The organism is Izhakiella australiensis (assembly GCF_002006995.1).
Taxonomy (GTDB): Bacteria; Pseudomonadota; Gammaproteobacteria; order Enterobacterales; family Enterobacteriaceae; genus Izhakiella; species Izhakiella australiensis.
In genome coordinates this window covers 54,759-111,612 of the sequence record NZ_MRUL01000003.1, presented here as the reverse complement: position 1 = coordinate 111,612, position 56,854 = coordinate 54,759, and the positions used below count along the sequence as shown (strand labels likewise).

General features: G+C 55.9%; 54 protein-coding genes and 1 pseudogene (2 of these 55 only partly in view). 32 read left to right on the top strand and 23 right to left on the bottom strand.

Features of this window, described 5'->3' with window-relative positions:
* Together BTJ39_RS06495 and BTJ39_RS06490 are read right to left on the bottom strand one after the other, a co-directional pair.
* Positions 1-761, bottom strand: the 5' portion of a protein-coding gene (locus BTJ39_RS06495; RefSeq protein ID WP_078001870.1) for an alpha/beta hydrolase. The gene continues 61 nt to the left of window position 1, outside the view; only the first 761 of its 822 coding nucleotides appear in the window; its start codon is at positions 759-761; the stop codon falls past the left edge of the window.
* A complete protein-coding gene (locus BTJ39_RS06490) occupies positions 758-1,906 on the bottom strand; it encodes an FAD-dependent monooxygenase (protein WP_078001869.1) in 1,149 nt (382 codons plus the stop codon). The genes BTJ39_RS06495 and BTJ39_RS06490 overlap by 4 nt, the downstream gene beginning before the upstream one ends.
* A gap of 331 nt (positions 1,907-2,237) precedes the next feature.
* Between BTJ39_RS06490 and BTJ39_RS06485 the strand changes: the two genes are divergently transcribed.
* The 6 genes from BTJ39_RS06485 to BTJ39_RS06460 all read left to right on the top strand — a co-directional run bounded on the left by BTJ39_RS06485 (position 2,238) and on the right by BTJ39_RS06460 (position 10,226).
* Entirely contained in the window at positions 2,238-3,290 is a 1,053-nt protein-coding gene (locus BTJ39_RS06485) for a 2,5-dihydroxypyridine 5,6-dioxygenase (protein ID WP_078001868.1), read from the top strand.
* 77 nt (positions 3,291-3,367) lie between these two features.
* Entirely contained in the window at positions 3,368-3,829 is a 462-nt protein-coding gene (locus BTJ39_RS06480) for a MarR family winged helix-turn-helix transcriptional regulator (protein WP_078001867.1), read from the top strand.
* A gap of 37 nt (positions 3,830-3,866) precedes the next feature.
* Entirely contained in the window at positions 3,867-4,400 is a 534-nt protein-coding gene (locus tag BTJ39_RS06475) for a (2Fe-2S)-binding protein (RefSeq protein WP_078001866.1), read from the top strand.
* Positions 4,397-7,975 carry a molybdopterin cofactor-binding domain-containing protein gene (locus tag BTJ39_RS06470; protein ID WP_078001865.1) on the top strand — a complete coding sequence of 1,193 codons (3,579 nt, stop codon included), beginning with the start codon at positions 4,397-4,399 and terminating at the stop codon, positions 7,973-7,975. Before BTJ39_RS06475 ends, BTJ39_RS06470 begins: the two co-directional genes overlap by 4 nt.
* A 70-nt stretch (positions 7,976-8,045) precedes the next feature.
* Positions 8,046-8,606: a nucleotidyltransferase family protein gene (locus tag BTJ39_RS06465; RefSeq protein WP_078002104.1), complete on the top strand. Its 561-nt coding sequence runs from the start codon at positions 8,046-8,048 to the stop codon at positions 8,604-8,606.
* 153 nt (positions 8,607-8,759) lie between these two features.
* Positions 8,760-10,226 carry a phospholipase D family protein gene (locus BTJ39_RS06460; RefSeq protein ID WP_078001864.1) on the top strand — a complete coding sequence of 489 codons (1,467 nt, stop codon included), beginning with the start codon at positions 8,760-8,762 and terminating at the stop codon, positions 10,224-10,226.
* On the opposite strand, the gene mdoC is transcribed toward BTJ39_RS06460, so the two are convergent.
* Positions 10,223-11,380 (bottom strand): glucans biosynthesis protein MdoC, encoded by a 1,158-nt coding sequence (gene mdoC / locus BTJ39_RS06455; protein WP_078001863.1) that lies wholly within the window; start codon positions 11,378-11,380, stop codon positions 10,223-10,225. The two genes, BTJ39_RS06460 and mdoC, sit on opposite strands and share 4 nt — an antisense overlap.
* Positions 11,381-11,643: 263 nt before the next feature.
* Here mdoC and BTJ39_RS06450 point away from each other — a divergent pair, with 263 nt between their 5' ends.
* From BTJ39_RS06450 to BTJ39_RS06440, 3 genes are all read left to right on the top strand, one after another.
* Positions 11,644-13,179, top strand: a complete 1,536-nt coding sequence (locus BTJ39_RS06450; RefSeq protein ID WP_176110253.1) for a glucan biosynthesis protein G — start codon at positions 11,644-11,646, stop codon at positions 13,177-13,179.
* Positions 13,172-15,730, top strand: a complete 2,559-nt coding sequence (gene mdoH / locus BTJ39_RS06445; RefSeq protein WP_078001861.1) for a glucans biosynthesis glucosyltransferase MdoH — start codon at positions 13,172-13,174, stop codon at positions 15,728-15,730. Before BTJ39_RS06450 ends, mdoH begins: the two co-directional genes overlap by 8 nt.
* A gap of 132 nt (positions 15,731-15,862) precedes the next feature.
* Complete coding sequence (locus tag BTJ39_RS06440; RefSeq protein ID WP_078001860.1) at positions 15,863-16,108, top strand: YceK/YidQ family lipoprotein; 246 nt, start codon at positions 15,863-15,865, stop codon at positions 16,106-16,108.
* A gap of 9 nt (positions 16,109-16,117) precedes the next feature.
* On the opposite strand, the gene BTJ39_RS06435 is transcribed toward BTJ39_RS06440, so the two are convergent.
* The 4 genes from BTJ39_RS06435 to BTJ39_RS06420 form a co-directional block, all read right to left on the bottom strand.
* Positions 16,118-16,516, bottom strand: a complete 399-nt coding sequence (locus BTJ39_RS06435) for a MysB family protein (protein WP_078001859.1) — start codon at positions 16,514-16,516, stop codon at positions 16,118-16,120.
* A gap of 137 nt (positions 16,517-16,653) precedes the next feature.
* A complete protein-coding gene (gene mdtG / locus BTJ39_RS06430) occupies positions 16,654-17,886 on the bottom strand; it encodes a multidrug efflux MFS transporter MdtG (protein WP_096777696.1) in 1,233 nt (410 codons plus the stop codon).
* 140 nt (positions 17,887-18,026) lie between these two features.
* Positions 18,027-18,998: an SGNH/GDSL hydrolase family protein gene (locus BTJ39_RS06425; protein ID WP_078001857.1), complete on the bottom strand. Its 972-nt coding sequence runs from the start codon at positions 18,996-18,998 to the stop codon at positions 18,027-18,029.
* A 306-nt stretch (positions 18,999-19,304) separates the two neighbouring features.
* Positions 19,305-20,225, bottom strand: a complete 921-nt coding sequence (locus BTJ39_RS06420; protein WP_078002103.1) for a Kdo(2)-lipid IV(A) acyltransferase — start codon at positions 20,223-20,225, stop codon at positions 19,305-19,307.
* A 202-nt stretch (positions 20,226-20,427) separates the two neighbouring features.
* On the opposite strand from BTJ39_RS06420, the gene trhO reads away from it, so the two are divergent.
* Together trhO and proP are read left to right on the top strand one after the other, a co-directional pair.
* Positions 20,428-21,483 carry an oxygen-dependent tRNA uridine(34) hydroxylase TrhO gene (gene trhO / locus BTJ39_RS06415; RefSeq protein ID WP_078001856.1) on the top strand — a complete coding sequence of 352 codons (1,056 nt, stop codon included), beginning with the start codon at positions 20,428-20,430 and terminating at the stop codon, positions 21,481-21,483.
* Between the two features lie 409 nt (positions 21,484-21,892).
* Entirely contained in the window at positions 21,893-23,392 is a 1,500-nt protein-coding gene (gene proP / locus BTJ39_RS06410) for a glycine betaine/L-proline transporter ProP (protein ID WP_078001855.1), read from the top strand.
* A gap of 78 nt (positions 23,393-23,470) precedes the next feature.
* Here the strand turns inward: proP and BTJ39_RS06405 are convergent, their stop codons facing one another.
* The 11 genes and pseudogenes from BTJ39_RS06405 to mdtH form a co-directional block, all read right to left on the bottom strand.
* Positions 23,471-24,181 carry an ArsR/SmtB family transcription factor gene (locus BTJ39_RS06405; RefSeq protein ID WP_078001854.1) on the bottom strand — a complete coding sequence of 237 codons (711 nt, stop codon included), beginning with the start codon at positions 24,179-24,181 and terminating at the stop codon, positions 23,471-23,473.
* Complete coding sequence (locus BTJ39_RS06400; RefSeq protein WP_078001853.1) at positions 24,178-24,570, bottom strand: amino acid-binding protein; 393 nt, start codon at positions 24,568-24,570, stop codon at positions 24,178-24,180. Before BTJ39_RS06400 ends, BTJ39_RS06405 begins: the two co-directional genes overlap by 4 nt.
* Positions 24,563-24,886: an antibiotic biosynthesis monooxygenase family protein gene (locus BTJ39_RS06395; protein ID WP_078002102.1), complete on the bottom strand. Its 324-nt coding sequence runs from the start codon at positions 24,884-24,886 to the stop codon at positions 24,563-24,565. The genes BTJ39_RS06400 and BTJ39_RS06395 overlap by 8 nt, the downstream gene beginning before the upstream one ends.
* Before the next feature lie 213 nt (positions 24,887-25,099).
* Entirely contained in the window at positions 25,100-26,218 is a 1,119-nt protein-coding gene (gene solA / locus BTJ39_RS06390) for an N-methyl-L-tryptophan oxidase (protein WP_078001852.1), read from the bottom strand.
* Between the two features lie 108 nt (positions 26,219-26,326).
* The gene (gene bssS / locus BTJ39_RS06385; RefSeq protein WP_078001851.1) at positions 26,327-26,581 is read right to left on the bottom strand and encodes a biofilm formation regulator BssS; all 255 of its coding nucleotides are present in this window, start codon (positions 26,579-26,581) and stop codon (positions 26,327-26,329) included.
* A gap of 190 nt (positions 26,582-26,771) precedes the next feature.
* Entirely contained in the window at positions 26,772-27,062 is a 291-nt protein-coding gene (locus BTJ39_RS06380) for a hypothetical protein (protein WP_078001850.1), read from the bottom strand.
* A 136-nt stretch (positions 27,063-27,198) separates the two neighbouring features.
* Entirely contained in the window at positions 27,199-27,444 is a 246-nt protein-coding gene (gene dinI / locus BTJ39_RS06375) for a DNA damage-inducible protein I (protein ID WP_078001849.1), read from the bottom strand.
* Between the two features lie 62 nt (positions 27,445-27,506).
* The gene (pyrC, locus tag BTJ39_RS06370; RefSeq protein ID WP_078001848.1) at positions 27,507-28,562 is read right to left on the bottom strand and encodes a dihydroorotase; all 1,056 of its coding nucleotides are present in this window, start codon (positions 28,560-28,562) and stop codon (positions 27,507-27,509) included.
* A 173-nt stretch (positions 28,563-28,735) separates the two neighbouring features.
* Positions 28,736-29,299: a lipoprotein gene (locus BTJ39_RS06365; protein ID WP_078001847.1), complete on the bottom strand. Its 564-nt coding sequence runs from the start codon at positions 29,297-29,299 to the stop codon at positions 28,736-28,738.
* A gap of 234 nt (positions 29,300-29,533) precedes the next feature.
* The gene (gene grxB / locus BTJ39_RS06360; protein WP_078001846.1) at positions 29,534-30,181 is read right to left on the bottom strand and encodes a glutaredoxin 2; all 648 of its coding nucleotides are present in this window, start codon (positions 30,179-30,181) and stop codon (positions 29,534-29,536) included.
* Positions 30,182-30,327: 146 nt separating this feature from the next.
* Positions 30,328-31,512: pseudogene (gene mdtH / locus BTJ39_RS06355) on the bottom strand (multidrug efflux MFS transporter MdtH); the annotation flags it as partial.
* A 326-nt stretch (positions 31,513-31,838) separates the two neighbouring features.
* On the opposite strand from mdtH, the gene rimJ reads away from it, so the two are divergent.
* The 3 genes from rimJ (at position 31,839) to murJ (ending at position 35,037) form a co-directional block, all read left to right on the top strand.
* The gene (gene rimJ / locus BTJ39_RS06350; protein ID WP_078001844.1) at positions 31,839-32,423 is read left to right on the top strand and encodes a ribosomal protein S5-alanine N-acetyltransferase; all 585 of its coding nucleotides are present in this window, start codon (positions 31,839-31,841) and stop codon (positions 32,421-32,423) included.
* Positions 32,424-32,452: 29 nt separating this feature from the next.
* Positions 32,453-33,376, top strand: a complete 924-nt coding sequence (locus tag BTJ39_RS06345; protein WP_078001843.1) for a Gfo/Idh/MocA family protein — start codon at positions 32,453-32,455, stop codon at positions 33,374-33,376.
* A gap of 122 nt (positions 33,377-33,498) precedes the next feature.
* A complete protein-coding gene (gene murJ, locus BTJ39_RS06340; RefSeq protein ID WP_078001842.1) occupies positions 33,499-35,037 on the top strand; it encodes a murein biosynthesis integral membrane protein MurJ in 1,539 nt (512 codons plus the stop codon).
* A 61-nt stretch (positions 35,038-35,098) separates the two neighbouring features.
* On the opposite strand, the gene flgN is transcribed toward murJ, so the two are convergent.
* From flgN to flgA, 3 genes are all read right to left on the bottom strand, one after another.
* The gene (gene flgN / locus BTJ39_RS06335) at positions 35,099-35,530 is read right to left on the bottom strand and encodes a flagellar export chaperone FlgN (RefSeq protein ID WP_078001841.1); all 432 of its coding nucleotides are present in this window, start codon (positions 35,528-35,530) and stop codon (positions 35,099-35,101) included.
* Positions 35,531-35,535: 5 nt separating this feature from the next.
* Positions 35,536-35,832 (bottom strand): flagellar biosynthesis anti-sigma factor FlgM, encoded by a 297-nt coding sequence (gene flgM / locus BTJ39_RS06330; RefSeq protein ID WP_078001840.1) that lies wholly within the window; start codon positions 35,830-35,832, stop codon positions 35,536-35,538.
* A 224-nt stretch (positions 35,833-36,056) separates the two neighbouring features.
* Positions 36,057-36,716, bottom strand: coding sequence for a flagellar basal body P-ring formation chaperone FlgA (gene flgA, locus BTJ39_RS06325; protein ID WP_078001839.1), 660 nt, complete (start codon positions 36,714-36,716; stop codon positions 36,057-36,059).
* A gap of 155 nt (positions 36,717-36,871) precedes the next feature.
* Here flgA and flgB point away from each other — a divergent pair, with 155 nt between their 5' ends.
* The 11 genes from flgB (at position 36,872) to flgL (ending at position 46,799) form a co-directional block, all read left to right on the top strand.
* Complete coding sequence (flgB, locus tag BTJ39_RS06320) at positions 36,872-37,285, top strand: flagellar basal body rod protein FlgB (RefSeq protein ID WP_078001838.1); 414 nt, start codon at positions 36,872-36,874, stop codon at positions 37,283-37,285.
* A 3-nt stretch (positions 37,286-37,288) separates the two neighbouring features.
* Complete coding sequence (gene flgC / locus BTJ39_RS06315; protein ID WP_078001837.1) at positions 37,289-37,693, top strand: flagellar basal body rod protein FlgC; 405 nt, start codon at positions 37,289-37,291, stop codon at positions 37,691-37,693.
* A gap of 10 nt (positions 37,694-37,703) precedes the next feature.
* Positions 37,704-38,378: a flagellar hook assembly protein FlgD gene (flgD, locus tag BTJ39_RS06310; protein WP_078001836.1), complete on the top strand. Its 675-nt coding sequence runs from the start codon at positions 37,704-37,706 to the stop codon at positions 38,376-38,378.
* 25 nt (positions 38,379-38,403) lie between these two features.
* Positions 38,404-39,618: a flagellar hook protein FlgE gene (gene flgE, locus BTJ39_RS06305; RefSeq protein WP_078001835.1), complete on the top strand. Its 1,215-nt coding sequence runs from the start codon at positions 38,404-38,406 to the stop codon at positions 39,616-39,618.
* Between the two features lie 20 nt (positions 39,619-39,638).
* Entirely contained in the window at positions 39,639-40,394 is a 756-nt protein-coding gene (locus BTJ39_RS06300) for a flagellar basal body rod protein FlgF (protein ID WP_078001834.1), read from the top strand.
* A gap of 15 nt (positions 40,395-40,409) precedes the next feature.
* A complete protein-coding gene (gene flgG, locus BTJ39_RS06295; protein ID WP_078001833.1) occupies positions 40,410-41,192 on the top strand; it encodes a flagellar basal-body rod protein FlgG in 783 nt (260 codons plus the stop codon).
* Positions 41,193-41,281: 89 nt separating this feature from the next.
* Positions 41,282-41,983, top strand: coding sequence for a flagellar basal body L-ring protein FlgH (locus tag BTJ39_RS06290; protein ID WP_078002101.1), 702 nt, complete (start codon positions 41,282-41,284; stop codon positions 41,981-41,983).
* Between the two features lie 10 nt (positions 41,984-41,993).
* Entirely contained in the window at positions 41,994-43,100 is a 1,107-nt protein-coding gene (locus tag BTJ39_RS06285) for a flagellar basal body P-ring protein FlgI (RefSeq protein WP_078001832.1), read from the top strand.
* On the top strand, positions 43,100-44,038 hold the full coding sequence (gene flgJ, locus BTJ39_RS06280; protein ID WP_078001831.1) for a flagellar assembly peptidoglycan hydrolase FlgJ: 939 nt from the start codon (positions 43,100-43,102) through the stop codon (positions 44,036-44,038). Before BTJ39_RS06285 ends, flgJ begins: the two co-directional genes overlap by 1 nt.
* 114 nt (positions 44,039-44,152) lie before the next feature.
* Positions 44,153-45,811 carry a flagellar hook-associated protein FlgK gene (gene flgK, locus BTJ39_RS06275; RefSeq protein WP_078001830.1) on the top strand — a complete coding sequence of 553 codons (1,659 nt, stop codon included), beginning with the start codon at positions 44,153-44,155 and terminating at the stop codon, positions 45,809-45,811.
* A 25-nt stretch (positions 45,812-45,836) separates the two neighbouring features.
* Positions 45,837-46,799: a flagellar hook-associated protein FlgL gene (gene flgL, locus BTJ39_RS06270; RefSeq protein WP_078001829.1), complete on the top strand. Its 963-nt coding sequence runs from the start codon at positions 45,837-45,839 to the stop codon at positions 46,797-46,799.
* Between the two features lie 234 nt (positions 46,800-47,033).
* Here the strand turns inward: flgL and rne are convergent, their stop codons facing one another.
* Positions 47,034-50,369, bottom strand: a complete 3,336-nt coding sequence (rne, locus tag BTJ39_RS06265) for a ribonuclease E (protein WP_078001828.1) — start codon at positions 50,367-50,369, stop codon at positions 47,034-47,036.
* A gap of 576 nt (positions 50,370-50,945) precedes the next feature.
* Between rne and rluC the strand changes: the two genes are divergently transcribed.
* Positions 50,946-51,899, top strand: coding sequence for a 23S rRNA pseudouridine(955/2504/2580) synthase RluC (gene rluC / locus BTJ39_RS06260; protein WP_078001827.1), 954 nt, complete (start codon positions 50,946-50,948; stop codon positions 51,897-51,899).
* Positions 51,900-51,922: 23 nt separating this feature from the next.
* Here rluC and BTJ39_RS06255 read toward each other — a convergent pair whose 3' ends face one another.
* On the bottom strand, positions 51,923-52,513 hold the full coding sequence (locus BTJ39_RS06255; protein ID WP_078001826.1) for a Maf family protein: 591 nt from the start codon (positions 52,511-52,513) through the stop codon (positions 51,923-51,925).
* A 142-nt stretch (positions 52,514-52,655) separates the two neighbouring features.
* Between BTJ39_RS06255 and yceD the strand changes: the two genes are divergently transcribed.
* The 6 genes in view from yceD to fabG are tightly spaced (at most 26 nt apart) and all read left to right on the top strand, a layout consistent with a single transcriptional unit that may run on beyond the window.
* Positions 52,656-53,177, top strand: coding sequence for a 23S rRNA accumulation protein YceD (gene yceD, locus BTJ39_RS06250; RefSeq protein ID WP_078001825.1), 522 nt, complete (start codon positions 52,656-52,658; stop codon positions 53,175-53,177).
* Positions 53,178-53,191: 14 nt separating this feature from the next.
* Entirely contained in the window at positions 53,192-53,362 is a 171-nt protein-coding gene (rpmF, locus tag BTJ39_RS06245; protein WP_038626789.1) for a 50S ribosomal protein L32, read from the top strand.
* 26 nt (positions 53,363-53,388) lie between these two features.
* Positions 53,389-54,423 (top strand): phosphate acyltransferase PlsX, encoded by a 1,035-nt coding sequence (gene plsX / locus BTJ39_RS06240; RefSeq protein WP_078001824.1) that lies wholly within the window; start codon positions 53,389-53,391, stop codon positions 54,421-54,423.
* A gap of 6 nt (positions 54,424-54,429) precedes the next feature.
* Positions 54,430-55,383, top strand: a complete 954-nt coding sequence (locus BTJ39_RS06235) for a beta-ketoacyl-ACP synthase III (RefSeq protein ID WP_078001823.1) — start codon at positions 54,430-54,432, stop codon at positions 55,381-55,383.
* 15 nt (positions 55,384-55,398) lie between these two features.
* Complete coding sequence (gene fabD, locus BTJ39_RS06230) at positions 55,399-56,328, top strand: ACP S-malonyltransferase (RefSeq protein ID WP_078001822.1); 930 nt, start codon at positions 55,399-55,401, stop codon at positions 56,326-56,328.
* Between the two features lie 14 nt (positions 56,329-56,342).
* Positions 56,343-56,854, top strand: partial view of a 3-oxoacyl-ACP reductase FabG gene (fabG, locus tag BTJ39_RS06225; protein ID WP_078001821.1) — the 5' portion only. 223 nt of this gene lie beyond the right edge of the window; only the first 512 of its 735 coding nucleotides appear in the window; its start codon is at positions 56,343-56,345; its stop codon lies beyond the right edge, outside the window.

The following is a 56,854-nucleotide window of genomic DNA, read 5'->3' as shown; positions in this document are numbered from 1 at the left end:
CCGTTAAAGTCATCCCAGGGGATCATGTGGCCGGCGTTTTCGACGTGGCTGATGGCAATATCGGGACGCAGTTCGCGGATCTCGGCCTCGTCTTCGGGCTGGACTACGCCGCCTTTGCCGGCCACCATCAGCAGCGTTTTGGCCGGTAACTGACGGAAATACTGATGAATATCCAGCTGATGGAAGTCATCAAAGGCGCGACGAATGGCGGGTTCATAACAGGTGTGCAGCCATTCAGCGCGCAGCTGGCGCTGTTCCTCGCTCCAGCTTGGGCAGTACTTTTTCATCGCCTCGCCGTCCATGCCTTGAAGCGCCTCGCGAATTGAATCCTGGTACCAGGGCCACTGGCCGGGATAAAGCCGACGACCAGGGCCGGAAACTGGCGGGTCGATTAGCGCCAGAGAGACTACGCCGTCGGGACGTTTAACCGCCGCACGCATGATAAAGCGTGCGCCCATTGAGTGGCCGATCAGATGATATTGCGTGAGGTCCATCGCCTGAGCGAAGGCATTAATGTCATCGGCGCAGCTCTCCATGCCATAGTCCAGGCCTTCGCCGCTGCTGGACAGACCGCGGCCGCGCACGTCGAGTATCCAGGTATCAAAATGTTGGCCGAAGACTTCGGCGACAAAGCCCCAGGTAATGGCCGGGCTGGTGATGCCGGGAACTAAAATCAGCGTTGGCCCCTTGCCGCCATAGCGCAGATAGTGCTGGCGAATGCCATTAGCCTGCACCTGGCCGCCACAAATAAAATGACTCATGAGTTCACCTCGCTTTTCAGGGGGTCGGCAAAGACGTCGTAGCCATACACCCAGGCCGGATCCTCCTGCGCACGTAAGAAGGTATTGGCGTTGGAAACCGACTGTACCCGCGAGGCGCGCTCTTTACGGTTAGCCTCATACAGGCGGAAAGCCGTGGCGTAGTCATCAAGGCCGGTTTCGCACAGGCAGCGGGTCAGCATGGCGCCGTCCTCAATTGCCATGGCGGCGCCCTGCGCCATGTGCGGCTTCATCGGATGGCAGGCGTCGCCCAGCAGCACGATGCGGCCTTCGCTCCACACCGGCAGCGGTTTACGGTTAAGCAGCGGCCATTTGGTCACCGACTCGCTGCTTTCAATCAGCGCCTGTACCACCGGATGATAATTGCCGAAAGTTTCCAGCATCTCGGCGCGGCTGCTGTCAACAAAGCTGCCCTTAAAGTCCCATGCCGGATGCGGCACGCCGGAAACGTAGTAGTATTCATCGCGCGAGCGCGTGGTGTAATAAACCATCAGATGGCGATCCTCTGACCACCACTTCACGCAGTCCTCAAACGAGAGGTTATATTTGCGTAGCTGCTCGCCGCGTATCAGCGCCCGGTGGGCGACCCAGCCGCTGTAGGTCGGGGCTTCGGCCCCCAACAGGTGTTCACGTAGTTTTGAATTGATGCCGTCGGCGCCAATCACAATATCGGCCCGCGTTTCGCTCCCGTCCTGAAAGCGCAGCACCACATCGCTTCCGCTGTCTTCGACGCTGCTCAGACATTTGCCGAAATGGATGCTGCCCGGCGTAAGGCTGGTCATTTGCATCGCCTGCAGGTCGCCGCGATGCACGGTAACGTAAGCGGCGCCGTATTCGCGCCGGGCAAAGTCGCCCAGCGGAATGCGCGACAGGTATTCACCCGTTTCACCGTCGCGGCTGAACCAGAAGTCAGGGTGGGAAGCGAGGTCTTCCAGCTGCTGTTCAATCCCCATGCGGCGGAAAATTTTTAGTACGTTCGGTCCCATATGAATGCCGGCACCCAGTCGGGAAAACGCCGGGCTTTGCTCATAAACGTCGACATGGAACCCGGCTTTTTGCAGCAGCGAACCGGCCGCCAGTCCGCCAAGACCGGCGCCAACGACGGCGATGCGTTTCATATTGCTCATATTTTCCTCTCAGCACTCAAACTGTTTCACGGTGTACATTCCACCCCGGCGTTGCAACAACCAGAAGTAAAGTGTGTACACTATAATTATTGGGGTTAAATTATTGTGAAATGCAACCGTGTTTTTGGTTAAAAAATGATTAAAACCGGATAATATGATGTTAATCACAGCTTGAAGTGAAGGTTAAATAGTCTTTTCTTATGATGCCATGAAAGGCTTGCACTCAGGTGGGTAACATGTCTATAACAATAATATCTAGCGTAGTCGCTATAAAAAGGCGAAATTATGAGCTGTTAGTTTCGCCCGGCACCTAACCTGAGAGGAGCACATCATGGCAGTTAATCAGAGTCAGCTGGGACAGATGTTTGAGCAGGTTTTACGTTTGTCGAAAGTAGATGCCAGCCAAAGCGTGGCTATTCTGAAAAGTCACTATTCTGATGCACGCACCGTACAGGCAGCGACCGATGCGGCGTTAAGATTGGGCGCGAAAGTTTACAGCGTTGAGCTACCGTCCTTTAACCATCCCACCGCCATGGGCAACGACATGACGGCCTACTGCGGCGATACGGCGTTGACCGGCAACATCGCGGCGCAAAAGGCGCTGGAGGCCGCCGATCTGATCGTTGACACCATGATGCTGCTGCATTCCCCCGAACAGGAGCAGATCCTTAAAACCGGCACCCGTATCCTGCTGGCCGTCGAGCCGCCGGAAGTGCTGGCGCGTATGCTGCCTACTGAGGAAGATAAAGCGCGGGTGATGGCCGCTGCGGCAGTGCTGGAAAAAGCGCGCATGATGACGGTTAAATCGTCGGCGGGCAGCGACTTCCGCGCGCCGCTCGGCCAGTATCCGACGGTAACCGAGTATGGCTATGTCGACGAGCCGGGGCGTTGGGATCACTGGCCAAGCGGCTTTTTATTTACCTGGCCCAACGAAGAGCAGGCTGAAGGGGTGCTGGTACTGGACGTCGGTGACATCCTGCTGCCGTTTAAAACCTACGCCCGCGAACGCATTACTCTGGAGATTGAAAAGGGCTTCGTCACCCGCATCCACGGGGGCTTTGAAGCGGAATACCTGCGCGACTATATGGCGTACTTCAACGATCCCGAAGTGTATGGCATTTCGCACATCGGCTGGGGCCTGCAACCGCGCGCCCAGTGGACGGCGATGGGATTACACGATAAAAACGACGGCATGTGTATGGACGCCCGCGCGTTCTACGGCAACTTCCTGTTTTCCACCGGGCCGAATACGGAAGTCGGCGGCACGCGTAAAACCCCTTGTCACATGGACATCGCGCTGCGTCGCTGCGACATTCGCGTTGACGATTTGCAGGTGGTGGCCGAAGGTGAAGTGGTGGCACCCGCCGCCTCGCGGGTGCGCTAGGTCATTGCAGGGAGCGGCTGTCAGGGCAGTGACAATGTATTACACTGCCCGGCATATCCGGGTAAAAGGAAATTTATATGTGCCAGAAAAACCAGGCTGCGCAGGAACAGCCTTATGACTACACCGAGCAGGTGGGGCATTTACTGCGTAAGGTCTATCAGCGTCACGTGGCGATTTTTCAACAAAACGTGGGCGACTCCCAGCTAACTGCCGTGCAGTTTATTACCCTCTGCGCGCTGCGTGACCACGGTCCCAGCGCGCAGAACGATTTAGTGCGCTTTACCGCCGTCGATCAGGCCACGATTCGCGGCGTCGTTGAGCGGTTAAAAGCGCGCGATTTGGTCAGCCTTGGGCCGGACCCGAAAGATAAGCGTAAAGTCATCGTAATGCTGACGACTGAAGGCCAGAGGCTGACCAGCCAGGTAACCACTAATGCGATGCGCATTAGCGAAATGACATACGGGCAGTTAAATCCCGCCGAACGGATTGCGCTGGTTTATCTGCTCAGAAAAATGCTGGACGATACGAGCCAGCCATAATCCGGCGAGTGACAATCGCCCGGTAAGGCGCCTGATAATGAAAATGAGGGAAAACCTTCCCACGACACCACAGCCTCCGATCGGCCTTCATCACTACACTTTGCTGGTGAACGGGGAGGAAAAAGCCGTTTCCAGCTATCGCGACACTTCCTTGCTGCTGGTGCTGCGTAACGAGCTGCAGCTTAACGGGCCTAAATATGGCTGCGGCCTCGGCGAGTGCGGCGCCTGTACGGTATTAATTGACGGTATTGCCGCCCGCGCCTGCGTGATCCCGGCTTTCGGCGTTCGCCGTCGTGCAATTACCACCCTGGAAGGGCTCGGTCAGCGCGATAGCCTGCATCCGGTCCAGCAGGCATTTATTGAGGCGCAGGCGGCGCAGTGTGGTTACTGCCTGAACGGTATGATTATGACGACCGCCGCATTATTACGTGATAATCCGCGACCGGATGAACAGCAAATCTGCGCCGCGCTGAGCGGCAACCTGTGCCGCTGCGGCACGCATAAAGAAATTATTTGCGCGGTAAAACGCGCCATTACGCTATGCCAGCAGCAGGCAGGGAGCCAGCCATGAGCCATACCTCCGCGCCGACCCAGCGCCAGCTGCAGCAAGCTGAAGAAGTCTTGCTGGTTGTTGACGAAATCCAGCCGCCGCCGGGACTGATGCCGAAAGGGCAGACGCCGACGCCAAAAGCAAAGCAGATGGCGCTGTTTCTGGCGGTGGATCGCCACGGTCAGGTCTGGGCGTTTAACGGCCACGTTGATTTAGGGACCGGCGTTAAAACCGCCCTGACGCAGATTGTCGCCGAGGAGCTTAATCTGCGCGTTGATCAGGTCAATATGGTGCTGGGCGATACCGCGCGCGCCCCTGACCAGGGCGCCACCATTGCCAGCGCCACGCTGCAAATTTCCTCCGTGCCTTTAAGGCGAGCCGCCGCCGAAGCGCGCCGCTGGCTCAGCCAGCAGGCGCTTTTACGCTTTGAATGCCAGCCTGAGCAGCTCAGGCTGGATGAAGGTTATTTTTACGCGCCTGACGGGCGCCAGCTGAGCTTTGCCGACCTGCTCGCTGGCCAGCGCGTCGAGCTGCGCATTTCAGCGGACGTACCGCTTAAACCCGTCGATCAGTATCGTATCGTGGGGACCAGCTCCTCGCGGGTGGATATTCCCGCCAAAGCGACCGGCGAACTGACCTGGGTGCATGATCTGCGCCTGCCGGAGATGCTGCACGGCAGGGTGATCCGCCCGCCTTATGCCGGTTATGACAACGGCAGCTTTGTCGGCACCTCGCTGCTGAGTCTTGATGAAAGCTCCGTCGCCCACATTGAGGGGATTATCAAAGTGGTGCGCATCGCCGACTTCGTTGGCGTGGTTGCCGAGCGTGAAGAGCAGGCCGTCGCGGCGATGGAGGCGTTGGATATTCGCTGGAAGGCCTGGCAGCACCTGCTGCCGCAGCTGAGCGATGTGGAACAGGCTATCCGCGATAATCCGCGTACCTCAAGGGTGGTACATGATAGCGGCGGCGTGGATCAGGCGCTGGAAAAGGTGGCGCAGCGCTTTACCCGCAGTTATCTGTGGCCTTATCAGCTGCATGCTTCGATCGGGCCTTCCTGCGCGGTCGCGGATTACCACCCTGAATCCCTGCGCGTCTGGAGCGGTACGCAAAACCCGCATCTGCTGCGTGCCGATCTGGCCTGGCTGCTGGAATACCCGGAAGCGGCAATTGAGATTAACCGTATGGAGGCGTCGGGCTGCTACGGCCGCAACTGCGCTGATGACGTTGCCGCCGATGCCGCGCTGCTCTCGCGTGCAGTGGGCAAACCGGTACGGGTACAGCTGACCCGCGCTCAGGAGCATCTGTGGGAGCCGAAAGGCACAGCCCAGCTGATGGAGGTTGATGGCGGACTGGATGCCGACGGTCATCCGCAGGTTTATGACTTTACCACCTCCTATCCGTCAAACGGCGCGCCGACGCTGGCGCTGCTGCTGACCGGGCGCGTGGACCCGCTGGCACTGGCCTACGAGATGGGCGATCGTACTTCGGTGCCGCCTTATCAGTTTCCGCATCTGCGGGTCACCATTGAAGATATGGCACCAATTGTGCGCGCCTCGTGGATGCGCGGCGTTTCGGCGCTACCGAATACCTTTGCCCATGAATCCTATATGGATGAGCTGGCCCACGCGGCGGGAATCGATCCGGTGGAATATCGCCTGCGCTATCTTGACGACGAGCGCGCCGCCGAGCTTATCCGCTCCACGGCGCAGCGCGCCGACTGGACGCCGCGCACCGAGCCGATGCAGCAGAGCAGCGAGCCGGGCATTCTGCGCGGGCGTGGTTTTGCCTATGCGCGCTACATCCACAGTAAATTTCCCGGCTTCGGCGCCGCCTGGGCGGCGTGGGTAGCCGACGTCGCCATCGATAAGCAAAGCGGTGAAATTGCGGTAACGCGCATTACCGTTGGCCATGACGCCGGAATGATGGTGAATCCCGACGGGGTAAAGCATCAGATCCACGGCAACGTTATTCAATCCACCAGCCGGGTACTGAAAGAACAGGTGACGATTGAAAGCAATCTGATAGCCAGCAAAGAGTGGGGCAGCTATCCGATTCTGACGTTCCCTGAGGTGCCGGATATTGATGTAATGATGGTGCCGCGCCCTCATGAGCCGCCGCTTGGTGCCGGAGAATCGGCATCGGTACCCAGCGCGGCGGCAATTGCTAACGCGGTATTCGATGCCACCGGCATTCGTTTTCGCGAACTGCCGATCACCTCAGACAAGCTGCGTCAGGCGCTGAATGGACCCGATCCGCAGCCCGAAGCGAAGCTTGCCGCGCCGGTTAGTCGTCGCCAGCGTAGTAAGAAAAAATGGGTTTTCGGCGGCGCCGCCGGCCTGCTCGGCGCGGCAATCGGCATTGCGACCAATGCGCTACCCTGGCGCGCAGCCATCGCGCCGGTGACGCCGCCGGATGCCGCCAGCTGGTCGGCGCAGATGCTGGAACGCGGGCGCCAGGTCGCCGCCGCCGGTGACTGCGCCGTTTGCCATACCGCAGAGAGTGGGGCGACCAATGCCGGCGGGTTAAAAATGGCAACGCCCTTCGGCACCCTGTATACCACCAACATTACGCCGGACAGGGAAACCGGTATCGGCAGCTGGTCGTTTACCGCCTTTGACCGCGCCATGCGTCAGGGCATCAGCCGCGATGGCCATCATCTCTATCCGGCGTTTCCCTACACCGCGTTTCGCCAGATTAATGAAGGCGATATGCAGGCGCTGTACGCCTATCTGATGTCGCAACCGGCGGTAAAACAGAGCGCGCCGCCAAACGAGATGCGCTTTCCATTTAATATGCGCTTTCTGATGGCGGGCTGGAACACGCTCTTTTTGCGTCAGGGCGAGTACCAGCCTGATGGGACCAAAAGCGCCGAATGGAATCGCGGCGCTTATCTGGTCAACGGCGCTGGCCACTGTGCCGCCTGCCATTCGCCGCGGAATTTGCTGGGTGCCGAGAAGGGGGGCGCGCAGTATCTTGCCGGCGGCTGGGTCGACGGCTGGGAAGCTCCGGCCTTGAATCAGCTCAGTAAGGCGCCGCAGCCGTGGAAAGCCGACGCCCTGTACAACTATTTGCGCACCGGCTATGACGATAAGCATGGCGTCGCCGCCGGGCCAATGGCGCCGGTGGTCAGCCATCTGGCGACGCTGCCGGAAGCCGACGTACGGGCGATGGCGACCTATCTGGCCGATATTAACGGCCAGGCTTCCGCGACAGCGCAGAGCGCGCCCCCTGCGCCGGCGCCGCAGCCTGCCTGGAATACCGCGGCTGGCGAGCGGCTGTTTAAAGGTGCCTGTCAGGCGTGCCACAGCGCCAGCGAGGGGGGACCGAAGCTGTTTGGCGTCAGTCCTGCGATGGCAAACAGTAGCAGCCTGACCAGCGCGACGCCGGATAATCTGTTGCAGGTGGTGCTGCATGGCATTGATAAACCAGCGAGCGACGAGCTGGGCTATATGCCGGGATTCGCCGCCAGTCTGTCAGACAAGCAGGTCGCCGATATCGCCGCCTGGCTGCGTCAACGCTACGCGCCGAATGAGCCAGCCTGGACCGATCTGACGGAAAAAGTGGCCCACGTGCGCGCCAACCCCGGCAGCCATTAGCCAGCAGGCAACGGTGGCGGTTTTATTGGTACAATTAAACCATGGCAACCTTAATCTTCTGTATCAACCTGTGAAAATTAGCGTAATCATTGCCGCCGCCGGACTTGGCGAGCGCTACCGGTGCGCCGGCGGCGCTCAGCCAAAGCTGCTGCATCGCTTGCCGGACGGCGAAGCGCTGTTTCAGGCCACGCTGAATAATGCGCTGCAATCCGGCTTTGAGGTGACGGTGGTCACCCGCCCGGAGTATCAATTTATCCAGCCGCACAGTGCGACGCCGGTGGATATTGTCCGCTTTGCCTCGGCGGGGCTGGGCGAAACCATTGCCGCCGGCGTTAGCCATTGCGCCGACAGCGACGGCTGGCTGATTATGCTGGCCGATATGCCCTGGGTTTCGCCGCTGATACTACAGCGTACCGCCGCCGCCCTGAGTCGCCATCTGGCGGTGAGACCGGTATTTCAGGGGCAGCCCGGACATCCCGTTGGCTTTCACCACCAGCTGCGTGAGCGTCTGCAGGCGCTGCGCGGTGATGATGGCGCGAAATCGATTCTGCTTGATTACCCCGCACAGCTGATAGCGGTCGACGATGCCGCCGTGATTCAGGATATCGACTTTCCCGAAAATTTGCGTTAAGTCGCCGCTGTTACGCTGCGCCGCCTGCGAAACATCATCAGTAATGCGACACTAAGCATATTCGTCTGAACAGGTTATGATAAAGGCATTAACATATCCGATAAGCGTTGCCGTTGCGTGCGGCGGTCTTTTCCTGGCAGGAACCAGAACATCATGGCTGATGCCTTACCGCTGTCCGCAGCGAGCGATAACAATATCACCCGCCTTGAGCGCGCGGTCGGATCGCGCGTTCAATCTCATCCGGGCGTCAGCGGTGTGCATCCGCTGGCGGATAGCCTCGATGCGTTTGCTGCCCGCTATCTGCTGATTGAGATGGCCGAAAAGCGTCTGGATATTCAATACTATATCTGGCAAAACGATCTGTCCGGCCGGCTACTTTTCAGCGCGCTGCTTGACGCTGCGGATCGCGGCGTCGCGGTGCGTTTACTGCTCGACGATAACAACACCATCGGCATGGATGATGTGCTGCGCGAGCTGAATGCCCATCCGCAGATTGAAGTGCGGCTGTTTAACGCCTTTTCATTCCGTACTTTGCGGGCGCTTGGCTATCTGACCGACTTCGCGCGTCTTAACCGACGTATGCACAATAAAAGTTTTACCGTTGACGGTACGGCGACCATCGTCGGCGGCCGCAACGTCGGCGATGCCTATTTTGGCGCCGGTAAAGAACCGGTATTTTCCGATCTGGACGTGCTGGCGGTGGGGCCGGTGGTCGCGGAAGTTGAGAAGGATTTTTTACGCTACTGGAACAGCCGGGCGGTCGTGCCGCTGAGCAGCGTCATCGGGGGTGAAAAGGCGCTGGATCGCAGCCAGATTAAGCTTCCCCGAGCCTGGCGCGATAGCACTAAGGCGCGGCGCTATTTACATCGCTTGCAGCACAGCAGTTTTCTCCGGCGACTGGAAAGCGGCGAGTTAAATTTTATCTGGGCTGAAACGCGCCTGCTGAGTGACGATCCGCGTAAAGGGCTGGGGCGGGCGAAAGCCGGCACGCTGCTGCCGCAAAGGCTGTTGGAAGTAATTGGCAAGCCGCAGCAGCAGTTCGATATTATCTCGGCCTATTTTGTGCCGACCCGGTCCGGCGTCGCTCAGCTGCTGTCACTGGTGCGGCGCGGGGTTAAAATTGCCGTCCTGACGAACTCACTGGCCGCCAACGACGTGTCGGTGGTGCATGCGGGCTACGCCCGATGGCGCAAAAAGCTACTGCGCCATGGCGTGGCGCTTTACGAGCTAAAGCCCGACAGCGAAAGACGCACGCCGCACGACCGCGGCATTACGGGTAATTCTGGCTCCAGCCTGCACGCGAAAACCTTCAGCGTGGATATGCGCAAGGTATTTATCGGCTCATTTAACTTTGATCCGCGCTCGGCGATGCTCAATACCGAAATGGGGTTGCTGATTGAAAGTGAAACCCTGGCCGGTGATATTCATCGCCGCTTTCATGACAGCATGAGAGACCGGGCCTGGACGCTGAGGCTGGATAAGTGGGGGCGGGTAAACTGGGTTGAACATCCCGGCGAGGGAGAAAAAGAACGGGTTCACAAGCATGAGCCGCAAACCCGTTTTATTCAGCGCCTGTTGGTCAGGCTGGTGTGGCATTTACCGATCGAATGGCTGCTTTAATGCTGCTTAACCGGCGCGGCGGCGGCGCGCGTTTTCTGCGGCTTGCCGGAAAATAAAAAGCGCAACAGCGGGATGCGCAGGTGCAGTTCATAAAGCAAAAACGCCACGCCAAACACCAGCAGCAGGCCGACAAAAAAGCCCAGCGTATTGCTGGTAATGTGCGGCGTAACGAAGATGCCGTACAGCAGCGTCAGCGGGTGATGCACCAGATAGATAAACAGAGACGCATTCACCAGATAGGTAATGCGTGGTGAATGCGAATTCAGGAAACGGTGGCCGGCGGAGAAGGTGACGTTGACCATCCACAGACCCATTTGCATTGAGATCACCGCATCCAGCTCATACAACCAGCCTTCACCGCTGCTCCAGGTCTGGTTCGCCACGTAGGCGGCGAAGGCGAGGGCGGCGCCAGCAAAAACCCGATAATCAGGACGCACAAACAGCGCTTTTATTGCCGGATATTTCCACGCCATGGCGCCAAGAATAAAAAACGGCAGGAAATAGAGTGATTGCATCACCATATTGCTAAACAGTCCGTCCATCAGCCACTGCGGTTGCAGAAGGAATATTGTGCGGCGAAAGGCGCCCCACAGCAGACTATAAGCCAGGATTGCCAGCGAGAGTTTACCCCAGCTGAGATCGGAATAATCTGTTTTTGCCCGGCGGGCATCGCGCAGCAGGCGAAACGCAATCAGCCCCAGGGTGGTCAGGATGCACAGCACCAGTAAGAACCACAGATGGGAAATAAGATCCCAGCTGACCATATTGTACTTAGCGTAGGGCGTCAACGCGGCCCAGCCGTCAAGGCGTGAGGTCCACTCTTTTAGGATAAACAGCTGAGGCAGCGTCAGCAGCGGCACGGCGGCCAGCATCGGAATGCCCACCCGCTCCAGACGTACCTTAATCCAGTGCTTCGGCGCATAGCGCAAATAGAGCATGTACGAGAAATAGCCGGAAATAACAAAGAACACTTGCATACGAAAAGCGTGGATAAAATCGTTCAGCAGCGTCAGCCATGCCGAAGGATGCGGGCTGTTAACCGACCAGCCTTGCGTTGAGTAAATCAATGAAAGATGAAACGGTACGCCCAGTAGCATCAACCAGGCGCGCACGGAGTCAAGATAGTGTTCGCGTTGCTGTGGTTTTTTCGTCATATAATATCTGTTTTCAATACGTTAACTTCGGCTCACCCTGAGCCAGTTTGGTGATAACTCTAGTCCGCTTTTGCTGCGTGCGCTATCAGGCAAATCTGTTTCCGGGAAACGCTTGAGAATCCGATGGTTAACGATTCATAATTGCGGAACAAAATTGCGGTGATACTGTCGGAAAGCAGGATTATCCATTAATATAGGTGGGATCGATTTAAGCACAACTAAAGGGGGGGGATGTGCTAATTAAAATGAAAAATAAACCAGAACTGATGAAACTGCGCTGGCTTGGCGCGGCAGTTTTGCTTTCAATGTATGCCAGCAATAGCTGGGCTTTTGGCATTGACGATGTGGCAAAAGAAGCCAAAGAATTAGCAGGAAAGAGCTACGAGGCGCCAAAAAGCAATCTGCCTTCCCAGTTTCGCGATATGAAATATACTGATTATCAGCAGATTCAGTTTAATCGCGATAAAGCCTACTGGGGCAAGCTGAAAACCCCGTTCAAGCTTGAGTTTTACCATCAGGGCATGTATTTCGATACGCCGGTAAAAATCAATGAAGTTATCGCGTCCACCGTCCGTGAAATTAAATATTCACCTGATTACTTCAATTTTGGCAACGTAAAGCATGATGCCGATACGGTCAAAAATCTCGGTTTCGCCGGGTTTAAGGTGCTTTATCCGCTGAACAACAAAAAGAAGCAGGATGAAATCGCCAGCTTCCTTGGCGCCAGCTACTTCCGCGTTATCGGCGCCGGACAAGTTTATGGACTTTCCGCCCGCGGTCTGGCAATTGACACCGCGCTGCCCTCCGGTGAAGAGTTTCCACGCTTTAAAGAATACTGGATCCAACGGCCAAAACCGATGGATAAACATTTAGTTATTTATGCGCTGCTGGATTCGCCGCGCGCCACCGGCGCCTACCGTTTTGATATTACGCCGGGTAAAGACAGCACGGTTGACGTGCAGTCCAAAGTGTATCTGCGCGATCGCGTCGGCAAACTCGGCATTGCGCCGCTGACCAGCATGTTCCTGTTTGGTCCTAACCAGCCGTCTCCGGTACCTAACTACCGTCCGGCTATTCACGATTCAGACGGACTCTCTATCCATGCCGGTAACGGCGAGTGGATCTGGCGGCCATTGAATAATCCGAAACACTTAGCCATCAGCGATTTCAGCATCGAGAATCCGAAAGGATTCGGCCTGCTGCAGCGCGGGCGTAATTTCGATCAGTATCAGGACCTCGACGATCGTTACGATTTGCGCCCAAGCGCCTGGATCGAGCCGAAAGGCGACTGGGGTAAAGGCCACGTCGAGCTGGTGGAGATTCCGACCGCCGATGAAACCAACGACAATATCGTTGCGTTCTGGACGCCGGAAAAACTGCCGGATCCGGGTAAAGAGATGGATTTCAACTACCGTCTGCGCTTTACCCGTAATGAAGATCAGCTGCACTCCGAGAGCCTCGCCTGGGTTAAAGATACCTTGCGTTCAACCGGTGATGTTAAGCAGTCTAATCTGGTACGTCAGCCTGACGGCTCGATCGCTTTCATCGTTGATTTTGAGGGCAACGCCATGAGCAAGCTGCCGGATAACACGGCGGTGACGCCGCAGGTGAGCATCGGCGAAAACGGTGAGCTGGTCGAAAACAGCGTGCGTTACAATCCGGTCACCAAAGGCTGGCGTTTGATTCTGCGCGTGCGCGTTAAAGACAACAAGCAGCCGACGGAAATGCGTGCGATCCTGATGAATGGCGATAAGCCGCTGACCGAAACCTGGAGCTATCAGTTACCTGCCAATGAATAAATCAACAGTAACCCCTGCTGACTATATCGAGGCATTGCCAGCCGCTGCGCGAAGCGCAGCGGTAACTGCCGCCGCAGATGCGCCGGCCGCAGAGGCTTTTCCTGCCATTCAAACCGCGCTGGCCGATGACGTCGCTAGCGCAGCTGCTGGCGATGACGTCTCTTTGCTGTCAGTAAAAAAACGCATTGAAGCCAGCTGGCCCGGTTCCACTGGCGAACAGGGAAGCCAGTTCGATCGCGACGCGCTGGAGCGCACCACCCTTAAAGCAATGCCGCCTCACCATCGTTCTTCAATGTATCCCGAAGCCTGGCGTACCAATCCGGTCGGCCGCTTCTGGGACAGCCTGCGCGGTAAGAAGACCACTCATCGCTACGCCAGCGAGGAGCAGCAGAAACAGGAAGATCAGTGGCGTCACGTCGGTACAATTCGCCGCTATATTCTGCTGATCCTGACGGTACTGCAGACGGTGGTCGCGACCTGGTATATGAAAACCATCCTACCTTACCAGGGCTGGGCGCTGATCGACCCGATGGATATGGTGCATCAAAACTGGCAACAGAGCTTTTTCCAACTGCTGCCCTATATTTTGCAAACCGGCATTCTGTTCTTGTTCGCCATTCTGTTTTGCTGGGTCTCCGCCGGCTTCTGGACCGCCCTGATGGGCTTTCTGCAGCTGCTGATCGGCAAAGATAAGTACAGCATCTCCTATAATACCGTGGGCGACGAGCCGATAGACCCGGCGCACCGTACCGCGTTGATTATGCCGATCTGCAATGAAGACGTTGAACGCGTTTTTGCCGGCCTGCGGGCGACCTGGGAGTCGGTGAAGCGTACCGGTGAAGCCGGGAATTTCGACGTTTATATTCTCAGTGACAGCTACAATCCGGACATCGCCATCGCCGAGCAGAAAGCCTGGATGGAGCTGGTTAACGATGTGGGCGGCGAAGGTAAAATTTTCTATCGCCGTCGTCGTCGTCGCGTGAAGCGTAAAAGCGGTAATATTGATGACTTTTGCCGCCGTTGGGGAAGCCAGTACAGCTATATGGTGGTGCTGGACGCCGACAGCGTGATGAGCGGTGATTGCCTGACCGGACTGGTGCGCATGATGGAAGCCAATCCGACCGCGGGTATTATCCAGTCTTCGCCGAAAGCGTCTGGCATGGATACCCTGTATGCTCGCTGCCAGCAGTTCGCCACGCGCGTATACGGTCCGCTGTTTACCGCCGGTCTGCATTTCTGGCAGCTCGGCGAGTCCCACTACTGGGGGCACAACGCGATAATCAGGGTAAAACCGTTTATTGAGCATTGTGCGCTGGCGCCGCTGCCGGGAGAAGGTTCGTTCGCCGGTTCTATCCTGTCGCATGACTTCGTTGAAGCAGCGCTGATGCGCCGCGCCGGCTGGGGGGTGTGGATTGCCTATGACCTGCCGGGTTCCTATGAAGAGCTGCCGCCTAACCTGCTCGACGAGCTGAAGCGAGACCGCCGCTGGTGTCATGGCAATCTGATGAACTTCCGGCTGTTTTTGGTTAAAGGCATGCATCCGGTTCACCGTGCGGTGTTTCTGACCGGCGTGATGTCGTACCTTTCAGCCCCGCTGTGGTTTATGTTCCTTGCGCTGTCGACGGCATTGCAGGTGGTGCATACCTTAATGGAACCGCAGTATTTCTTGCAGCCGCGCCAGCTGTTCCCGGTGTGGCCGCAGTGGCGACCTGAACTGGCCATTGCGCTGTTCTCGACCACCCTGGTGCTGCTGTTCCTGCCGAAGCTGCTGAGCGTGGTGCTTATCTGGTGCAAAGGGTCGAAGCCGTACGGCGGCGCGATACGTCTGTTTATCTCCCTGATGCTGGAAATGCTGTTTTCCGTGCTGCTGGCGCCGGTGCGCATGCTGTTCCATACGGTATTCGTCGTCAGCGCTTTCCTCGGTTGGGAAGTGGTCTGGAATTCACCGCAGCGTGATGATGATGCGACGCCATGGGGCGAGGCTTTCCGCCGCCACGGTTCTCAGCTACTGCTTGGTGCGGTCTGGGCAATTGGCATGGGCTGGCTGGATCTTAATTTCCTGTGGTGGCTGGCGCCGATCGTCTTTTCGCTGATCCTTTCGCCGTTCGTTTCGGTAATTTCCAGCCGTTCGACCATCGGACTTGCCACCCAGCGGGCCAGGCTGTTCCTGATCCCTGAGGAGTATGCGCCGCCGAAAGAGCTGGTGGATACCGATCGCTATCTTCAGCTAAACCGCGAGCGTCTGCTGGAGCAGGGCTTTATGCATGCGCTGCTGCATCCGTCATTTAACGCGCTCGCCAGCGCAATGGCGACGGCCCGGCACCTGAAAAGCGATATCGTGGATTTTGCCCGCGACCGGCTGGTCGATCAGTCACTGGGTGAACATCCGCAGAAGCTGGGGCGCGACCAGCGCCTGATGTTGATAAGCGACCCGGTAGTGCTGTCGCGTATGCATGCCCGCCTGTGGCAGCATGCCGATAAATACCACGACTGGTTTGATTATTATCAGCAGCTGCCGCTGAATTCAAAGGCGCTGAAGTTCGCTGAATAAATAAGGCCAATCCTCCCTGAAAAGGCAGCAGCAATGCTGCCTTTTTTATTGCCTGAATTTGCTCTAAATTAAAGATAAATCATGCCTGGTCGATACCGGGCAAAATGGCGGTATTACCTCGGGGAAGAGTTTATGAAACTGCATCACGCCAGGCGTGCGGTTTGCGTTGGATTTTGTGCGCTGCTGCTGAGCGGCTGCGGCAGCATTATTAGCCGCATTGTTCCGGGGCAGGGACACGGCCATCAGTATTATCCGGGGGTGCGCTGGGACGTGCGCGATACGCCGTGGCGGGTTCTGACTATTATCGATCTGCCGCTTTCGGCCGTGCTTGATACGTTACTGCTGCCAATCGACGCCCACCACGGACCCTATGAGTAAGTCAGTCCCTCAGGCCCAGCGGTCTGAGTCACTGTCGTCGTCGTCCCATTCTTCAGCCGCCGCTGCGCCTTCCTCGGTGTCGGTTGGCGGCGTTAGCTGGAACTCGCCTTCATCCCATTCATGCAGGGTATTTTCCGCCAGCCACTCCTGACGCAGCTCAATTTCATCGTAATCGCCATCAAAAATAGCCTGGGCCGCTTCACCGCTGCGCAGCGGCAGGCATTCGCCTTCATCTCCCTCTTCGCTAAAGAATTCAGCCTGCCACATCGTGTCGCCGTCCTGCATAATGTATTTTTGCAGGTTGAACTGGGCAACGCTGACCTCTTCTTCGTCGATATCCGGATTGGCCGCCAGAAATTCTTCGCGGGCGGCATCAATTGCTTCTTCAAGGGTGGCATACAGATCCATGACATCTCTCCTCTGCTCAGATTACTGGGTTTCAGGAAAGAATAGACGATGTTTTCCCAGCGGAGGAGGCCCGCGCATAAAATTTTTACTATAAACATACATCTGAAATATCAGCATGTTAATAGCAATGCGCCGCGCTACTCTTCTGGTAACGGCAGCCGGCCGGGTTTACGCAGCGTCAGCCAGGTGTACAGCGCGTTAAACAACACCACCAGCGCGGTAAAAACAAAAACCGCTCTTAACCCCCAGCTGGCGGAGACGGCCGCCCCTAATAGCGGACCGCTAACGTTGCCTATATCGCGAAAGGACTGGTTATAGCTAAAAATTCTGCCGGCAATCTGGTTGCTGGCATTGTAAATCAGTAGCGTCTGCACTGCAGGCAGCAAAGCACCGTCAGCGGCGCCCAATAAAAAGCGCAGCATACCCAGCTGCCAGGGCGTGGTAACCAGCGACATTGGAATCAGCAGCAGTACAGAAACGATCAGCATGGCAATCAGGATGCGTTCCGGACCAATGCGGTCGCCCAGCTTACCCAGCCTCGGCGCGCTCAGCAGCGCGGCCACGCCCGGCACCGAAGCAATCACGCCGCTGATAAACGCCAGGTTGGCGCTGTCGCCGTTCAGCTGGCGGACGTAGAGGGTCAGAATGGGAGCAATGGAACCGGTAGCAACCTGAATAATCATGGTGGTGACGAACAAAGCCAGCACCAGGCGGGGATTTTTTAACGAAGTGAATACCTGGCGTGCGTGCAGCATATCCTTTTTCTGCACCGGGACGATGACCTCTTTAATGGAAAATAGCGTCATGATAAAGCAGATAAACAGCACCGTTGCCGTGAGATAAAATACCGGCCGCAGCCCGAGCGTATCCGCCAGCAGGCCGCCTATCAGCGGACCAATCAGCGCGCCGCTGACGGCACCCGTGGAGAGCCAGCCCAGCGCCCAGCCACTTTTGTTACGCGGCACCTGGGTGGCGATCAGCGCGTTAGCATTGGGAACGAATCCCCCCAGCAGTCCCAGCAGGGCGCGTAGCAGCAGAAATTGCCAGATATTCGACGCCATTCCCATCAGCATCATGACGATCGCCATGCCCAGCGCTGAGCGCAACAGCATGATTTTACGTCCTTTGCGATCGGCCAGCCCGCCCCAGATGGGCGAGGCGATGGCGGAAAACAGAAACGTAATGCTGAATGCCGCGCCGGACCACAGGTTAAGCGCATCCGCATCGGTAATACCTAACTGCTCGATATAGAGCGGCAGAAAAGGCATTACCAGGCTGAAGGCCGTGCCGGTAAGAAAGCAGCCAACCCAGGCGACAAACAAATTCCGCCGCCAGTTTACCGGCGAGGTTAACGCGTCACTCATTGACATATCGCAGCACCCACCCCTCAGTGCATCACTTTATGCGCAGGGAAATAATAAGGCTACTAAGTATGCGCTTATCACCGCTGGCTTTGAAGGGGATAAGTAACAGAAAGGTAAAAAATGGCTGCCATTGGCAGCCAGGGCGGTCACTTTTTGTTGTCAGGTAACTTTTCAGCAATGAAGTCGTACAGTTTTATGGCAAACGCAGCATGAATTTCCTGGGTGGGGTGGACATTATCATTAAACATATATTGCGGTGCGGTGTCGAGTTGCCCGCTTCCGCCAATATAGCCATTGGTAAAAGCATCATTGGTATTATAGCCTTCCTGGTCGGCAACATATTTTATTTCATTCATAGTGCTGGCTACATCAAAGTATAAAATATTCGCAGCATGATTTTTATTTATTTCGTCAATTCGTTGTGAAAGTAGCTTGTTGTGCAATACAGAGAGTTCTTTTTTTTCTTGTCGGTATTCCGGCGTGCTTTTTAATGCATAAGGAGTTTGAGATAAATCGGGTACGCCGAGCACAACTATGCTTCTGGCTCCTTTTTTAATGATTTTCTCCAGCCTCAGACATTGGTTAATAACTACCTTTTCCGCATTTTTTTCATTAATTGTTATGTAATCATTGGCGCCGAGTGAAACGATCACTAAATCGTCAACGTTAAAAGATAACGATCGTATCTGCCGGTTCATATTGGAAAGAAATATATAAAGAGGATTTAATTTACAGTATGAACCTGAAAGCGCGCCGCCTTCTGACTTATTAACGACTGTCGTTTTCATCAAATGCGGAGAGCTAATAAAATCAACCCAGGTGAAGCCGTTAGTAAACCTGCCTTCATAATACTGCGGCGCGGAGGGAAGGAAGCCGAATGTTTTGGCGTACATATTCCCTTCTGAGTCTGACAAGCTATCACCAATCACCACCAGTCGGGAATAATCAGTTAACACCCCCCGATGTACCGTGCTACAAGCAGAGATATTTTTTACCACGCGAAATAAAGGCGCTATTTTATTGTCGGCACTGTCCGTTTCATCGTAAGCGAAATAACACTTCGCCGGTGCGGATAAGCTTCTATGAAAAAGGTCATTCCCTTTAAATTCATTGCTCATATTTAATCCCGGTTAAAATGACTGCGATGGAAGAATTGTTTTTTTAATGTTTAAACCTATCGCAGGGAACAAACTTTCAAAAAATGATTATTTTATCTAAAATGAAGGACGGCAATGATAAATAGTTATTCGCATATTAATTGCAGTGATATATTTCAACGGTAATTATAAAGATAAATTAATGATTGCAATAAAATGGCTTTTTTTTGATGATTTTGCTATTCAATAAATTAACGTTATGGAAATATGACGTTAGTTTACCGGTGTTTATAAATAATAAACGGCTGCCGCAGCAGCCGTTTGTCGTTAATAGAGCGGCGGCGCCCCTTTGGGACGCGTTTTAAAGCGCCGGTGCAGCCACATATATTGTTCCGGCGCCATGAGCACCGCATGTTCCACCAGCTGGTTCATATGGCTGGCGGTAACAACCTCATCATCAACCGGGATGCCCTGAGCATCCGGCAAGATGATCAGCTCATAACCCCTGCCGTGGGGCAGGCGGCGTGGAACGAAAGGAATGATTGCCGGGTTGGCAGCGCGGATTAGCATATAGCTTCCCCTGGTGCTGGCGGCATCGGGCACCGCAAAGAACGGAGCAAACACGCTGGTCTTCGGGCCATAATCATGGTCCGGGGCATACCAGATTATCTCACCTTGCTTCAGCGCGCGGATCATGCCCTTTAAATCGTTGCGATCGAGCATGCTTTTGTTAGAGCGTAGCCGGCCCCAGGTTTGCAGCCAGTCGAGCAGCGCATTATCGTTCGGGCGATACACGCCCACGCCGGGATTATGTATGCCGAAAAGACGGGCGCCCAGTTCCAGCGTGAGAAAATGCATACCAATCAGCAGGATACCCTGACCCTGCGCTTTGGCCTTTGCAATATGCTCAAGGCCGCTGGCGCCAGACCAACGGCGAATGCGCCACTCAGGCCAGAACCAGGCCATGCCGGTTTCCAGCACGCCCATACCGACAGATTCGAAGTTTTTCTTTATCAGAGCCTCGCGCTCTGCATCTGGCATCGCCGGAAAACAGAGTTCCAGATTGCGTCTGGCAACCTTTACCCGGCGCTTCATAAAACGCCTTGCCAGACGGCCGAGAGCGCAACCCAAACAATAAATGACCGGGTAGGGCAGCAGCACCACCAGATAGAGGATACCGATGCCAAACCAGGTCAGCCAGTAGCGAGGATGAAGCAGGTCGCGCGTAAATGTGGGCAATTGAGTCATAGGATTCCAGTAGAAACGATGCATCGTGGCATCTGCTGTTTTTGTTTGCCGCGTATTGTGCCATTTTTTTTTCGCACTGAAAAATGCGCCTTGCTGAAAGGGTACGATGGTTATTTTCCGTTCGGCCCCTTTATTGTGCGACGCTTTACGGTATTATACGCGCGCTAAAATCAACACCTATTGCAATTAAGGAACGTACACCATGCCAGTGTTACATAACCTTGTGAACAATAAAGAGCTGAAAGCGCGCATGCTGGCGGAAACCGAAGCGCGTACTACCGTCTCTTTTTATAAGTATTTCCATATTGACGATGCGAAAACTTTCCGCGATGCGCTGTATCAGGCGATGATTGCGCTAAAGGTATTCGGTCGGGTTTATATTGCCAGCGAAGGAATCAACGCCCAGGTCAGCGTCCCGGCCAGCCAGTTTGACGCGATGAAGGCCATGCTATATGGGTTCCATCCGGCCCTGGATAACCTGCGGATGAACGTGGCGCTCGATGACGATGGCAAATCGTTCTGGGTGCTGCGCATGAAGGTGCGCGAGCGCATTGTTGCTGACGGTATTGACGATAATAGTTTCGATGCCAGTCACGTCGGCGCCTACCTGAAGGCGGCGGAAGTCAATGCCATGCTCGACGATCCGGATGCGGTTTTTGTCGATATGCGTAATCACTACGAATACGAAGTCGGGCACTTTGATAATGCGCTGGAGGTGCCGGCCGATACCTTCCGCGATCAGCTGCCGATGGCAGTCGATATGCTACAGCAGCAAAAAGACAAAAAGATCGTGATGTACTGTACCGGCGGTATTCGCTGTGAAAAAGCCAGCGCCTGGATGCTGCATAACGGTTTTGAAAACGTCTATCACGTTGAAGGCGGCATTATTGAATATGCCCGTCGGGCGAAAGAGCAGGGGCTGCCGGTACGCTTTAAAGGCAAAAACTTTGTCTTTGACGAACGCATGGGCGAGCGTATCTCCGACGAGGTTATCGCCCATTGTCACCAGTGCGGCGCGGTGTGCGATACGCATGTGAATTGCCTGAATGACGGCTGCCATCTGCTGTTTATTCAGTGCCCCGACTGCGCAAAGAAATATCATAACTGCTGCAGCCCGATTTGCATGGAAGAGCTGGCTCTGCCGCCGGAGGAACAGCGTTCACGCCGGGCCGGGCGTGAAAACGGTAATAAAATTTTCAACAAGTCCCGCGACCTGCTCAATATGACCCTGGCCATTCCCGCCCCGGATAAAAAATAGTCAGTCTACTGACCTGTACCCTCTGACAAGCAAAACGGCTGCTATGATTAATAGCAGTCGTTTTGCTGTTTATGCTGACTGATTGTTGCATGCTGATCTTTAGCGGTTCTTTAGTGGTAAAAGTCGTCAACTTGCAACATATCGCTATTTTGTATAGATTGTCAGCCTGCTAATTTTCACTTGGGTGATTTATCACCTGCATACCGGCTGCTTTATAGCTTTCTTCGCCCTGCCCGGACGGCGTAATGACGGAGAAAGCTATGGTGCTGCATCATAATTGCATGGCTGTGTCCCTTTGCATTTCGTACCGCTAAGTTGAAGGAATCAGATTAGGCGGTTTGCGCTTGGTTGAATAAATATTTTTGCCGCAAATGTTGGCAAGACACAGCCTGACACCAGAGGAGATTGAATGAATAGCACAACGGAAAAGACCCCCCAGTCAGGCAAAAAGCATTTCTGGAATAAAAAACCCAGAAAAGAGCTAACCGTGGATGACATCACCATTGTTGATAAGGATCTGCTAAAGCGTGCCGTTGGCGCGGCGGCGCTGGGTAACGCCATGGAGTGGTTCGACTTCGGCGTATACAGCTATCTGGCCGTCACCATCGGTAAAGTCTTTTTCCCCGGCAGTAACCCGGCGGCGCAGCTGATAGCAACCTTCGGCGCCTTCGCCGCCGCTTTTCTGGTGCGCCCAATCGGTGGATTGGTGTTCGGCCCGCTCGGTGACCGTATTGGCCGGCAGAAGGTGTTGGCGATCACCATGATCATGATGTCAATTGGCACCTTCTGTATCGGCTTGATACCCAGCTATGAGTCGATAGGCATCATGGCGCCGATTCTGCTGCTGGTCGCCCGCCTGGTGCAGGGGTTCTCCACCGGCGGCGAATACGGCGGGGCGGCAACGTTTATCGCGGAATACTCAACGGATAACCGTCGCGGCTTTATGGGCAGCTGGCTGGAGTTCGGCACCCTGGGCGGCTATCTGCTTGGCGCGGGGCTGGTTACCGGTCTGACGGCGGCGCTGCCGACGGAGACGATGCTGAGCTGGGGCTGGCGCATTCCCTTCTTTATTGCGGCGCCGCTTGGGCTGTTTGGTCTGTATATCCGCTTGAAACTGGAAGAAACCCCCGCTTTCCAGAAACATATGGAAAAACAGGATGAGCTGGAGCACAGCAAACCGCGTCTGGGTCTGTGGCAGATGCTGTATAAATATCGTGCTCAGATGCTGAAATGTATTGGCCTGGTACTGCTGTTTAACGTCTCAAACTACATGCTGACCTCGTACATGCCGAGTTACCTTACCGGTATTCTTGGACTGAGCGAGCTAAGTGGCTTGATGCTGGTGATGGTGGTGATGTTTGTCATGATGCCCCTGACGCTGTTCTGGGGGCACTGGAACGATCGGCTGGGTCGGCGTCCGGTTATCTGGCTTGGTGCGATTGGCTTGATCGTACTGGCGGTGCCTTGCCTGATGCTGATCGGCACCGGCAACCTGCTGTGGGTTTTTGTCGGATTAATGGTACTTGGCATGCTGCATACCTGCTTTAGCGGATCGATGCCGGCCACACTGCCCGCGCTGTTTTCCACTGAAATCCGCTACAGCGCGCTGGCGATAGGCTTTAATATTTCGGTATCGCTGTTTGGCGGCACCACGCCGCTGCTTACCACCTGGCTGGTGGAAAAAACGCATAATCTGATGATGCCGGCCTATTATCTGATGGTCGCCGGGCTGATCGGTGTGATCACCGTATTCACCACCCGTGAAACGGCGCGTAAGCCTTTACGCGGTTCGGCGCCAGCGGTCGGCTCTGAAGCGGAAGCGCGCAATCTGATACAGAAATTACGTTTGCGCCGCCAGCGTGAACAGCGCGAGCAGCAGGCGGAAAATAACGATACTGTGTTGCCTTAACCCTTACGCAAAAACGCCGGGTCAAAAGTCCGGCGTTTTTTTGCCCCGGTCCCGGCGGCGTTGATCAGCCGTTTTCCATCAGCAAACGTTGAGATGAAAGTGGCGGCGCAGCGCTATTTTTCCGCTGCTGGTGACTTTAACTTCGCGGTATCCTTGTATGCGCTCGATCCACGCTTTCTGCAGAAAAAGCGTCATGAGCGCCGCACCCGCATCGCCCCCCAGATGAAAACGCCTTTCGCTCCAGTCAAGGCAGGGACAGCATGCCCGACGGCGGGGGCGGGGATCCAACGCGCAGCCAAGGCTTTGCAAACGGCTTTTTCCGGCGGCTGTCAGCATGGAGCCGTCGGCTTCAAGCCATTGCTCCTGCTGCATCAGCTGGTATATTTCCACCGCAAGTTCCCCGGCAAGGTGATCGTAGCAGGTTCGCGCATAGCGCAGATGCTGCGGCGTACGCGAAGCTGGCGGCGTGGGCGGACTCATTGAAACACTCATCAGATTTTCCAGCAGTCCGGCAATTTGTGGTCCCGCAAGGCTGTAATAGCGATGACGCCCCTGACTCAGGCAGCGAATAAGGCCGTTGTTTAACAGACGTGCAAGATGTCCACTGGTGGTGGAGGCTGTTATCCCGGCGACGGCGCTAAGCTCTGTGGCGGTCCATGCGCGCCCGTCCATCAGCGCACAAAGAATACTGACCCTTGAGGCATCAGATATCGCGGATGCAACGGATGACATCGCCTGTTCAAGCGCATCGTCACTGCGTGCGTTACAGATAGATTTACTGACGCTCATTCAGAAGGTATTTCCCATTTGCGGGTTGCTTCGCCAGCCCGGATATTATCATCAGTTACCAGAATCAGCCGGTTATCATGATCGCTGTACTGCACGATGATGTTAACGCCACTTTGGGCGATTGCCTCGGCGATTTCACCCAGTTCACCGGGCCGCTGCTGAGGGAGTTTTCTGATCAACGGGGAGGATACGCTTCGTACGTCAAAGCCCGCGTCACGCAGCACTTTACCGGTCTTCTCGCCGTCTTCAACCAGAAAATGGGCCTGCCCACTGAGCGGCGTTGAAAATACGCCGCCGCCCTCAAGACCAATGCCGTTAGCGCCAAGCAGTTTGCCAAGTGCCGCGAGCGAACCGGGAACATTATTAAGGACGATATGAATATTATACATGCTGAGCGGTTTCCTTACTGGAGGCATAGTCACGTAAAACCTGAGCAACGCGAACGCGGTAGAATGAAAAAATCGACCGTTTACCTTCCTGCTGAGCCGCCTGATGCAGGGTATTACGCTGCCATTCAGCCACCGAGGCCTCATCTTGCCACCAGGAAAGCGAAAGCATTTTGCCAGGGGTAGTCAGGCTGCTAAATCGTTCTATGCTGATAAATCCCGGCGCGTCTGCCAGTAATGAAACTAACCCGGCTGCAAGCTGCAGATAGCGCGCCTGTGCTTGCGGGTGCGCTTCAGCCTCAAAAATTACTGCAATCATCATTTGCCTCCTTCAGTAAGTTCCCTGCAACTTACCGCCTGTGCAGGCTGGATGCTTTGGTCGGCACCAAAGTATGCATGACGAAAAATGCGCGACTGAATGCGCCGCTGGCGGAAAATTGCTAAAAATACAGGGGACCGGGTTGTTATCGCGGCAGGCAGGAAGAGTGCTGCAAGCAAAGCCCGCAGCAATTATGTCTATCAAACAAGCGTTTCAGCGGCGATTAAAGCGCGAAAGCGAGAAGGGCGCGAGATCCCAGCTGGTGGTTTTCCCCTGTGCGAACTGCGCGGCGATTTCCCCCAGTACGCTGGCAAATTTAAAGCCATGGCCGCTAAGGCCGCTGATAATCAGGCGATGGGGCGCATCCGCCGGCGTATCGATAATAAAGTCCTCATCGGGAGACATATCATAGCTGCATGCCTCGCCGTATAAGCAGACTCCAATACCTGGCAGCATCCGGCGCAGGAAGGTGAAGGCCTCGCTGCCGTCTTCGGCTCTGGCGCCAAAGGCGCTACGCTCTTCAGGGCGGCTAATCGCCTGACCGCCGTCGTGACGACCAAGCTTCAGCGCGTTATTGTCGGCCGGAAAACCATAAAACTGGCCGCTTGCCGTTTCAGCGGTAAAGGCCGGGAAGCGGTTATTTTCGCTGTAGCGCCCGTCGGCCTGATACCAGGCAAAGACTTTACGCAGCGGGGTTACCGGCAGCGCGGGCAGCAATTTTTTCACCCAGGTGCCGGCGCTAATGAGCAGCCGGCGCGCGCGAAAAGAACCCTCGGGGGTATCAACGACCTCCAGATCGCCAGCGCGACGGATGGCGGTAACCGGACAGTTGAACAGCTGCGCACAGCCAGCTTTTTCCGCCAGGCTGATATAGTGGCCGACCGCCAGTTCACACTTCAGGAAGCCTGACTCAGGCTCAAACACGGCGCTGTAATCTTCCGGCAGCTGCCACTGAGGCCAGCGTTTCATTACTTCGCTGCCGCTGAGTTTCTCGATGTTCAACCCGTATTCAGCCGCGCTTTGCAGCACATTGGCGATAAAGTCGGAAGAGGCCGGACCAAGATTGAGTACGCCACAGCGGTGCATCAGGCGCTCTCCGGCCTGCTGCTCGAGGCGATCCCACAGCTGCTGGGCGCGCAGCACCAGCGGAACGTAACCGACACCCTCGCCATAAGCGTGGCGGATAAGCCGGGTTTCTCCGTGATGGCTGGCTTCTGAATGCGGAGGATGGGCCGCATCAATCATCAACACATTCAGTCCGGCTTCCGTGGCATACCAGCCGGCGGCTGCGCCTACGGAACCGCTACCCACCACAATTAAATCGTAAATCATTAGCCTGACGGCTCCTCTGTGTCTTTTACTGGCAATAAAATGGAGAATAGCAAAAGCTGCGGACATGAAAAAGGCACCCATCGGGTGCCTGTTAACGCTGACATCAAATTAATGCTTCTGGTAGTCGCGGTCCTGGTAATCCTGTGCTTCAATCTTGGCGATTCCCGCCTCAAGGATGGAAATAAACTGCTTTGCTACATCCGTTGTCAGCCAGTAAGTCTGACCCACTTCCGTTTCATCGCTTTTTGGGTCGGCGGATGACGGCGAATGAAGGCGAATCATCATGGCATCGTAACTATCTACGGTGCTGATGTCCCAGCCCACCAGGGGATGTGTCTGAATGACGTCTTTATTGCTGTCCATTTGAAACCCCCTTTAATTACTTATGTAGACATACTACGAAGCGATTTCTGAGTTTCAATGCGGCTTTTTTGCACAGAGCGAGTTAATTATAACACCGAATTTAAGGATCGCGGCATAATTAAATAAGCTTCAGTGTAATCTGAAAATAAATAGATTAAAAAGTAATCGCTGGTAAACCTTATAAACGAATTTAATTCGTTGCGTTATATCCGGATATATCAGGCGACGCTGTGCTTATACCGTTGCGCTTTTCCAACTCTTCAGCCAGGCGGGAAAAATGCTGTTGCAACGCTTCGTCGCGATTCTGATTTTGTGACTCAAGGCGCAGGCTGTGGAGCAGCAGCTGGTTGGCTTTTTCATCGAGACAAAAAGAGAGGAAAGCAAAGGCGTTCTCCAGCACCGTCAGTCGCCGTTGCTGATCGCCGATCAGCGTCAGCAGTTCACCGAAGGTCATATTCTCTTCCGGGTTATCAGTCGTCATGGTGGTTATCTCCTTGCGCTGCGGCCTGACGAGGTTTTCCTGAGTGTATATCGTCGCGGGCTGGACGGCGAGCAGTAGATGTAAAAAAGCCGGATGGCGAAATCCGGCAACCGCACAACATTAACGGAAAAAAGAATTAATCGGTGACAAACCACTCGTCAGCGCTTTCCCAGGTTTCCTGAAGAATTTCGCTGACCCGGTCGCGGGCTTGCTTATCGGCGCCCATTACCGTCAAATTATTGCTGCTGGCGTAGCGCAGCGAAACGCTGTTAGAGCGGTCCGGAAAGTGTTCATTTATTCGCCGGGTTAATTCTGTCGAAAGAGCGTCCATTGCGCCGGCAGGCAGTGGGCTGGTTTTTGCTACAGTAATTTCTATACGCATAAAAATGCCTCCGAAAGATACTGTTATTATATACAGTATCTTTCGGCCGGACAATATTTATCTTAATCAACGTCAGGCTTTATCTGCCAGTTGAGCGTTTCGCCGGCGAGGAAAGGAACCAGCCGATCATCGCCGATGTTAATTGCGCTTTCCACCGTCCACGGCTGGCGGACCAGCGTTATCTGCTGTGAGTTAAGGGGCATGTCGTAAAACCGCGCGCCGTTTTCGCTGCAGAACGCCTCAAAGTGCTGTAAAGCACCAAGGTCTTCAAACACCGTGGCATAGGCCGCCAGCGAGGTCGGGGCGCTGAACACGCCTGCGCAGCCACAGCTGGCCTCTTTCAGATGACGCATGTGCGGCGCCGTATCGGTACCGAGAAAGAAACGCTGATGACCGGATGCGACCATTTCCCGCAGCGCCTGCTGATGAATATTACGTTTAAGGATCGGCAGGCAGTAAAGATGCGGGCGTATACCGCCAACCAGCATATGATTACGGTTAAACATCAGATGCTGCGGGGTAATCGTCGCGCCAAGCCGCTCACTGGCATCCCGCACGTAGTCGGCGGCATCTTTGGTGGTGATATGTTCCAGTACCACTTTTAGCTGAGGATAGCGTTTACGCAGCGGGTCAAGGACGCTGTCAATAAAGCGCGCTTCGCGATCGAAAATATCAATCTGAGCGTCTGTGACTTCGCCATGAATCAGCAGCGGCATGCCGATGCTTTCCATTCTCTCCAGTACCTCACCGATCGCCGCTATGCTGGTAACGCCGTGGCTGGAGTTTGTGGTGGCGTGCGCCGGATAGAGCTTTGCCGCGCGAAACACGCCAGCGGTAAATCCCTGCTCAATCTCATCTGCGCTCAGTGAATCGGTTAAATAGCAGGTCATTAACGGCGTGAAATCGTGGCCGGCAGGCACGGCGGCCATGATGCGCTCGCGATAGGCGATAGCCGCCTCAATGCTGGTCACCGGCGGTACCAGATTCGGCATGATAATCGCCCGGCCGTTCACCGCGCTGGTATAAGGCACAACGGCTTTTAACATGTCGCCATCGCGTAGATGTACGTGCCAGTCATCCGGGCGGCGGATGGTCAGTTGCTGGGGGATAGCGGTCATGAGTGTGCTCCGGCAGTGAGGAAAATCAGTCAGTCAGGATGGCTGTTTTTGCGCCGGGGTATAAGCATAGGGGGAAACGCCTGCGATTGCATCCGTTTTATGCAGCCTGGCTGACGGTTAAGCGGGCCAGACAACCGGGCCAGCATTTCTGGCCCGGTGAAAACCGGCGCGGCTTAATCCGTAAAGGGAATGATCAGCTCGCCGGGCTTAACTTCCAGCCCCTTGGCAAAGCGTTTTGCCAGCGATTCAGCTTTGCTGCCATCGCTGCTAAGTACGTAGGCCGGCTTCTGATTAAAGTAATCTTTCAGCGACTGATTGAGATAGGGCGTCAGCGTCTTCAGCACCGAAGCCATTTTTTCCGGCTGCACCTGGACGTCGACAATCTCCAGGTCTTTAAGATAAATCGCGCCCTCCGGCTGGTTATACGCCGGCTGAGCCTTCATTTTCAGCGTCATCTGCGCCTGCTGGGGGCCGAACAGCGAGCTAATATTGACATCGGCTTTCCCCGTCAGCGTCACCTTATTCGGCTCTTCGCGTCCGATTGCCGCCTGGAGATCGCTCAGCGTAATATGCGCGTCAACCAGTCCGGCGACGCCAAGCTGTTTTTCATACTGTGGGTGTTTTTGCAGAGCCTGATTAACTTCCTGCTCGCTAATGGTGTACTGCGTGAGTTGATTGCAGGCGCTCAGTAACATTACGCCCGCCAGGGCTATCAAGCCCAGAAATGCCTTTTTCATGAAGCTCCTCGTTATCAATAAACGGGCGTGTTAGCACCCGGTTACCAGGATGCCTTAATCAGCGGGTAATGTCACCAGGATTCAACGTAAAGCCCGGATGACGATATAACGGGCGGGGCGCAACCGACGGCGGGAATATCATTAACGTCGCGGCCCGCGCAATAGCAACGGGCCGCGGTACTTTTATCCACTGGGCCGGGGCTGTGCGCCCGCGAGCGTCAGGGATATTTTCTATCAGCTGGCGATGGATGAAAGCAGGTTGATTTGCGTTTGTTTGGCGATATTATCGCGATAATCCGCAACCCGGCTGGGATAGTCCACGCCGGCAACAAGCGTCAGCGCGCGCAGCAGCGGAAATACGTGAATATCGTCGCTGGAGAGCTCGCCATTTACCGCATTGGATTTAACAATCAATTTATCGAGCTTTCGCAGGTCATCATTGACGTTTTTAATAAAGCCCGCCGCGTGCTGGCGCAGTTCGTCAAAATCCCCCCAGCTGGCCTGCTTTTTGTCGCTAAAATAGCGGCGGGCTTCCGGCGTGGCAAACTCGGCAAAAGGCGCGACGGCAATGCGTGGCAGCAGCAGCTTGTTAAGGTAATTATTAACGTGGCGCAGCCAGTCGCTGATGGCGGGATTGGTTTTGCCGGTCAGCAGCGGCTCACGATCCAGCCGGTCGACATACTGCACGATATCCATGCTTTCCGGCATACAGCTGCCATCCTCTTTCATCAGGATGGGGACCATCTTCTGGCCAACCAGCTTTTTCGGCGTCTCCTCGTCATCATTGAGCAACACCTGCAATTCAACGGGAATATTTTTCAAACCAAATATCATGCGCGCTTTGACGCAAAAAGGGCAGTGGTCATAAATAAACAGCTTCACGAACGCCTCCTTACCATGCGGAATACGGTGATTATCGCAACCGCTTTTCTTAACCGATTGAAAAAGTATGGAAGAGATTGAGGCGAAGGGCAAACTGCCGCCGCGACGTCGCTGTCAGCGGCAGGCATGGAAACGGCGGCCACCGCGGGTTCGATAGCCCGGCGATAAAATTGACGATACAGCGCAATCAGCGTAATAAAGCCGACGATCCCCAGCATCAGCCAGGGCAATGCCGGCAGGTTCAGCTGGCGACCGGTATCAAACATCCAGCCGCCGCCGCTGTAGCCTACGGCGCCGCCCAGCGCCAGTCCGAGGCGGCTGAACCCCATATAGCTGCCGCGCGCGCGGGCATCGGCTAGCGAGGCAGACAGGGTTTCCCGCGCCGGTTCGGCAATAATAGAGCCAAGATAAAAGCAGCATATCAGCATAAACAGCGTGTTTACCGAACCCGCCAGCCCGACGGGCATCAGGCTTAATGTCATAATCGCCAGCCCGAACATTAACCGCTGCTCAAGGCGAAAACGGCGCTCGCTCCAGCGGGCGATGGGATAGAGCAAGCTGAGCGAGAGCGCGGCCTCAATGGCATACATCCATTTCACCGCGCCGGGCTCGCCTGCCAGCTGATTCACCACGATCGGCAGCATTAACATGACCTGCACTTGCAGCGTGTAATAGCCGGTTAAGGTCAGTACGTAGGTTGAGAAACGCTTATCGCTCAGAACCCGTACCAGCCCCTCACGCATCGGCGTGCGTACCGTTGACAGCTTCCAGGCGGGCAGCAGCATAAAGTTAAACAGCGCCGCCAGCACAAAAATCAGCGCGCCGGTAAAGCATACCAGGCGGAAATCGACGCTGAGCAGCCAACTGCCGAGGAGCGCTCCCAGCACGGCGCCGGCACTGTCTTGCATCATCAGCAGAGAGAAAAAGCGCCCGCGTTGCTGTGGGCGGATAAGCTTCACGACCATCGCGGTACGCGGCGGATCGAACAGGGTGCCGCCAAGACCCGATAGCAGACAGGAAAGCCAGAGCAGCCAGGGTTCATGGGCCATTCCCATGGTAGCGAAGCCCGCGGCGCGCAGCAGCATGCCGGTCACGATCATCGGTTTAGCGCCGAACCGGTCGGCAATCGCGCCGCCAAATATGCCTAATCCCTGCTGCACCAGCTGGCGTAATCCCAGCGCAATACCCACCAGCAGCGCCGCCCAGCCAAGCTGCTCGACAAAGCGAATGGATATAAGTGGAAATACAACAAAAAAGCCTAACACCACCAGCAGGTTATCGATCAGCAAAAACGACTTACCCAGGCTTCGTGCCCGCGCGACCCGTGCCATGCCATTACCTAATTATAAAATTAACAGGAGGGGGAGGAGCGCCTTGCCGATAGATCGGCAAAACCCGTCCGAATGGTCTATTTTCTCTGCAATCCAACTTTTTTCCCAGCGCGGGCAAGATGATATTTTTTCATTTACCCGGCGCATCGCCAGGCAGCAGGCGAAGTTGTGTGCTATCAGCGGCGTATTGTGGCAAAAACTCCCCCGATCGCGGCGGGAAAAGGTATAGTGAAATAGTCACTGAGCGGCATAGAACGCTGCGCCCGCGCCGTCTGAACGGCAGTTTACTCAACATTCTTTATTGGCCCCGCTATGCAGGAGAAATGATGTTTGGCTATCGTTCCGCCGCGCCGAAGGTGCGGTTGACTACCGATCGTCTGGTTGTGCGACTTGTCCATGAGCGCGATGCCTGGCGCCTGGCCGATTACTATGCGGCTAACCGTGATTTTCTTAAGCCCTGGGAGCCGGTGCGCGATGAAAGCCACTGTTATCCTTCTGGCTGGCAGGCGCGGCTGGGGTTGATTACGGATATGCATCGCCAGGGCTCGGCATTCTACTTCGCGTTGCTGGACGCTGACGAAACAGAAGTTCGCGGCGTGGCCAATTTCAGTAATGTGTTGCGCGGTTCATTTCACGCCTGCTTTCTTGGCTATTCGCTCGGCGAAAAATGGCAGGGGCAGGGGCTGATGCATGAGGCGCTGCAGTCGGCAATCCGCTATATGCAGCGCCAGCAGCGCATACACCGTATTATGGCAAACTATATGCCGCATAATCAGCGCAGCGGTAACCTGCTGGCCCGGCTCGGCTTTGAGAAAGAGGGCTATGCCAAAGACTACCTGCTGATCGACGGTCGCTGGCAGGATCACGTGCTAACCGCGCTGACGATGAAGGCGTGGGCCGCGGAACGCTAGAGTAATTAAGCGGAGAGTAAGGGGAAACTATGCGTCAGGTACGTGTTGGCGTTGCGGGACTGGGCAACATTGCCTGGAAAGCCTGGCTACCGGTGCTCGGGCAGGCGACAGGGTGGCAGCTGGTGGGCGGTTTTTCCCCCAACCAGAGTAAAGCGCAGTCGCTTTGCGACAGCTATCGCATGCCGCTGTATGCTTCGCTGGAGGCGCTGGCCGCTGACTGTGATGCGGTGTTTGTCCATACCAGCACCGCCAGTCATGCCGCGGTGGTCGGACAGCTGCTTAAAGCGGGCGTTGATGTGCTGGTCGATAAGCCGCTGGCTGCCAGGCTCAGCGATGCCGAAAAGCTGGTTGAACTGGCCCATAAAAACGGCCGTAAGCTGATGGTCGGCTTCAACCGCCGCTTTGCGCCGCGCTACCAGCAGCTTAAGCAGCAGATGGGCTCCGCGGCATATCTGCGCATGGAGAAGCACCGAACCGATAGCGTTGGCCCCAATGATGCCTGGTTCACGCTGCTTGACGATTACCTGCACGTGGTGGATACCGCATTATGGCTGGCGGGGGGGAAGGGACAGTTGCTAAGCGGTTCGTTACAGACCAACGATGGCGGCGAGATGATCTACGCCGGGCACCACTTCGAGGTTAATGGTTTGCAGGTAACCACCTGCATGCATCGGCGCGCCGGCACGCAGCGTGAGCGCGTGGAGCTGATTAGCGACGGCGCGCTATTTCAGGTTGACGATATGCGCGACTGGCGCTGCGAGCGCCAGGGCCAGTGCATTATTGAGCCGGCGCCTGGCTGGCAAACGCTGGAGGAGCTGCGCGGCTTCGCCGGCGCCGCACAGCATTTTATCCGCTGCGTAGAAAATCAGACAATGCCGCAGTGCAGCGGCGAACAGGCTCTGCTGGCGCAGCGCGTGGTTGAGCGCATCTGGCGTGAACTTTCTGAAGAATAACCGCTGGTAACATTCGATTATGGTGATTTTATTTTTCCCCGGTAGACTATGCCGCTTCGGCGTGATGCCAACCTGATAGCCGCCCTGGCGCGGCTTTTTTCTAACGGACCTGCAGGAAAAACATGAATCTGTTGAGATCCCTGGCGGCAGTCAGTTCGATGACGCTGTTTTCACGCGTTCTGGGCTTTGCCCGCGATGCCATAGTCGCACGCGTATTTGGCGCGGGTATGGCTACTGACGCTTTTTTTGTCGCTTTTAAACTGCCAAATTTACTGCGGCGTATTTTTGCTGAAGGGGCTTTCTCTCAGGCGTTTGTACCTATTCTGGCGGAGTATAAAAATAAGCAGGGTGAAGAGGCGACGCGAATATTCATTACCTACGTTTCTGGTCTGCTGACGCTGGTGCTGGCGCTGGTCACCGTGGCGGGTATGTTGGCCGCACCCTGGGTTATCTGGATTACGGCGCCGGGTTTTGCCGACACCATCGATAAATTTTCGCTGACAACCTCGCTGTTGCGCATCACCTTCCCCTATATTCTTTTGATATCGCTGGCATCGCTGGTCGGGGCGATCCTCAATACCTGGAATCGCTTTTCCGTGCCGGCGTTTGCGCCAACGTTGCTGAATATCAGCATGATTCTTTTTGCCCTTTTTGCCGCGCCTCATTTTCATCCTCCGGTGCTGGCGCTTGCCTGGGCCGTGGTGGTCGGCGGCGTGCTGCAGCTGTTTTATCAGCTGCCGCATCTGAAAAAAATCGGCATGCTGGTACTGCCGCGCGTTAACCTGAAGGACAGCGGCGTCTGGCGCGTGCTGCGTCAGATGGGGCCGGCAATACTCGGCGTTTCCGTTACCCAGATTTCGCTGATTATTAATACTATCTTTGCCTCCTTTCTGGTTTCCGGCTCGGTTTCCTGGATGTACTACGCCGATCGCCTGATGGAGTTTCCCTCCGGCGTGCTGGGCGTGGCGCTGGGCACCATTCTTTTGCCGTCGATGGCGAAAAGCTTCGCCAGCGGTAACCATGACGAATACTGCCGCCTGATGGACTGGGGCCTGCGTTTGTGCTTCCTGCTGGCGCTGCCCAGCGCTGTCGGCATCGGCATCCTGGCGAAGCCGCTAACGGTGGCGCTGTTTCAGTACGGCAAATTTACCGCTTTTGATGCCTCAATGACGCAGCGGGCGCTGATTGCTTATTCCGTCGGGTTGATGGGGCTTATCATCGTCAAAGTGCTGGCCCCCGGATTTTATTCGCGCCAGGATATCAGAACGCCGGTGAGAATTGCCATTGTCACCCTGGTGATGACGCAGCTGATGAACCTCGCCTTTATCGGCCCGCTGAAGCATGCAGGCCTGTCGCTCTCAATTGGTCTGGCGGCCTGTCTGAATGCGTCTTTGCTTTACTGGCAGCTGCGTAAAAAGAAAATATTTGACCCGCAGCCCGGCTGGCGTGGATTTTTGTGGCGTCTGGCGGTGGGAATTATTGTGATGGTCGGTGTTTTGCTGACGGCGCTTCACTATATGCCCGACTGGGCCAGCGGCTCGATGCCGTGGCGCCTGCTGCGACTGGCTGGCGTTTGCGCGGCGGGCGGCGGTGCCTATTTTGCCGTGCTGGCGCTGCTGGGTTTCCGCCTGCACCACTTCTCCCGGCGGATGAGCCTGTAATCATTAAAACAAAAACCCCCGCACAGCAGCGCTGGCGGGGGTTTTTGCTGTGGCGCGAAAATCAGACTTTACGGCTGATATACGCCGGGCCGCTTGCCTGACCGTCCGGTCCGTAAAAATGCTGAGATTGCAAAGGACGCAGGACGCCGAGAGTCTGTTCGGTATGCGCCATCTGATGGTTCAGCAGCAGGCCGTTATGCTGGTTTTTGTCGCGCAAATTGATCGTGCGCTCCTGAATAGCAGACCAGCGCTGAGCCAGCTGCGGCTGGCCGCTGTAGGGTGCGTGCAAGCCCAGCTGTTGACTGGCATCGCGTCGCATCTGCTCAATAAAGTTCAGGGTTCCCAGCAGGGAACTTTTATCTTCAGTAATGCGTTGCAACAAGCTGCTGTTCACCTGGCCGGCAGAGAGCTGTTGTTGTTCTGCGTCCATGATATCGGTAAGGGAGGCGAGTACCTCCAGCATTTTATCCAGTGAAGATAGCAGCGTGTTCATAGTAATCAGTTATCCTGTAACGATGATTTGGCCTCCTGAATCAGGGCGTCGGCGATTTTGCCGGCATCCATTTTCAGTTCGCCATTGCGGATAGCGGTTTTCAGTTGCTCGACGCGCGCCACGTTGATGTCCTGCGAGCTGGCTTTCGTCAGCTGCGACTGGGCACCGCTCAGGACCACCTGGGTGCCTGAGACCGTGGTTTTATTCTCAACCGGGCGCGCTCTGTTCACCGGTGCGTCATTAGTATCGCGCGGTTGAACGGTTGCTGCGGGTTTTAAAGGTTGAGTTCTGTCGATGCTCATAATCTGGCTCCTGTTAATTCAGACCCGGCTCCTGTTATTATTCACTGCGCGGAAGTAACAGCCTGGCGCTTTATCTCCTGGTGCTTAACGCTTTAAGCAGAGGAAATTCAGCAAGTTGCTTGTTTTTCCACACCCTGAATGTGCAGGGGTCAGACGGTCTGAGAACGAATTCTACTTTGAATGATGTTCATTCTATCGGCAGAACTGAGCCCTTCTTTAGTGTTTTATAGCGATATAAGAATTTTCCCATCCGCATTCACTTTGCCGCTGACAATCTGCCCTGAGCCCATCCTGACCCGGACTGCCTGTGCCGAGGTGGCATTGTTCATCGCCCGACCTTCGCTGGTGACGGCAAAGCCATCGCCGGAGGCCGTTACCATCACGGTCTGGCCAGCTTTGACGCGCCAGGGTTGACGCACCATCATCTGGTTGACCGGCTGTCCGGGCATAATATCACGCAGAGCGACGGCGTCGACAATATCATCAGGGGTAACGGCAGTGCGCGCCGGCAGCGTATCGAGCCGGCCCTTCACTGTTTTTAAATCACTGAGGTTTACCGTTGCGCCGCGGGAAATTGGCTGGGCGGCGACAATATAGTCACCGGTTACCTGTACCTGAACCTGGAGATAGCGGCGGTTCTGGTCGCAGTTTGCCGCGACGCTCATCATTCCCCATAGCCGTGCGTTGCCCGGTAAAGAAAACTGTGGATTATCGCACTGCGGCCACTGAGCCTGCGGCGTTTTCACCACCACCTCAATAGCATCGCCATTTTGTCCGTTACGGGCTTTGAAAAATTGATTTAGCTGGGCGGTCAGGTCTGCGGCGCAGGCCTGCGCGCTTAGCAGGGTCAGTGCGGCAACGCCCAGCGCGTTCAGTTTTTTCATTGCGTATTCCCCTCATTTAGCCTGAACAGATTCTACCCGCACGTGCTGCAAGCCAAGGGTCAAATAAGCAGCGCTTTTTAGCGCTATTCAGACGATCGTTCTTCAGGGACGCGATTATTCTGTGAACTCGGAAAAGTCTTAAATCTGGAGTGAACATGCTCGACAAACTGGATGCAGCCTTACGGTTCCAGACTGAAGCGCTCAATTTGCGTGCGCAGCGTCAGGAGGTTCTGGCTTCCAATATTGCCAATGCGGATACCCCCGGGTATCAGGCGCGCGATATTGACTTCGCCAGCCAATTAAAAAATGTCATGGATAACGGGCGGGCGCAGGGTTCAGGCATGTCGCTGGCGATTACCTCTCCGCGCCATATCCCGGCGGAAAGTTTACAGCCCGCCTCAATGGATTTGCTGTACCGCGTACCGGACCAGCCGTCAATGGATGGCAACACCGTTGATATGGACCGCGAGCGTACGCAGTTTGCGGATAACAGCCTCAAATATCAGACCGATCTCACCGTTCTCAACGGGCAGCTTAAAAGCATGATGTCCGTGCTGCAGGGGCAATAACAGATGGCACTGTTAAATATTTTTGATATCGCCGGCTCGGCAATGACCGCCCAGTCGCAGCGAATGAACGTCAGCGCCAGTAACCTGGCGAACGCCGATAGCGTTACCGGCCCGGACGGTCAGCCCTACACCGCCAGGCAGGTGGTATTCCAGGTTGACGCGGCGCCCGGTTCGCCGACCGGCGGGGTAAAAGTGGCGCAGGTGGTTGACGATCCGACGCCGCCGAAGCTGGTATATGACCCGGGCAATCCGATGGCCGACGAGAAGGGCTACGTCAAGATGCCAAACGTCGACGTGGTCGCGGAAACCGTTAACACCATGTCGGCCTCGCGCAGCTACCAGGCCAACGTCGAGGTGCTTAATACCGTTAAGCAATTAATGATGAAAACTCTGACCCTGGGCCAATAAGGAGAGCAGCATGGGCATTGCCGTTGGCGTTAATGATTCAACCACGATTACCGGTAATACGTCGGTTTCCAGCCCGGCGAGCGGCAACAGCGCCGCTGACTTGCAGAGTCAGTTTCTGACCCTGCTGGTAACGCAGCTAAAAAACCAGGACCCGACCAATCCGATGGATAACAGCCAGATGACTTCGCAGCTGGCGCAGATTAATACCCTGAGCGGCATTGAGAAGCTCAATACCACCCTGGGGTCGATTTCCGGTCAGCTGAATACTTCCCAGTCGCTGCAGGCATCGACGCTGATCAGCCACGGTGTGATGATCAACGGCTCAAAAATTCTGGTCGGCAGCGGTACCACCACGCCGTTTGGCGTTGAGCTGGCGCAGGCTGCTACCAGCACCACCGCAACCATCACCAACGCCAATGGCGACGTGGTTCGTAGCATCGACCTCGGCGCGCTGTCCAGCGGTGTTCATACCTTCTCGTGGGATGGCACCGATAGCAACGGCGCCACCGTGGCCGATGGAAAATATACCGTGTCTGTTGCTGCCAGCAACAGCACCGGGCAACTGACTGCCCAACCGCTTAATTACGCCTATGTCAATGGGGTCACCAATGACAGTAACGGCGCAATTTTGGACCTTGGTACATACGGTACAACGACGCTGGATAAAGTGCGTCAGATCCTTTAATCCCTTTGCTTCTCAGGAGTGACACATGTCATTTTCACAAGCAGTCAGCGGCCTGAATGCGGCGTCCAGTAACCTCGACGTTATTGGTAACAACATCGCTAACTCGGCAACCGTCGGCTTTAAATCCAGCACCATCTCCTTTGCGGATATGTTCGCTGGATCGCAGGTTGGTCTCGGCACCAAAGTCGCTGCGGTTACGCAGAACTTTAATGACGGCACCACCACCACGACCAGCCGCGGGCTGGATGTTGCTATCAGTCAGGCGGGTTTTTTCCGCATGCAGGATACCTCCGGCAACGTGTACTACAGCCGTAACGGCCAGTTCACGCTGAACTCCGATCGCACCATCGTCAACGCCGACGGTATGGCGCTGACCGGCTACCCGGCAACCGGAACGCCGCCGACCGTGCAAACCGGTGCCAACCCGATTGCGCTCAGCATTCCTGATGCCGCCATGGGCGCACGTGCCACCACCAGCGGCGCGCTGACCGCCAGTCTGAACTCATCGGAAAACGCCCCGGCTACCGCATGGGACGGCACCAATATTTCCGCGTCGATGTACAACGCCAAGTCTTCAATGACGGCGTACGACTCGCTGGGTAATGCCCACACGGTTGACCTGTACTTCGTCAAGTCAGGCACCACTGATAATACCTGGGACGTCTATCCGGTTGACGCCACCACCGGCGCGCAAACGGCCAAAACCACGCTGAGCTTTAACAGCAGCGGTCAGCTGACCTCCAGCCCTAACGTAGCGGTCGACGTTGGCGCGCTGAACGGTTCTGCTACCGGGCAGAGTTTCACCCTCAGCATGACCGGCTCGACCCAGCAGAACAACGGCAAAACCAGCACCTTCGGTAACCCGACTCAGGATGGTTATAAGCCCGGTAACCTGACCAGCTATCAGATTAACAATGATGGCACCGTGGTGGGTAACTACTCGAACGAGAAATCGCAGGTACTTGGTCAGATAGTGCTGGCGAACTTTGCTAACCCGGAAGGCCTGAAATCAGAAGGCAATAACGTCTGGTCTTCAACGGCGTCTTCCGGTCAGGCACTGGTTGGCCTGGCAGGAACCGGAAACCTCGGCAGCCTGACTGCCGGCGCTCTGGAATCATCAAACGTCGATCTCAGCAAGGAACTGGTGAACATGATCGTGGCTCAGCGTAACTATCAGTCTAACGCTCAGACCATCAAGACCCAGGATCAGGTCCTGAACACCCTGGTTAACCTGCGCTAATCGCTTAACGGGACGCTTCTATGGATCACGCGATATATACCGCAATGGGGGCTGCTTCGCAGACCCTCGACATGCAGGCGGTGACGGCCAGCAACCTGGCCAATGCTGCGACGCCTGGTTTTCGTCAGCAGTTGATGGCGATGCGTGCGGTGCCGGTAACGGGGGAATCGCTTCCTACCCGTACGCTGGTGACCGCGTCAACTCCCGGCGCGGATATGTCACAGGGCGCGCTCGACTACACCGGGCGCAACCTGGATGTGGCTGTACAGCAGGACGGTTGGCTGGCGGTGCAAACCGCCGACGGTACTGAAGCCTATACCCGCAACGGCAATATAGAAATTAGCCCCACTGGCCAACTGACCATTCAGGGTCATCCGGTGATGGGGGACGGCGGTCCCATCGCCGTTCCTCAGGGGGCGCAGTTGACGATTGCGGCTGACGGCAGCATTACGTCGCTCAACCCAGGGGATCAGCCCAACGCCACCGTGCAGATTGGCAAGTTGAAGCTGGTGAAAGCCAGCGCGCAGGAAGTCACGCGCGGTGATGACGGCATGTTCCGCCTGACCGGCGATGCACAAGCGACGCGCGGTGCAACGCTACAGAACGACCCAACTATCCATGTGATGCCCGGCGTACTGGAAGGCAGCAACGTCAAGCCGGTAGAAACGATGGTCGACATGATTAACAACGCCCGGCGCTTTGAGATGCAGATGAAAGTGATCTCCAGCGTCGACCAGAACGAACAACGTGCCAACCAGCTGCTCTCCATGAGCTGAGTGTGAGGAAAACCAATGATTAGTTCTTTATGGATTGCTAAAACCGGCCTTGATGCGCAGCAGACCAATATGGACGTTATCGCCAACAACCTGGCAAACGTCAGCACCAACGGCTTTAAGCGCCAGCGCGCGGTATTTGAAGACCTGATGTATCAGACGCTGCGCCAGCCTGGCGCCCAGTCGTCCGATCAGACTAACCTGCCGTCCGGTTTGCAGATCGGTACCGGTACGCGCCCGGTCAGCACCGAGCGTTTACATACCCAGGGTAACCTGTCAAAAACCGATAACTCCAAAGACGTGGCGGTCAACGGTCTTGGCTTTTTCCAGGTGCAGATGCCGGACGGCTCGACGGCGTATACCCGCGACGGTTCTTTCCAGACCGACCAGAACGGTCAGCTGGTGACCAACGCCGGTTTCCCGATTCAGCCAGGTATTACTATTCCGGCCAACGCTATCAGCATGACGATCAGCCGTGACGGCGTGGTGTCGGTGACCCAGCAGGGTAACGCCCAGCCGGTGCAGGTTGGTCAGCTGACGCTGAGCACCTTTATGAACGATGCGGGTCTGGAAAGCGTGGGTGAAAACCTCTATCAGGAAACGCAGGCTTCAGGTGCGCCCACTGAGAGCAACCCCGGCCAGAACGGAACCGGTACCCTTTATCAGGGATACGTCGAAACCTCTAACGTTAACGTGGCTGAGGAGCTGGTCACCATGATCCAGACCCAGCGCGCCTACGAAATCAACAGCAAGGCGGTCAGTACCTCTGACCAGATGCTGGCAAAACTGACGCAGCTGTAAGCATTACCCCGGCGCGGTTCGCCGCGCCCGGACGATTGGGGCCGTCAATTAAAAAACATTATCTTCATATTATTAAAGGTTTTATTTCCATGGCTAAGCAAATATCAATGCCTGGACGTGCATTAGTAGCCGCGCTGCTGCTAACGCTTAACGGTTGTGCGCTTGTACCCCGTACGCCACTGGTGAAGGGGTCGACAACGGCACAGCCCGTGCCAGCCCAGCCGCCGGTGATCAACGGGTCCATTTTTCAGGGCGTGATGCCGATGAACTACGGCTATCAGCCGCTGTTTGAGGATCGCCGTCCACGTAATATCGGCGATACGCTGACTATCGTGCTGCAGGAAAACGTCAGCGCGAGCAAAAACTCTTCCGCCAACGCCACTCGCGATGGCAGCACCAGCTTTGGTATGAGCGCCGTGCCGCGTTATCTCTCCGGCCCGCTTGGTAATAGCCGTGCTGATGTCAGCGGTGAAGGGAAAAATGATTTTGCCGGTAAAGGTGGCGCCACCGCCAACAATACCTTCACGGGCACGATTACCGTAACCGTGAATCAGGTTCTGCCGAACGGCAACCTGAACGTGGTCGGTGAAAAACAGATCGAGATAAACCAGGGAACCGAGTTTATCCGTTTCTCCGGCGTGGTTAACCCGCGCACGATTAGCGGCTCCAACACGGTTATCTCCACGCAGGTGGCAGATGCACGCATTGAGTATGTCGGCAACGGCTACATCAATGAAGCGCAGACCATGGGCTGGCTGCAGCGTTTCTTCCTCAATCTGTCACCGATGTAAGAGGTTTATTATGCGTCATTCTCTTTTCATTCGCGCCCTGGCGCTGGGTCTGCTGCTGGTTTGCACTATCGCCCGCGCTGACCGCATTCGCGACCTGGCTACGGTACAGGGCGTTCGTGATAACTCACTGATCGGCTATGGCCTGGTGGTGGGCCTGGATGGCACCGGAGATCAGACAACCCAGACGCCGTTCACCACGCAGAGCGTCAGTAACATGCTATCCCAGCTGGGTATTACCGTACCGGCCGGCACCAACATGCAGCTGAAAAACGTGGCGGCGGTGATGGTTACCGCCAAGCTGCCCGCTTTTGGCCGCCAGGGGCAAACTATCGATGTGGTCGTTTCCTCGCTGGGTAATGCGAAAAGTCTGCGCGGCGGTACCCTGCTGATGACGCCGCTGAAAGGTGTTGATAACCAGGTGTATGCGCTGGCGCAAGGTAACATCCTGGTTGGCGGCGCCGGCGCGTCTGCGGGCGGGTCCAGCGTACAGGTTAACCAGCTTAACGGCGGGCGCATCACCGGTGGCGCCACGATTGAACGCGAACTGTCGAGCAGCTTTGGTAGCGGCAGCGTACTGAATCTGCAGCTAAACGACGATGACTTCTCGATGGCGCAGCGCATCAGCGATGCGATCAACAGCCGCGGCTACGGCGTTGCCCAGCCGCTGGATGCCCGCACGGTTCAGGTACGCCTGCCGCAGGGTAATGCTTCGCAGGTACGCACCCTGGCCTACATTCAGGACCTGGACGTTTCCGTACCGCTGCAGGATGCCAAAGTTATTATCAACTCGCGTACCGGCTCGGTAGTGATGAATCGCGAAGTGATGCTCAACTCATGTGCGGTCGCGCAGGGCAACCTGTCGGTCACCGTTAACCAGCAGCAGAACGTCAGCCAGCCGAATACCCCGTTCGCCGGTGGTCAGACGGTAGTGACGCCGCAGACGCAGATCGATTTGCGTCAGTCAGGCGGTTCGCTGCAGACGGTTAATGCCAGCGCCAACCTGAACAGCGTGGTGCGCGCGTTGAATGCGCTGGGTGCGACGCCAATGGATCTGATGTCGATTTTGCAATCAATGCAAAGCGCCGGCTGCCTGCGCGCCAAACTGGAAATTAACTAATGAGTGACACGCAATCGCTGATGAACGCGGCGTATGACAGCCGCTCACTGAACGACCTGAAGCGTGCAGCCAGTGCCGATCCTAAAGCGCACGCCCGTCAGGTCGCAAAGCAGGTGGAAGGGATGTTCGTGCAGATGATGCTGAAAAGCATGCGCGACGCGCTGCCGCAGGATGGTTTGCTGAGTAACGATCAGTCGCGGCTTTATACCTCAATGTATGATCAGCAGATTGCACAACAGATTGGCGCCAAAGGGTTAGGGCTGGCCGATACCATCGTCCAGCAGATGGCCGGCGCCCAGGCGCCGGATGAAACGGCGGGCACCGTGCCGATGGCGCTGGACAAATCGTTCATCAATACCCTTTCACCGGTGATGATGGAGCAGATGGTTCGCCGGGCGGTGCCGCGTATGCCGGCGCCCAACCCGACCATGAGCGGCGACAGCGCTGAGTTTATCGCTCAGCTGGCGCAGCCCGCGCAGATGGCCAGTCGGGAGAGTGGCATTCCGCATCACCTTATTCTGGCGCAGGCCGCGCTGGAATCAGGCTGGGGGCAACGCCAGATCCTGACTCAGGACGGGCGCCCGAGCTATAACATTTTTGGCATTAAAGCGAATGCCAGCTGGCAGGGTAAAACCACCGACGTGATGACCACCGAATATGAAAACGGCGTGGCGCACAAGGTGAAGCAGAAGTTCCGCGTTTATGACTCTTATTTCGACGCACTGAACGACTACGTCAAGCTGCTGAGTAATAACCCGCGCTATGCGGCGGTCACTACCGCCTCGACGGCGGAGCAGGGGGCGCATGCGTTACAAAAAGCAGGCTATGCTACCGATCCGCATTATGCGCAAAAGCTGGTAGGAATGATTCAGCAATTCAAGGGCATGGGTGAAAAAGCGGTAAAAGCCTACACCCAGGATTTAACCACACTGTTTTAACTATTTGTCCTCAAGTCTGGTCGCTCGCGGCCGATAACAGGATTAGGCCGGCATAGGTATTGACCTGTGTCGAAACGAATTCACCTGGGGTAGCACGGGTAGAAAGGAACCACTATGTCCAGCTTAATTAATTCCGCGATGAGTGGACTGAGCGCCGCGCAGAACGCGCTAAGCGTCACCAGTAACAACATCAGCAACTATGCGGTCGCTGGCTATTCACGCCAGACCATCGTGCTGTCTCAGGCGCAGAGCACCCTGATGGGTTCCCAGTATTATGGCAACGGCGTTAATACCAGCGGTATAAATCGTGAATACGATCAGTTTATTACCGCCCAGCTGCGCGGCGCTGCGGCAACCAGCAGCGGGCTGACTACCCAGTATAATCAGGTGTCGAATATCGACAATTTGCTGGCAGATTCAACCACTTCGCTGTCCAGCACCCTGCAAAGCTTTTTTAGCAGCGTGCAGAATGTGGTCAACAGTGCGGATGATCCGTCATCGCGCACCACGCTGCTTGGCGGTGCTTCCGAACTGGTTAACCGGTTTAAGACCACGGACGATTATTTACGCAGCCTTGACTCCAGCGTGAATACCGCCGTGAGCTCCAGCGTCGATCAGATCAACACCTATTCGTCGCAGATTGCCAACCTGAATACCCAGATTGCCAAGCTGAAAGGCGCCGGTGCCGGTAATGCGCCAAACGATCTACTGGATCAGCGCGATCAGCTGGTCAATCAGCTTAATCAGCTGGTCGGGGTTAACGTCAGCCAGCAGGATGGCGGTAGCTACATTATCAGTACCGCTGGCGGTGTTAATCTGGTGCAGGGTGATTCATTCAATAAGCTGGCGGCGGTGCCTTCCAGCAGCGATCCCAGCCGCCTGACGGTAGCCTCGGTCGATGCGGTAACGGGCGCAACCAGCGAAATCCCGGAGCAGTTTATTAACAGCGGCTCGCTTGGCGGGGTTATCCAGTTCCGGACCCAGAACCTTGACCCGGCGCGTAACCAGCTAAATCAGCTGGCGCTGGCGATGGGCGATAGTTTCAATATTCAGCATGAAAAAGGCTTTGACGCCAAGGGTAACGCGGGCGTCGCCTTCTTTAACCTTGGTTCGGCTTCCGCCATTGCCAATACTAAAAATACCGGCTCGGCCAGCCTGAGTCTGAGCTACACCAAGACCAGCGACGTGACGGCCAGTAACTATCAGGTCAGCTATGACGGCTCGCAGTGGAACGTCACCAAATTGCCGGGGAATACCACGGTCAGCGCGACTGCCGGCACCGACGGTAGCGGCAATCCCACGCTCAGCTTTGATGGCTTGCAGGTCAGCATCAGCGGTACGGCGGCGGCCAGAGACAGTTTTGTGGTGAAACCGGTTAGTGACGTGATTGCCGGTATGAGCGTTAACATCACCGATCAATCACAGATTGCGGCGGCCGGCACCAAGGGCAGCGGTCAGAGCGATAATGAAAACGCCAGGCAGCTGCTGGCGCTGCAAACCCAAAAAGTGGTTAACGGCGGCAGCACGATAACCCAGGCTTATGCCAGCCTGGTGGCTAACGTGGGTAATCAGACCGATAACCTGAAAACCACCAGCACCACCCAGGCGAACGTCGTGACGCAGCTGACTAACCAGCAGCAGTCTGTTTCCGGGGTTAACCTCGATGAAGAGTACGCCAATCTGACGCGCTACCAGCAGTACTATATTGCCAACGCCCAGGTATTGCAGGCCGCTTCGGCGACGTTCAATTCACTGATCGGCGCGTTAAGCTAATCAGTCACGGAGAAGGACATAAATAATGCGTCTTAGTACCAATATGATTTACCAGCAGCAGACCAGCGGCGTGCTTAATGCACAAAGCAGCTGGCTTGAAGTCGGTAAACAACTTTCTACCGGTAAACGCGTGGTTAACCCGTCTGACGATCCGATTTCTGCTGCCAATGCGGTGGTGCTGAAACAGGCGCAGGCGCAGGGGGCGCAGTACGCATCGGCGCGTGATTTTGCCATTCAGCGTAACTCTACCGAAGAAAGCACCCTTAAGCAGGTGACCAGCGTGGTTTCCAGCGCGCAGACAATCCTGGTTGCGGCCAATAACGGCACCTTGTCAGACGATGATCGGGCGTCTTACGCAACCCAGCTTAAAGGCCTGCGCGATCAGCTTCTTAACCTGGCGAATAGCACTGACGGCAACGGACGCTATATGTTTGCCGGCTATAAGTCCGATAGCGCGCCGTTCAACATGGACGGTGACGGTAACGTAACCTACGGCGGCGGCACCACGGCGATTACCCAGCAGGTAGATGCTAACCGTAATATGGTGACTAACCATACGGGCAGCGAGGTATTTATGACGCTGACCAGCAACGCCAAAAAAGAGCCGGACGGAACCGACGGCGAAAGTAATATTTTCGCTACGCTAAAAACCGCGATCGACGCGCTTGATAGTCCAATCGGAACCGATCAGACCGCCGCGACCGACTCACAGAACGCGCTGGCAAAGTCGATGCGTGGTTTGAGCAACTCTTTTAACAATATCCTGGCGGTGCGTTCTGAGTTGGGTACCAACCTGACAGAGTTAGACAACCTTGATGCGCTGGGCGACGACCGCTCGGTGATTATGAGCACCCAGATGAGTAACCTGGTGGACGTTGATTATACCAGCACTATCTCCTCGTACACCATGTTACAGGCACAGCTGAGCGCGTCTTACAGCACTTTCCAGCAGATGTCGAAGATGTCATTGTTCCAGATGAATCAATAAAGTTTTAAAATTTTGAACGGGCTTAAACCGGGTCCGTTCAGTTTCTCCCGTTAACCGCCATGCGGCTAACGGGTTTTTTTTTGCGGCTAATACGCCTGGCGACGAACCGCATCATGTTCTGAAGCGGCTTTCGCCGGGGCGGGGGGCACCTGCATATGTTGGGGAGCACGTTTTAACGGCAAAAAAAAGCCCCGGCGTTAGCGGGGCTTGTTCAGAACGGCTTACTGCTTTGATTTACGGGCGGGTAGCTGGCGCCGTTGCCTGCTGCGTCGCAGCGTGGCCTCCGGCTGCGCCTTTGCCAGTGAAATCAAATGCCGGGCGAACCCAGTCGCTGTGAGGCGCAGGCTCCGCGACGTACTCCGGCGCCGGGGCGCGCGTCATTGGCGCGCTGGCGTGGTGGAGAGCCGTAGCCGCTTTGACCTCTGGTTGCTCAACCTGGGGCGCAGCGGCTGGCTGAACATCGCGCGCTGGCACCGGAGCATGTGGCTCCTGAACCTCTGCCTGCGGTTGTTCATCGCTTGCGCTGGTGAGCGCCTCAACGTCTGCTTCGCTCCTGGCGCTAACGTCTGCCGGATAGTCGTCCGCTTGCTGGCTGGCTTCGGCTACAATGCGGGCTTCATGCTGAGCCTGTGCTTCTGCGGCAATTTCTTCCACCGCATCGACAAAGGTTTCAACGCTGGGCCTGGTGTCCTCTATCGGCAGCGCTTGTTCGACGGTACGCTGGGCTACATCATCATCGGCTGCGCTGATGACGCTGGGCTCTTCACCGGCAGGATGGCTGATTGCCTCGATTTCATCGGTATTCACCACGGTGACTTCTGGCTGAACGGGTTCGCTGGTTTTCACCGGCTGCGCTTCGCCAGCGTCGACACTCGCTACGCTGTCTTCTGCCGCAGGCAGCGCAATCGCCGCCGCCGTATCTTCGCTGGCGCCCTGCGGGTTAACGTCGCGAACGCCGGCTGCCTGCTGTTCTTCATTCACCGGGTAGCTTATCCACACTTTTCCGGAAGCGACTTCCGGCGAGGCGCTGGCGCTGCTTAACGGCATCGGCGACTCCTGTGGGTAACGCTCATCACGGTAACGACGGCGACGCTGGCCGCTGACGCGCAGATGGCGCGGCGAACGGCGTGAGCGGCGCGGCATATTGCCGTTTTCGCGCGCGTCGTTTTCATCGCCATCCGCTGCGGCTTTTTCGCCAGCGGCGACAGGTTGCTGCACGGATTCAACCGGAGTAGCGGGCTGGCTGACTTCATCCTGCACGGCTTCACCGCTGCTGATGCGAACTTTTTGCGTCAGCTGGCGCGGTTTACGGCGCGGCATGACCTGAACGCGTTCGCGGCTATCAGCCTCCTCAGAGGCAGACTCTTCGCCATTCTGGACCTGCTCAGCGGCTTTAGTTTCCAGCTGTGCCTGGCGTTTTTCTTCCTGGCGACGACGCTGGCGCTCAGCACGCTGTTCGCGCCGCTGCTGCTGCTCTTCACGCTGCTGGTCGCGTACGCCTTCGTTCTCGCTCTGCTGAACTGCCGGCTGCTCGTCACGGGCGGAAGCATTCTGACGTTTATTACGACGATTATCATCACGATTTTCGCCGCTGCGGTTATCACGCTGACGATCGTTACGCTCGCTGCGGTCGTTACGTTCGCCACGGTCGCCGCGGTCATTACGCTCACCACGGTCATTGCGATCGCGCCGGTTGCTGTTGCGATCGCGACGGTTATTGCGATCGCGTCGCTCACCGCGCTGTGCATTTTGCTCTTCGCTCGCCGGTTTAGCTGGCTCGGTTGCTTTAACCGGTGCTTCCGCTGTTTCCGCGGCGAACATTTTCTTCAGACCGCCAAGCAGTCGACCAAAGAAACCGCCTGAAGCCTGAGCGGCCGCTTGCGGTGCCGCAGACGGGGTTTTAGCTTTCGCGCGGGTGGATGCGGTTTCGCTGACCGGCGCTTCCTGCATCGCCGGCGGAGCATCCTGCATCACAAACGCTGCCAGCGCCGGGGTTTCAGGGCGGCGGCGCTCGGCTTGTTCTTCTTCAGATGGCAGCGCCATCTCTGCTTCATGCAGCTTCGGCAGATGGTAGCTCAGCGTTTGTGTTTCTTCGCCTTTGCGTACGCGCAGCACGGAGTAGTGTGGCGTTTCCATACGATCGTCAGGAACGATGACGGCACGCACGTCACCCTGGCGTCGCTCGATTGCGCTGACTGCTTCACGCTTTTCATTGAGCAGGTAAGATGCGATTTGCACCGGCACAATGGCATGGACTTCTTTGGTGTTTTCCTTCAGCGCTTCTTCTTCTATCAGGCGAAGGATTGAAAGCGACAGAGATTCGTTATCACGAATAGTGCCGGTGCCGCTACAGCGCGGGCAAACGTGATGGCTGGATTCGCCCAGCGACGGGCTGAGGCGCTGACGCGACATTTCCAGCAGGCCAAAACGCGATATATGGCTTATCTGAATACGGGCCCGGTCCTGACGCACCGCTTCACGCAGGCGGTTTTCAACGGCGCGCTGGTGGCGTACCGGCGTCATATCGATAAAGTCGATAACAATTAACCCGCCGAGGTCGCGCAGGCGAAGCTGACGGGCTATTTCGTCGGCGGCTTCCAGGTTGGTATTAAATGCCGTTTCTTCGATATCGCCGCCGCGGGTTGCGCGCGCGGAGTTGATATCAATGGCGGTTAAGGCCTCGGTGGTGTCGATAACGATAGAACCGCCGGAAGGCAGGCGCACTTCACGCTGGAAGGCAGACTCAATCTGCGATTCGATCTGATAGTGGCTGAAAAGCGGTATTTCACCGGTATAGAGCTTGATTTTGCTACTGAAATCCGGGCGACCAAGGGCGGCGATATGCTGGCGGGCCAGCTCCAGGACTTTCGGGTTGTCGATCAGAATTTCGCCGATGTCCTGACGCAAATAGTCACGGAAAGCGCGGACGATAACGTTGCTTTCCTGGTGGATCAGAAACGGCGCGGGGCGATTTTCTGCCGCTTTCTTAATCGCTTCCCAGTGTTTAAGGCGGAAGCTAAGATCCCACTGCAGCGCTTCGGCAGATTTGCCGACGCCGGCGGTGCGAACGATCAGACCCATTCCGTCCGGCAGTTCCAGCGCGGAGAGGGCTTCTTTTAGTTCGGTGCGATCGTCGCCCTCAATGCGGCGAGAGATACCGCCCGCGCGCGGGTTGTTCGGCATCAGCACCAGATAACTGCCCGCCAGGCTGATAAAGGTTGTCAGCGCCGCGCCTTTATTGCCGCGCTCTTCTTTATCAATCTGGACGATAACTTCCTGACCTTCACGCAGCACGTCTTTAATGTTCGGACGGCCGTGAGCATTGTAGTTGCCGGGGAAGTAGTCGCGGGAGATTTCTTTCAGAGGGAGGAAACCGTGCCGTTCAGCGCCGTAATCAACAAATGCGGCTTCCAGGCTAGGTTCGATTCGGGTAATTTTTCCTTTATAGATGTTGGCCTTTTTCTGTTCATGTCCGGGGCTTTCAATGTCCAGATCATACAGACGTTGTCCATCAACCAGGGCAACACGCAACTCTTCCTGTTGAGTTGCGTTGATCAACATTCTTTTCATCGTAACTTACTCATTATTCTTACATTAGTGACAGAGCTACGGGCATGGTGACGCTGGACGTGAACAGCCGATGGCCCCGTGTCTCATCGCATAGCCGTCAACCTCACGGTTGTCGCCAGCTAAAGGGGCGCAAATTCTCGGCAGCCTGTTTTTCATATGGAATAACAGCGCTTACAGGGGGTACCGCTACTGCAAAACAGCAAGTGAACCAATCCCGTCATATCGTCCAGGCTGCAACCCGCAGCCCGCTAAATGCCTGATTTCACAAAACGTCTTACGCCATTGCTGCGTGTATGTGCTATCCGGCAAAATTTTATTAATACATTTAATACGCTTTTTTCTTGTTTTCACAAAGTTTGCAGGAAAACCTGTGCATTATTCCACTGCTAACCTTGTGATAGCAAGGTGACTTTTCCGACCTTGAGAGATTAATCCAGCTTTAAAATGACGTTATGTGTCACTTTGCAAGCAATCGCTTAAAAACCGGAGTAAACCTTTTTTTCACAGGTCGAACTGTCAGTTAAGCACAGAAAAAGAAGTGGCGCTATTATGGCGCGATAATTAGAATCGCCCATCATGAAAACGACATCTCCTTCAGTACAAAATGTGACTATCTCCGTCGACCAGGCGGGGCAGAGAATTGATAACTTTTTGCGTACCCGACTCAAGGGGGTGCCGAAGAGCATGATTTACCGCATTCTGCGTAAGGGTGAGGTGCGGGTTAATAAAAAGCGCATCAAGCCGGAATATAAGCTGGAAAGCGGTGATGAAGTGCGTATTCCCCCGGTCAGGGTCGCCGAGCGCGATGAACCGGCGCTGTCGCCTAAGCTCGAAAAGGTCGCCTCGCTGGAAGACTGTATTCTCTACGAAGATGACGCGATTCTGCTGCTCAACAAGCCATCAGGTACGGCAGTACACGGCGGCAGCGGATTGAGCTTTGGCGTAATAGAAGGGCTGCGGGCGCTGCGCCCGGAGGCGCGGTTTCTTGAATTAGTCCACCGCCTGGACCGCGATACTTCCGGCGTCCTGCTGGTGGCTAAAAAACGTTCCGCGCTGCGCGCGCTGCATGAACAGCTGCGCGCTAAAGGGATGCAAAAAGATTATCTGGCATTGGTGCAGGGCAGTTGGCCTTCCCATCTGAAAAGCGTGCAGGCGCCGCTGCTGAAAAATATTTTGCAAAGCGGGGAGAGGATGGTGCGGGTCAGCAGCGAAGGCAAGCCGTCTGAAACCCGCTTTAAAGTGGAGGCGCGCTTCGCCGACGCAACCCTGGTTAAAGCCAGCCCGATAACCGGGCGTACCCATCAGATCCGCGTCCACGCGTTGCATGCCGGTCATCCGATCGCCTTTGACGATCGCTACGGCGATCGGCGCTTTGACCGCCAGCTGGCGATGACCGGGCTGTCACGTCTGTTTCTGCACGCCGCCGCGCTCACCTTCACTCATCCGATCTCCGGTGAAACGCTGCGCATTGAAGCGCCGCTGGACAGCCAGCTGAAGGCTTGCCTGGCGGCATTGCGCGCGGGGCAATAATCGGACCGGTCCTGCCGCCTTTGCTATTGCGTTTGCAGCAAGGGATCGCAACCCGCCTGGCGCAGCATTTCGCACAGGGCGATGAGCGGCAGGCCGATCAGCGTATTCGGGTCGCGTCCTTCAAGGCGCTCGAAGAGCGTAATGCCCAACCCCTCGCTTTTAAAGCTGCCCGCGCAGTTGAGCGGCCGTTCGCGTTCGATATAGCGGGCAATCTCTGGCTCGCTCAGGGGGCGAAAATAAACGTTAAATGGTTCAACGCAGCACTGAAGCTGGTTTTCCCGGCTATCAAATAGCGCCAGGCCGGTATAGAACGTCACGCATTTACCGCTGGCCCGCGCGAGCTGCTGGCAAGCCGCCTGTGCGGTGTGCGGCTTGCCGGTAATCTGGCCGTCGAGCACGCAGACCTGATCGCTGCCGATAATCAGATGCTGCGGATAAGGCGCAGCCAGAGCCTGCGCCTTGGCAATCGCCAGACGCCGAACCAATTCAGAGGCGCGCTCCCCCGGATGTGGACTTTCATCAACCTGCGGGGCGGCGGTAATAAACGGCAGCCCCAGCGTTTCTAATAGCGATTTGCGAAAGGGCGAGGTTGAGGCTAAAACCAGTTGATGCATAAAATTTTTCACAACCTGTGGCGTTAAAAGAACTCTCATTTTAAACTGTGCGCCGCACAGGATGCGAATACTGGGTGAAAGATGCCGTAAAACGGCCTTTTTCTTTGACTCTAAGACGTTACAAAGTTAATATGCGCGCCCTATGCAAAAGGTAAAATTACCCCTGACGCTTGATCCAGTCCGTACCGCTCAGAAGCGCCTTGATTACCAGGGTATTTATACCCCCGATCAGGTCGAGCGCGTCGCCGGGTCAGTCGCCAGCGTGGACAGTGATGTGGAATGCGCCATGTCCTTTGCCATCGACAGCCAGCGCCTTGCCGTATTGAGCTGCACTGCGCAGGTAGATGTCACGCTGACTTGTCAGCGCTGTGGACAGCCGTTTGCACACCAGGTTCACGTAACCTACTGTTTCAGCCCGGTCAGGAATGACGACCAGGCAGAAGCACTGCCGGAAGCCTATGAGCCGGTTGATGTCGACGAATTCGGCGAAGTCAATCTGCTGGCAATGATTGAAGATGAAATCATTCTCGCGTTGCCTGTGGTGCCGGTGCATGATTCTGAACACTGTGAAGTGTCCGAAGCGGACATGGTCTTTGGCAAATTGCCTGAAGAGGCAGAGAAACCAAATCCATTTGCCGTATTAGCCAGTTTAAAGCGTAAGTAATAGGAGTAAGGTCCATGGCCGTACAACAGAATAAACCAACCCGTTCCAAGCGTGGTATGCGTCGTTCTCATGACGCACTGACTACGTCCACTCTGTCAGTAGATAAAGTTTCTGGCGAAACTCATCTGCGTCACCACATCACTGCGGATGGCTACTACCGCGGTCGCAAAGTTATCGTTAAGTAATTCTTGCGGCAGCGCAAGGCGATACTTTGACACGTTTGACCCTGGCAATAGATGCCATGGGCGGGGACTTCGGTCCCTGCGTCACAGTGCCTGCTGCATTGCAGGCACTGGCCGCGAATTCGCAATTAAATCTCCTCCTGGTCGGCGATCCCGACGCAATCTCCACATCACTTTCTAAAGCCGATTCCGCGCTGCGCGAACGCCTGCAAGTTATTGCGGCTGAGTCGGTTATAGCCAGTGATGCCAGACCCTCCCAGGCGATCCGCAACAGCCGTGGGTCGTCAATGCGCATTGCGCTGGAAATGGTAAAAGAGGGCAAAGCGCAGGCCTGCATCAGCGCCGGAAATACCGGTGCGCTAATGGGGCTGGCGAAATTATTGCTCAAACCGCTGGATGGCATTGAACGTCCTGCTTTGATGACCGTTTTACCTAACCAGCAGCAGGGGAGGACGGTGGTGCTCGACCTGGGCGCTAACGTCGGTTCCGACAGTACCATGCTGGTGCAGTTCGCGGTGATGGGCGCGGTGATGGCAGAAGATGTGCTGGCCATTGCCAACCCGAGAGTCGCCCTGCTGAACATTGGTCAGGAAGAGAGCAAAGGACTGGATACCATTCGCCATGCCGCAGAAATGCTGCGTGGCTCGGCGGATATCAACTACATTGGCTATCTTGAAGGTAACGATCTTCTTACCGGGAAAACGGATGTGCTTGTTTGCGATGGCTTCGTGGGCAATGTTACGCTGAAGACCATGGAAGGGGTGGTAAGAATGTTCCTTTCGCTGCTTAAATCACAGGGCGAAGGGGAAAAACGGGCCTGGTGGATGACGCTGCTGGGACGCTGGTTGCAAAAGCGTCTGTCAAAGCGATTCGGCCATCTGAATCCCGATCAGTACAATGGCGCTTGCTTGTTAGGATTACGCGGTACGGTTATTAAGAGCCATGGTGCGGCTAATCAGCGCGCTTTTACGGTGGCAATTCAACAAGCAGAGCAGGCGGTGCAGCGGCAGGTTCCCCAACGAATCGCCGTGCGCCTTGAAGCTGTATTACCAAAGAGTGACTGAACGTACATGTATACAAAGATTCTTGGTACGGGCAGCTATTTGCCCGCACAGGTGCGTACTAACGCCGATTTGGAAAAAATGGTGGATACGTCGGACGAGTGGATAGTCACCCGTACCGGTATTCGTGAACGCCGGGTTGCTGCTGCCGATGAAACGGTCGCCACGATGGGAACGCAGGCGGCTAAGAAAGCCCTGGAGATGGCGGGTATCAGCAAAGATGATATCGGCCTCATCGTCGTCGCGACGACCTCTTCCAGCCATGCGTTTCCCAGTTCGGCGTGCATCATTCAGCAGCAGTTGGAAATCAACGACTGCGCGGCTTTTGATATCGCAGCGGCCTGCGCCGGCTTTACCTATGCGCTGAGCATTGCCGATCAGTACGTCAAAAATGGCGCGCTTAAGTATGCGTTAGTCATCGGTGCTGATTCGCTGGTGCGTACGCTTAATCCTGAAGATCGCGGCACGGTTATTCTGTTTGGCGATGGCGCCGGTGCGGTGGTGCTGGGTGCCAGCGAAGCCCCGGGCATCATTTCTACCCATCTGCACGCCGACGGTCGCTACGGCCAGCTGCTTACGCTGCCCTACCCATCGCGCGATCCGCAGGCTGAAACCGCCTGGCTGACCATGTCCGGCAACGAAGTATTTAAAGTTGCGGTAACCGAACTGGCGCATATTGTCGAGGAAACGCTGAGCGCGAATAACCTCGATCGCAGCGAGCTGGACTGGCTGGTGCCGCATCAGGCTAATTTGCGCATTATCAGCGCGACGGCGAAAAAGCTTGGCATGGGAATGGACAAGGTGGTGGTGACCCTGGATCGTCATGGCAACACCTCGGCAGCATCGGTACCTGCAGCGCTGGATGAAGCGGTGCGCGACGGACGTATTCAACGCGGCCAGTTAATTCTGCTGGAAGCGTTTGGCGGCGGATTTACCTGGGGCTCCGCGCTGGTTCGTTTTTAATAACAGGAAAAAATGATGACGCAATTTGCAATGGTTTTCCCCGGCCAGGGATCGCAGACCGTTGGCATGCTGGCAGAGCTGGCCGCCGCTTATCCGCTGGTTGAGGATACGTTCCGCGAAGCTTCTGCTGCGCTGGGCTACGATCTGTGGCAGCTGGTGCAGCATGGCCCGGCTGAAGAGCTGAATAAAACCTGGCAAACGCAGCCGGCGCTGCTGGCTGCTTCGGTGGCGATTTTTCGCGTCTGGCAGCAGCAAAACGGCCCGCAGCCTATGCTGCTGGCCGGGCATAGCCTCGGCGAGTATTCTGCGCTGGTGTGTGCGGGCGTGATTGAGTTCGCCGCAGCGATTAAGCTGGTTGAGCTGCGCGGGAAGCTGATGCAACAGGCGGTGCCGGAAGGAACGGGCGCTATGCAGGCGATTATCGGACTTGATGATGCGTCGATTGCTAAGGCCTGTGAAGAAGCGGCGCAGGGGCAGGTGGTCTCGCCGGTTAATTTCAACTCGCCGGGCCAGGTGGTTATTGCCGGGAATAAAGAGGCCGTAGAGCGTGCCGGCGCGGCGTGCAAAGCCGCCGGCGCTAAGCGCGCGCTGCCGCTGCCGGTAAGCGTGCCTTCGCACTGCGCCTTAATGAGACCGGCGGCGGAACAGTTAGCGCTGGCGCTGGAGAAAATCACGTTCAGCGCGCCAGTTTTGCCGATAGTAAATAACGTTGATGTAAAATGTGAAAACGACGGCAAAGCGATCCGTGACGCGCTGGTTCGCCAGCTCTATAGTCCGGTTCGCTGGACGGAGTCGGTAGAATTTATTGCAGCGCAGGGCGTGACTACGCTGCTTGAAGTTGGGCCGGGTAAAGTTCTTACCGGACTGACCAAACGTATTGTTGACACCCTGAGCGCGTCGGCAGTGAACGATCCTGCCACGCTTTCAGCGGCGCTTGAACAATAAACACGAGGAAAACCATGAGCTTTGATGGAAAAATAGCGCTGGTTACCGGCGCCAGTCGCGGTATTGGTCGCGCAATTGCTGAAACGCTGGTAGCACGCGGCGCAAAGGTCATTGGCACTGCAACCAGCGAAAGTGGCGCAAAGGCAATCAGTGATTATCTGGGCGATAACGGTGTCGGTCTGGCGCTTGACGTCACAGACAGCGCGTCAATTGACGGCGTACTGGAAAAAATTCGCGCTGAGTTTGGCGAAGTAGACATTTTAGTTAATAATGCAGGCATCACGCGTGACAATCTTCTCATGCGCATGAAAGACGAAGAGTGGCAGGATATCCTGAACACCAACCTTACGTCAGTTTTCCGCCTTTCCAAGGCGGTGATGCGTGCCATGATGAAGAAGCGTTCGGGCCGGATTATTACTATCGGCTCCGTCGTTGGCACCATGGGTAACGCGGGCCAGGCCAATTACGCCGCAGCAAAGGCGGGATTGATCGGGTTCAGCAAATCACTGGCGCGTGAAATTGCGTC

Excerpts from the sequence above, each read along its gene's own strand:
- BTJ39_RS06490 (WP_078001869.1), bottom strand. The coding sequence starts at position 1,906 with ATGAGCAATATGAAACGCATCGCCGTCGTTGGCGCCGGTCTTGGCGGA.
- BTJ39_RS06485 (WP_078001868.1), top strand. The coding sequence starts at position 2,238 with ATGGCAGTTAATCAGAGTCAGCTGGGACAGATGTTTGAGCAGGTTTTA.
- BTJ39_RS06480 (WP_078001867.1), top strand. The coding sequence starts at position 3,368 with ATGTGCCAGAAAAACCAGGCTGCGCAGGAACAGCCTTATGACTACACC.
- BTJ39_RS06475 (WP_078001866.1), top strand. The coding sequence starts at position 3,867 with ATGAAAATGAGGGAAAACCTTCCCACGACACCACAGCCTCCGATCGGC.
- BTJ39_RS06470 (WP_078001865.1), top strand. The coding sequence starts at position 4,397 with ATGAGCCATACCTCCGCGCCGACCCAGCGCCAGCTGCAGCAAGCTGAA.
- BTJ39_RS06460 (WP_078001864.1), top strand. The coding sequence starts at position 8,760 with ATGGCTGATGCCTTACCGCTGTCCGCAGCGAGCGATAACAATATCACC.
- mdoC (WP_078001863.1), bottom strand. The coding sequence starts at position 11,380 with ATGACGAAAAAACCACAGCAACGCGAACACTATCTTGACTCCGTGCGC.
- mdoH (WP_078001861.1), top strand. The coding sequence starts at position 13,172 with ATGAATAAATCAACAGTAACCCCTGCTGACTATATCGAGGCATTGCCA.
- BTJ39_RS06440 (WP_078001860.1), top strand. The coding sequence starts at position 15,863 with ATGAAACTGCATCACGCCAGGCGTGCGGTTTGCGTTGGATTTTGTGCG.
- BTJ39_RS06435 (WP_078001859.1), bottom strand. The coding sequence starts at position 16,516 with ATGGATCTGTATGCCACCCTTGAAGAAGCAATTGATGCCGCCCGCGAA.
- mdtG (WP_096777696.1), bottom strand. The coding sequence starts at position 17,886 with ATGTCAATGAGTGACGCGTTAACCTCGCCGGTAAACTGGCGGCGGAAT.
- BTJ39_RS06425 (WP_078001857.1), bottom strand. The coding sequence starts at position 18,998 with ATGAGCAATGAATTTAAAGGGAATGACCTTTTTCATAGAAGCTTATCC.
- BTJ39_RS06420 (WP_078002103.1), bottom strand. The coding sequence starts at position 20,225 with ATGACTCAATTGCCCACATTTACGCGCGACCTGCTTCATCCTCGCTAC.
- trhO (WP_078001856.1), top strand. The coding sequence starts at position 20,428 with ATGCCAGTGTTACATAACCTTGTGAACAATAAAGAGCTGAAAGCGCGC.
- proP (WP_078001855.1), top strand. The coding sequence starts at position 21,893 with ATGAATAGCACAACGGAAAAGACCCCCCAGTCAGGCAAAAAGCATTTC.
- BTJ39_RS06405 (WP_078001854.1), bottom strand. The coding sequence starts at position 24,181 with ATGAGCGTCAGTAAATCTATCTGTAACGCACGCAGTGACGATGCGCTT.
- BTJ39_RS06400 (WP_078001853.1), bottom strand. The coding sequence starts at position 24,570 with ATGTATAATATTCATATCGTCCTTAATAATGTTCCCGGTTCGCTCGCG.
- BTJ39_RS06395 (WP_078002102.1), bottom strand. The coding sequence starts at position 24,886 with ATGATTGCAGTAATTTTTGAGGCTGAAGCGCACCCGCAAGCACAGGCG.
- solA (WP_078001852.1), bottom strand. The coding sequence starts at position 26,218 with ATGATTTACGATTTAATTGTGGTGGGTAGCGGTTCCGTAGGCGCAGCC.
- bssS (WP_078001851.1), bottom strand. The coding sequence starts at position 26,581 with ATGGACAGCAATAAAGACGTCATTCAGACACATCCCCTGGTGGGCTGG.
- BTJ39_RS06380 (WP_078001850.1), bottom strand. The coding sequence starts at position 27,062 with ATGACGACTGATAACCCGGAAGAGAATATGACCTTCGGTGAACTGCTG.
- dinI (WP_078001849.1), bottom strand. The coding sequence starts at position 27,444 with ATGCGTATAGAAATTACTGTAGCAAAAACCAGCCCACTGCCTGCCGGC.
- pyrC (WP_078001848.1), bottom strand. The coding sequence starts at position 28,562 with ATGACCGCTATCCCCCAGCAACTGACCATCCGCCGCCCGGATGACTGG.
- BTJ39_RS06365 (WP_078001847.1), bottom strand. The coding sequence starts at position 29,299 with ATGAAAAAGGCATTTCTGGGCTTGATAGCCCTGGCGGGCGTAATGTTA.
- rimJ (WP_078001844.1), top strand. The coding sequence starts at position 31,839 with ATGTTTGGCTATCGTTCCGCCGCGCCGAAGGTGCGGTTGACTACCGAT.
- BTJ39_RS06345 (WP_078001843.1), top strand. The coding sequence starts at position 32,453 with ATGCGTCAGGTACGTGTTGGCGTTGCGGGACTGGGCAACATTGCCTGG.
- murJ (WP_078001842.1), top strand. The coding sequence starts at position 33,499 with ATGAATCTGTTGAGATCCCTGGCGGCAGTCAGTTCGATGACGCTGTTT.
- flgN (WP_078001841.1), bottom strand. The coding sequence starts at position 35,530 with ATGAACACGCTGCTATCTTCACTGGATAAAATGCTGGAGGTACTCGCC.
- flgM (WP_078001840.1), bottom strand. The coding sequence starts at position 35,832 with ATGAGCATCGACAGAACTCAACCTTTAAAACCCGCAGCAACCGTTCAA.
- flgA (WP_078001839.1), bottom strand. The coding sequence starts at position 36,716 with ATGAAAAAACTGAACGCGCTGGGCGTTGCCGCACTGACCCTGCTAAGC.
- flgB (WP_078001838.1), top strand. The coding sequence starts at position 36,872 with ATGCTCGACAAACTGGATGCAGCCTTACGGTTCCAGACTGAAGCGCTC.
- flgC (WP_078001837.1), top strand. The coding sequence starts at position 37,289 with ATGGCACTGTTAAATATTTTTGATATCGCCGGCTCGGCAATGACCGCC.
- flgD (WP_078001836.1), top strand. The coding sequence starts at position 37,704 with ATGGGCATTGCCGTTGGCGTTAATGATTCAACCACGATTACCGGTAAT.
- flgE (WP_078001835.1), top strand. The coding sequence starts at position 38,404 with ATGTCATTTTCACAAGCAGTCAGCGGCCTGAATGCGGCGTCCAGTAAC.
- BTJ39_RS06300 (WP_078001834.1), top strand. The coding sequence starts at position 39,639 with ATGGATCACGCGATATATACCGCAATGGGGGCTGCTTCGCAGACCCTC.
- flgG (WP_078001833.1), top strand. The coding sequence starts at position 40,410 with ATGATTAGTTCTTTATGGATTGCTAAAACCGGCCTTGATGCGCAGCAG.
- BTJ39_RS06290 (WP_078002101.1), top strand. The coding sequence starts at position 41,282 with ATGGCTAAGCAAATATCAATGCCTGGACGTGCATTAGTAGCCGCGCTG.
- BTJ39_RS06285 (WP_078001832.1), top strand. The coding sequence starts at position 41,994 with ATGCGTCATTCTCTTTTCATTCGCGCCCTGGCGCTGGGTCTGCTGCTG.
- flgJ (WP_078001831.1), top strand. The coding sequence starts at position 43,100 with ATGAGTGACACGCAATCGCTGATGAACGCGGCGTATGACAGCCGCTCA.
- flgK (WP_078001830.1), top strand. The coding sequence starts at position 44,153 with ATGTCCAGCTTAATTAATTCCGCGATGAGTGGACTGAGCGCCGCGCAG.
- flgL (WP_078001829.1), top strand. The coding sequence starts at position 45,837 with ATGCGTCTTAGTACCAATATGATTTACCAGCAGCAGACCAGCGGCGTG.
- rne (WP_078001828.1), bottom strand. The coding sequence starts at position 50,369 with ATGAAAAGAATGTTGATCAACGCAACTCAACAGGAAGAGTTGCGTGTT.
- rluC (WP_078001827.1), top strand. The coding sequence starts at position 50,946 with ATGAAAACGACATCTCCTTCAGTACAAAATGTGACTATCTCCGTCGAC.
- BTJ39_RS06255 (WP_078001826.1), bottom strand. The coding sequence starts at position 52,513 with ATGCATCAACTGGTTTTAGCCTCAACCTCGCCCTTTCGCAAATCGCTA.
- yceD (WP_078001825.1), top strand. The coding sequence starts at position 52,656 with ATGCAAAAGGTAAAATTACCCCTGACGCTTGATCCAGTCCGTACCGCT.
- rpmF (WP_038626789.1), top strand. The coding sequence starts at position 53,192 with ATGGCCGTACAACAGAATAAACCAACCCGTTCCAAGCGTGGTATGCGT.
- BTJ39_RS06235 (WP_078001823.1), top strand. The coding sequence starts at position 54,430 with ATGTATACAAAGATTCTTGGTACGGGCAGCTATTTGCCCGCACAGGTG.
- fabD (WP_078001822.1), top strand. The coding sequence starts at position 55,399 with ATGACGCAATTTGCAATGGTTTTCCCCGGCCAGGGATCGCAGACCGTT.